The sequence below is a fragment of the Kitasatospora sp. NPDC092039 genome (genome assembly GCF_044756065.1).
Classification (GTDB): Bacteria; Actinomycetota; Actinomycetes; order Streptomycetales; family Streptomycetaceae; genus Kitasatospora.
In genome coordinates, this window is sequence record NZ_JBIVSD010000009.1 from 112,456 (window position 1) to 168,037 (window position 55,582).

Here is a 55,582-nt window from a genome sequence, read left to right on the forward strand (position 1 = left end):
GCGATCATCGACGCACTGGTCGGGGCTATGCTCGCCTGGTCCGACAAAAGACGCATCGGGGGGCGAAAGTGTCCAACTTCAGGGTCAGTACCGAATTCCTCACCAAGCTGGCCCAGGACCTCAGAGGCTGCGGCGACGAGCTCGAACAGGGGCTCAAGGCCTTCGAGGCGGCCGGCCACACCGGCACCGGCTTCGACTTCCTGGACGAGGCCTGCGGGCACTTCAAGGACAAGTGGCAGTTCGGCCTGAAGAAGGTCCGCGAGTGCGTCAAGGTCCTGGACCAGGGCCTCGAACAGGTGCAGAAGAACTACGACGGCACGGAGCAGAGCATCGTCAAGGTCCTGGCCCCGGCGGGGAAGCCGTGAGCGCCCCCACGCCGCCGGCGCCCGACTGGTCCGGCCTGGGCTTCAACCCCACCCCCGGCGACCCCGCCGCCGTCACCGCGCTCAGCAACGGCCTGCGCCGGGTGGGCCAGCACCTGAGCGGCGTGCACACCACGCTCGCCCAACTCTCCAGCAACCAGGGCGAGTGGACGGGCGAGGCGGCCAAGCAGTTCGCCACGCAGTTCGGCAAGCTGCCCGGCTACCTCCAGGACGCCTCCGACTCGATCACCGCCGCCTACACGGCACTCGACGTCTGGTACCAGGCGCTGACCGAACACCAGCCCAAGGCCGCCGCGTTGGCCGCCTCCGCGGTCGCCGCCAAGAAGCGCCAGGAGGAGGCGGAGCACGCCCACAGCGCCGCGGCCGCCGCCCCCGACCTCCGACTGGCCGGCCAGCACTTCCCCGACGACGCCGGCCTCGCCGCCGCCGAACAGCGCTACAACAAGGCGAAGAGCCACCTGGACTCGGCCGCCGACCTGCTCACCCGGTGATACTCGACCAGGCCGCCCCCGTGACGGGCGACAAGCCGCCTTCGCTGCGCCGCGGCGCCGTTCTGGTGCTCGCCCTGACCTGTCTGTCCGTCGGTGTCGTCCTCGCGTTCGTGTACGTCGGCGTGCTCCTGGCCTTCGGCCTGGGTGCGCTGTACATGGTCGCGGCGGGCGTCGGACTCGCGAAGCCCGGGGCTCCGGGGAACAGCCCCGACCACAAGGATGTCGGCGGCGGGCTCGTCATCATCTTCTTCGCCCTGCTCCTCGCCACCGGCGCGGGCGCCGACGTCTGGCACAACCACGTGCTGGGTTCGGGGCGGGACGTGGAGGGGACGGTCGTCGCCGAGCACCTCGACACCTCGGCCCGCGGTACGAAACGGTCGTACGACCTCTCCGTGAACGGCGAGGCGGTCCCGGGCGGGCGCCTGGCGCCGGACAGCCGGCGCTTCGGCCCCGGCGACCACGTCACCGTCCGGATCGACCCGGCCGGCCGGGTCGCCCCCAAACTGCCCGGGGAGGCCGGTTCCCCGGCCTCCCTGTGGAGCGCGATCGGCATCAACGCGGGTATCGCCGTGTTCGTGCTGTGGTTCGGCCACGACCGCGGCGAACCGCCCCGGACGCCGCGTCCGCCAGGTCCGTGGCGCGAGCGGATGCGCCGGCTCGACGGGCTGCCGCTCACCGCGGCGGCGACGGCGGTCTCGGTGCCCTGGCTCCTCTGCTTCCTGCTCGTCCAGACCCGCCTCGGCCTGGCCTTGATGGTCGCGATCCCTTACCCCCTCGCCGGATTGGCCGCCTTCGGCGCCCTCGTCCGCGACGAGGACCGGAAGCGGCCCCAGGGCCTCGTCCTCCTCGCGGTCGGCCTCGTCTTCACCGCACTCGCCCTGTTCCTCTGACGACGCGACCGCCCTGGCGGCCTCCCCGCGACGGGCGGGCACCGCGTGGTGCCCGCCCGTCGCCGGTGTGCCGGGTCAGCCCAGCACGGCGGGCAGGTCGGCGATCGAGGCGAGGACGTGGGTCGCGCCGTCGGCCCGCAGGCGGGCCTCGTCGTGGGCGCCGGTGAGGACGCCGGCGACGACCGTGGCGCCGGCCCGGGTCCCGGTCAGCATGTCGTAGCCGGTGTCGCCGGCGACCGCCACCTGGCGCACCGAGTCGGTGCCGGTGCGCAGCAGGGCGGTGAGCACCAGGTCGGGGTACGGGCGGCCGCGGCCGGCCTCGGCCGGGCAGAGGGTGAGGTCGGCGACGGACTGCCAGCCGAGGGCGTCCAGGATGCGGTCCTGGGTGGTCCGGGAGAAACCGGTGGTGAGCACCACCTTGCGGCCGCGCCCGCGCAGTTCGGCGATGGCCTCGGCGGCGCCGGGCAGCGGGGCGCAGTGGCCGGCGTCGACCAGCCCGTCGTAGGCGGCCTCGAAGGCGGCGTTGGCCAGCTGGGCCTTCTCCTCCTCGCCGAACAGGTGGCGGAAGACGGAGATCTTGGACTCGCCCATGGTGGCGCGGACGTGGGCCAGCATCGGGCCGAACTCCGGGCTGCCGGCCTCGACGCCGAGCTTCGCGGCGGCCGCGGTGAAGGCCTGCTCGACCAGGCCGTCGTCGGCCACGGTGGTGCCGGCCATGTCGAGCACGACCAGGCGGATGTCGGTAGTCACAACAGTGCTCCTCACAGGTTGGCGAGTTCGGCGGTGGTCTCGGCGATGGCGGGCGAGCAGGTCATGCCGCGGCCGCCCGGGCCGGTGACCAGCCAGACGCCGTCGCGCACCCGCTCGCGGTGGACGACCCGGGTGGAGTCGACGCACTGCGCGTACACCCCGGCCCAGCGGCGGCGGATCCGCGGCATCGGGCGGCCGAGCAGGTCCTCGACGACGCCGACCAGGTGGTCGTACGGGTCCTCGACGACGTCGAAGCCGAACGGCTGGTCGTACTCGTGGGTGTCGCCGATGGTCAGTCCGCCGTCGCGGCGCTGGACCATCAGCAGCTGCATCCGGTGCTCGGCGGCGACCGGCGGCTGCGGCTGGGTCGCGCGCAGCCGGTCCAGGGCGGTGCCGGCGAAGGCGGGGTAGTAGCGGAAGCTGTCGCCGTCGGCGACGGAGGTCGTCAGGGTCTCGCCGAGCGGGTCGGTCTGCATCATCTGGAGCCGGACCCGGCGGACCGGCAGGGCGGGGGCGAGCTCACGGACCAGGCCGCCGAGCCAGGCGCCGGTGCAGAGGACCACCAGGTCGCCGGTGTGGACGTCGCCGTGGTCGTCGCGGACGGCGTTCTCGCCGACCACGTCGCGCACCTCGCGCCCGGGCAGGAAGGTGTACCGGCCGGTGGACTCCAGGTACCGGCGCAGCGCGGGCTGGGCGGTGCGGGGTTCGACGGCGGCGTCGCGCTCGCACCACAGGGCGCCCAGCAGCTCGCCGCGCAGGGCCGGGTTGGCGGCGCGGGTCTCGTCGGGGTCGAGCAGCCGGTAACCGCGGGCGGCGGCGTCCGGCAGGGCCAGGGCCTGTTCGGCGACGGCGAGCTCGGCCCCGGTGCGGATCGCGGTGAGCGAGCCGTTGGCCCGGAAGCCGAGGTCCGGGACGCGGGCGCCGATGGACTCCCACAGTTCGCGGGCCCGCAGCGCGGTGTCCAGTTCCTCGCCCTGCGCCCGGCCGCTGACCCAGACCAGGCCGAAGTTGCGCACCGAGGCGCCGCGCGCCTCGGTCTCGCGCTCCAGGTGGACGACCTCGTGGCCGCGCTCGACTGCCTGCCAGGCGTGCATGGTGCCCAGCACGCCCGCTCCTACGACGATGACTCTCATGCGGCCAGGCTGGTGCGCCCAGGTGTCCACCGGGCGTCGGCGCGCCGTCCCGCAGATGAACCACCCGAAAAGTTGTACAGACAACCTGCCGGTCATCCCCTGGCGGCGCCCGAGGTCAGTACCGCTGCGCCCGGTAGGCGGAGTGGCCGTGGCCGACCAGCGGCAGCTCCCCCGCCCCGAGCAGCGGCCGCAGCGCGCCCGCCCGCATCCGGTCCACCAGCGGTCCGCAGCGTCCGGCGAGCGGCGTCAGCACCACCGCGACCAGCAACCCGACCAGCGCGCCCGCCGCCACGTCGTGCGGGTAGTGCACGCCGACCCAGACCCGGGAGGCGGCCATCAGCACCGCGAACAGGCCGGCCACCCGGCCGAGCCGCCGGTCGACGAACCAGAGCGAGGCCGCAGCGGCGAAGGCGATCACCGAGTGGTTGCTCGGGAAGGACCAGTCCCCGGTGCCCGGGCAGGTCTCCAGCGCGACGCTGCCGTGGATCTGCGCGCACGGCCGGATCTCCTCGACCGCGCCCTTGAAGACCGAGTTGACGCCGTAGGCGACGACCACGACCACCGGCGAGGCCAGCACCCTGGCCATCACGGCCGAGTCCGCGCCGCGCGCCCGCCACCAGGCGAGGACCATGAAGACCGCGAACAGCCCGAGGCCGAACGCCGACCAGACCTTGATCAGCTCGTCCAGCCAGTGCGGGGCCGACTGCGCCCAGCGGTTGACCCGGGTGTACAGGTCGCCGTCGATACCGCTGCCGTCGTACACGGCGAGCACCCGGGAGGGCATCACGCGTCACCTCCGTGACGTCGCACCCGACGGGCGCGAAACAGTTCGAGAACAATGGGGAACAGGAGACAACTACTACCAGACCGATGATCCGCAGCAGATATCCGTCGTTTCCGGGTACGGACGACCCCGGCGCGTCACCGGTGCGCACCACGGCGGGCACCCCGCGCGCGCCACGGCGACGCGGACCTCCCGCACGGCGGGGACGGGCAGCGCGCGGCCCCCTCCGACCGCCCCACGCCGACCACTCCGGCCCCGCCGGCGGCCACCGTTCGGACCGGACCGGCGCCCACCGGCCGGACCGCGCCCCCTCGCCTGCCCAGCATCCGGACACGCGCCCCCCACGCGCCTCCGTGCGCCGGCCACGCCCCGGGCACGGCCGACCGCCCAGCGCCGGACCCACGGCGCCGGCCCCCGTTTCGTACCGCCCGGTATGCGGACTTGCCGGACCCCGTCCCCAGCGGCCCACCGCACCCGTACGCTTTCGTCAGCGCGTCGGCCCCGACGCGTCCTCGAACGGCGGCGAGGAGCGGAACGAGTGCGGCAGACCGGACGGCAGTCCCGACGACCAGAGCGCCGCACCCCGCCGACCGCGGCGGAGCTGGCCAAGGTCCACGACCGCACCCTCGCCGACGCCGCCGCCCGGGAACTGGCCGCTCCCGCCCGCACCGAGGAGGCCGACGGCCCCGGCCGGCTCGACCCCCGTCCCGAGATCGGCGACTCCTGGGCCCGGCTGCGCCGCCTCGGCCTCGACCCCGACACCGGCGCCGCCGCCGTCCTGCTGGGCCCCGGCGAAATAGAACAGCGCCGCCGCACCAGCGGGCTCGACGCCGTCCTGCCGGTGCTGCGCGAGACCCTGCTGGAGGTGGGCGGCGCGGCCCCGCTGCTGCTGGCCGTCGCCGACGCCGAAGGCCACGTGCTCTGGCAGGAGGGCGAGCGCGGCCTGCGCCGCAGCGCCGACCGGATCGGCTTCATCACCGGCGCCCGCTGGGTCGAGGAGAGCGTCGGCACCAACGGCATCGCGGTCGCGCTGCGCACCCAGCGCCCGATGCACGTCCACTCCGCCGAGCACTACCTGCGCAGCCACCACTCCTGGACCTGCGTGGCCGCGCCGGTGCGCGACCCCGGCACCGGCCAGCTGGTCGGCGCCGTCAACCTGAGCGGCCCGGCGCACACCGTCCGCCCGTACCTGCTCCAGCTCACCGCCACCGCCGCCCGGCTCGCCGAGACCGAGCTGCGCGCCCACCGGCTGGAGGCGCTGCACCAGCTGCGCGCCCTGGCCGCCCCGCTGCTCGCCCGGGTCGGCGGCCCGGCCCTGGTGGTGGACGCGGCCGGGTGGACGGCCGCCGCGGCCGGGCTGCCGCCGCCCAGCCGGCTGCGGGTGCCCAGCGAGGGCTGGACCCCGGCCACCGTGCACTGGGTGCCCGGCCTCGGCGAGTGCATGCTGGAGCCGCTCGCCGACGGCTGGCTGGTGCGCCCGGTCCGGCCGGCCGAGGAGGACGGCGCCGGGACGGTGACCGCCGAACAGGCCGAGGGCGCCCACCTCCGGCTCGACCTGCGCCGCCCGGACCGCCCCGAACTGTCCGTCCGGGGCTCGTCCGACAGCTGGTCGCACCCGCTCAGCCCGCGCCACGCCGAGCTGCTGCTCCTGCTCGCCACCGGGCGGGAGGGCAGCACCGCCGCCCAGCTCGCCGAGGCGCTGTTCGGCGACGCGGGCCGGACGGTGACGGTCCGCGCCGAGCTGTCCCGGCTGCGCCGCTACCTGGGCGGACTGCTGGCCCACCGGCCGTACCGGATCGCCGAGTCGGTGCTGGTCACCGTGGACGGGCCGGACGACCCGTACGACCTGCTGCCCGCCTCCTCGGCCCCGGCCGTCCGGCGGCTGCGGGCCGCGCTGGCCGCCGGGACGGCCCGGCTGCCCGGCGCTCCGCCGCCCCTCCCGCCGCCGCGCGTCGCCGAGTCGCCGGAGCGCCGCTGACGCGCCCCCCTGCCGTCCGGTCGCCCGACGCCGTCCTCGGCGCGTCGCGGGGCGCGTCAGCCGTCGGCGAGCAGCGCGGCCAGATCGGCGTCCGTGGGGCCGCACCGGCGCTCCTGGTGCTCGGAGACCAGCGCGTAGGTGCGGTCCAGCCAGGCCTGCACCCGGGGCTTGGAGGCCTCCAGCAGCGCGCTGCCGTGCGGGGACTCCAGCGCCAGGTGCAGCGTCGCGCCGTGGCACGGGCAGTACGCCGGCCACAGCTTGACGTCTCCCTGGCCGCTCAGCGTGCGCAGGCCGTCGCGCAGCAGCTCGCGCGAGAACACCCAGTCGGCCTCGTCCGGCCGTCCCAGATGGAAGGTCAGCAGCACCTCGTACGGGCGCGCGGCGTCGAACCGGAACCGGGTGCGCACCTCGCCGACCACCTCCTCGCCCAGCGAGATCCGCAGGAACAGGACCTCCTCCTCCACCGCCGCCGGAGCGGCGGTGGAGCCGACCCCATCGCCGCCCGTGGGGGTGGCGGCGAGGGGTGCACTGGAGGCTGCGGACAGCGGGTCGGGCGGCATGACGGTCTCTCCGGGACGGCGTGGGATGTCCTCAGCCTGCGTCACGCCCGGTAGGGCGGGCAAGGGTTGCAAGGGGGTTGCAACGACCCCCCGGCCGGGGCGGGCGCCACTCCACGTCCTTGTCGGACGGAGCGTCAACTTCCGTGCGGGGAAGGGCCGTCCACGAAGTGACGCGGGTGATCGGCATGCGGTCGCCCCGCTGGTACGCTCTCCCCCTCCCCGCGCGGGCCCGCGCGGAACAACCGGCCCCGTGCGGCCGGAGCCGGGCCCGGCGGCGGCGCGTGGGAGAATACGGCGACGCGACGGCGGCTTCGGGGAGGGAGGGGTCCGTTGGCTGTGCGTGAGGACACCGCGCGGGACGTACGGCACGAGCCCGTACGGCAGGGCCGGCACGGTCGGCCGCGCCCGTTCGGCGGCCTGTTCCGGCTGCCCACCGTGCGCTTCTCCGGCGCCGCGATGGCGATGTCCACCGTGGTCGGCATCAGCATCGCCACCACGCTGCTGCTCAACGAACAGCAGGGGATCGGCCGCCGGGCCGGCGTCGCCCGGGTCGGCAGCACCCCGCCGCCCACGCCGGGCGCCGACGACCAGGCCGAGACGGTCTCGGCGCAGACCCCGACCGACGGCCCGTCGTCCGCCGCCTCCGGCCGCCCCACCACGGGCCGGCCCTCGACGCACGCCTCCGCCCACGTCCCGGCCCGCCCCTCGGGGGCCGCCGCGCCGGTCGCCGTCACCCCGCCCGCGCCCCGCACCGCGGGCCCGGGCACGCCCCAGACCGGCGGTCAGGCCTCGGCCGGGCAGGACGCGCCGGCCCCCGGCACCCAGCTCACCGGTACCGAGGCCGGCGTCCCGGCCCCGACCGGCGCCTCGCCCTCCCCCTCGCCCTCCCCCTCGCCTTCGCCTTCGGTGCCGCCCCCGGGCTCCGGGCAGCCCGGCTACGCCCCGGCCGGCTCCGGCCCGGCGCCGAACGTCCCCGGACCGCGGCCGGCCGCGCCCGCGTACCCGGCGCCGCCCGCCGCACCCCTCCCGGACTCCGTCGGCGCCGCCGGCGCCCCGGACGTGGGCGACCCGGCCGGCCCCGGCACCGCCCCGGACGCCGACCACGCGCTGTCCGGCGCCGCCCTGCTCTCCCCGCTCGGCCGTGACGGGCTGCGCCACCAGCTGGCCCTCGCGGTGGCCGAGCCGGTCACCGCTTTCCAGGCCGAGTTCCGGCTCGCCCCGGGCGAGTCGGCCCCCGGCCCCGGCGCCGCCTGGACCGACCTGCCGGGCGCCGTGGTGACCGCCCAGCAGGAGCGCGGCACCCTGGTCTACCGCTTCACCACCCCGCCCGGCACCGACGTCCGGCCCGGCCGCTACACCTTCGTGGTCCGCGGCGCCCGTCCGGCCGCCGAACCGTCCGTCACGGCGCGCAAGGCGGCCCCGGCGGAGAGCTGGAGCGTCTCCGCCTTCGCCCTCGACCACCCCCGCGCGGTCGCCGCGCTCGGCGGCTTCGGCCCGGTGCCGCCGTCGGCCGCCGAACCGTCCGCGCCCGGTGTCCCGCCCGCCGCTCCGGCCCCCGAGCCAGTCCCCGAGCCGGACGCCGTCCCCGGCACCGCCCCGACCGCCGCCCGGCCCACCGCCCCGGCCACCGCGGCGCGCTGACCTGCCGACGGCCGGGTGTAACAGTCCTCCGACGATCCGTCGGTAGGCCGTTCCCGACGGGCGCATCCCCGCACCCTCGTTCGTTACTGTGAGCAGCACCCGGCCCGGCGCCCCCGACGGCCCCGGCCGGGGCCGCCGTTCCGCACCCGAGGAGGAGTCCGTGTCCACCGTCCTGACCCAAGGCGGCAACGCACCGCTGACCGCCGCGCGAGTGACCGTCGAGGTCGCCGCGCCCAAGGCGCTGGACGTCTCCGGCCTGCTGCTGACCGATGCCGGAAAGGTCCGCTCGGACGACGACTTCGTCTTCTTCAACGCCCCGGACGGCCCCGGCGTCAGCCACCGCCCGGCCACCGCCGGCACCCCGGACGCGATCACCGTCGACACCCGGGCCGTCCCGGCCGGCATCACCAAGATCGTGGTCACCGCGAGCCCCGCCGACCAGGTCTCCACCTTCGCCGGGATGGAGCCCACCGCCACCGTCCGCGACGCCGACACCGGCGAGGTGCTGGTCACCTTCACCCCGCCGCGGCTGGGCGTGGAGACCGCGCTCATCGTGGTCGAGGTCTACCTGCGGGGCGGTGCCTGGAAGGTGCGCGCGGTCGGCCAGGGCTACGCCGACGGCCTGGCGGGCATCGCCACCGACTTCGGCGTCTCCGTCGAGGACTCCCCGGCCCCGGCCTCCACCCCGGCCCCCGCCGCGCCGGCCGCGCCGCCGGCTCCCGAGACCGCGGTCGCCCCGCCCGGCCCGCTGGACCGGACCGTCCAGCTCCCGACCCCGCCGGCCGCCCCGCCCGCACCGCCCGTGTCCCCGGCGCCTCCCGCGCCTCCCGCGCCGACGACCGCCCCGGTCGACCCGCGGATCGCCCTCGCCACCGGCCAGACCGCCGTCCCGGCCGCCCCGCCCGCGGCACCCCCGGCGTACGCCGAGCCCTCCGCCCCGGCCGCCCCCGCCAAGATCACCCTGGACAAGGGCCGGGTCAACCTCGCCAAGGGCAGCTCGGTCTCCCTGGTCAAGAACGGCCGCCCGTTCCTCTCCTCCGTCCGGATGGCCCTCGGCTGGAAGTCCGCCGCCCGCGGCCGCGACGTCGACCTGGACGCCTCCTGCCTCGCCTTCGACGCCCGGCACAAGCGGCTGGAGACGGCCTGGTTCATGAAGCTGAGCATCTTCGACGGCGCGATCTCCCACTCCGGCGACAACCTGGTCGGCGGCCGGGGCGGCGACGACGAGGTGATCACCGTCCACCTGGAAGGCCTGCCGGCCGAGGTGCACGGGCTGGTCTTCGTCGTGAACTCCTTCTCCGGTCAGAAGTTCACCGACGTGCGCGACGCCTACTGCCGCCTGCTGGACGCCCGGACGGAGGAGGAGCTGGTCCGCTTCGACCTCACCAACTCCGAGCCCCACACCGGTGTGATGATGTGCAAGCTGGTCCGGCGCCCGGGTGGCGAGTGGGAGATGACGGCGCTCGGCGAGTACGTCGACGGCAAGACCGCCCGGGCGATGATCGAGCCCGCCGCCGCCGCGCTGTAGCTCACCGGCGTCACCTCAGCACCCTCGGATTCACCCCCCAGGGGCATCAAGTCGTCCCCGCGACGACTCGATTGACTCTCCGGGGGGTGAATCGCACTCTCCCCCGCACCCCGAGGAGGAGAGCCGTGCCACGTTTCCTGTCCCGCCTCGCCGTCGCCGGCGCCGCCACCGTGCTCGCCGCCGGGCTGGTCACACCCACCACCGCCCAGGCCGCCGCCCGGCCCGGCGACCGCGCCACCGCACTGCGGTGGACGGCCCTCGGCGACTCCTACACCGCCGGGGTCATCGAGGCCACCGGCGCGGAGACCGAGCCGCGCGACGGCTGCGCACGCACCGTCAAGTCCTATCCCGAGATCCTCCGCCGCGACCTCGGCTCCCTGGTCGAGCTGCGCAACGTCAGCTGCAGCGGCGCCACCACCGACAGCGTCCGCGCGAGCGCGCAGTCCCCGCTCGGCCGTCCGCTCCCGCCGCTCGGCACCGACCCCAACGGCCCCTACCCGGCCGTCCCGCCGCAGATCGACGCCGTCGACCCGGCCACCGACCTGGTCACCGTCGGGATCGGCGGCAACGACCTCGGCTTCGCCGAGATCCTCAAGAGCTGCATCGAACTCGGCGCCGTCCAGCTCGGCCGGGGCACGCCCTGCAAGGACAAGTTCGACGCGAGCCTGCCTGACCGCCTCGACCGGCTGCGCGACGACTACGACCGGATGCTCACCGCGCTGCACGCCAAGGCCCCGTCCGCCAGGGTGCTCACCGTCGGCTACCCGCACCTCGTCCCCGAGGACGCCGCCCGCTGCCAGTACGGCAACCCCCTGCAGTTCGGCACCTTCACCACCGGCGACCTCGCCTGGGCCCGCACCGCGCTGCTGGAGCCGCTCAACGCGGTCGTCGCCCGGAGCACCGCTGCCCACGGCGACACCTTCGTGGACCTCTACCCCGCCAGCGCCGGCCACAGCGTCTGCGACGCCGACCACTGGCTGGACGGCGTGCTGACCAGTGTCCTGCCCCTCAGGTACGCCGTGGTGCACCCCAACGCGACCGGCCAGGCGCACACCGCCGCCCTGATCGAGGACGCCGTCCTCGGCGGCTGACCGCCGGCCCGCGCCCGGCGGGCGGGAGGGCCCGCGGAAAACCGCTGGCCGGCCCGCCCGCCGGGCCCCATCCTGGTCCGATGCCCATCGACATCCGCGAGGCCGTCCCCGAGGACTGGCCCGCCATCTGGCCCTTCTTCCGCACCATCGTCGCCGCCGGCGAGACCTTCCCCTACCCCCTGGACATGCCGTCCGAGCTGGGCCGGGAGTGGTGGATGCTCGCCGCCCCGAACCGCACGGTGGTCGCGGTGGACGAGGACGGACGGGTCCTCGGCACCGCCAACATGAACCGCAACCGCCCCGGCAACGGCTCGCACGTGGCCAGCGCCAGCTACATGGTCGACCCGGCCCACCACGGCCGGGGGATCGGACGGGCCCTGGTCGAGCACACCCTCGACTGGGCCCGCCGGTCCGGCTTCCGCGCCATGCAGTACAACGCGGTGGTCGCCGCCAACCGCCACGCCGTGAAGCTCTACGAGTCGCTCGGCTTCGAGATCGTCGGCACCGTCCCCGAGGCCTTCCACCACCCGGTCGAGGGCTACGTCGGCCTGCACGTCATGTACCGGCCGCTGTAACCCCCCTACTCCTCGATCGCCCCGCCGACCCGCCGCAGGTGCTGCCGGAAGCTGTACGCCGGGTCGGCGGCGCGCCGCTCCAGGTACTCGTCGAAGGCGGTCTGCCGGCGCAGGGTGTCCCCGGCCGCGATCCGCGCGGCCTGCTCGCGCTCGGTCCGGGCGATCGCACCGGCCGTCTCCAGCACCTCGGCGGCCCGGTCGGCGGGCACGAACAGCACCCCGTCCGCATCGGCGAACACCACGTCCCCGGCGCTCACCAGGTGCGGCCCGAACCCCGCCGTCAGCAGCGCCTCCGGCTCCCGGTCGTCCAGTCGCAGCGGTCCGAGCGGCAGTGCCCCGTAGCTGAACACCGGCAGCCCGATCTCCCGCAGCTCGGGGGTGTCCCGGTGCAGCCCCCACACCACGATCCCGGCCACCCCGGCGGCCCGCGCCTCCAGCACCGCGAGGTCCCCGATGCAGGCCTCGTCGGTCCGCCCGCCGTTGTCGACCACCAGCACGTCCCCGTCCCGGGCCGCCCCGTAGGCCTCCAGGAACACGTCCACGCTCCCGTAGTGCCGCACCGGCAGCACCCGCCCCGCCACCCGGGCCCCGGACACCACCGCCCCCACCCCCGCCGGCGCCACCCGCAACCCCACCCCGAGCCGCACGCAGGCATCCGCCACCAACGGCGTCGACAGCTCCGAGAATTCCTTCAGCATCCCCAACTCCTCTCGCTGACAGCCAAGTTCACCAGCCCGGATCCTATGCCCGGCTTCAAACTCACACCATCGAGTGAAACTCCGCCGCATACGGCACAACCCCGCCGAGCAGCGAATAGCGTGACGACCACCTGAAGGAGGGAACTCCGCCTCTTCGGCAAGCCGCATCGCGAGGAGTACACGGAGGTCCAGCTGGCGGCCTTCGGCGACCCGCTCGCCCTTCCCGCCCCGTTCGAGTTCGAGCTGGACACCAAGGACTTCCTCCAGGAACGCGAACGGCCCGCACCCCCCGTCAGGGGTGCGGGCCGTGGCCTGGGGCGCCGGGTCAGCCGCGGGTGGCCATGGCGCGCAGGAAGAAGGTCAGGTTGGCCGGGCGCTCGGCGAGGCGGCGCATGAAGTAGCCGTACCACTCCTGGCCGTACGGGAGGTACACGCGCATCGTGTTGCCCTCGCCGGCGAGGCGCAGCTGCTCCTCGGGGCGGATGCCGAACAGCATCTGGTACTCGAAGGAGTCCCGCTTGCGGCCGTTCCACTGGGCCAGCTGGCCGGCGATCTTGATCATGTTGGGGTCGTGCGAGGCGATCATCGGGTAGCCCTCGCCCGCCATCAGGATCTTCAGGGCGCGGACGTACGCGAGGTCGACCTCGTGCTTGCCCTGGAAGGCGACCGACTCGGGCTCCTTGTAGGCGCCCTTGCACAGGCGCACGCGGGAGCCGGCGCCGGAGAACTCCCGGCAGTCGGCCTCGGTGCGGCGCAGGTAGGCCTGCAGCACGACGCCCAGCCAGGGGAAGTCCGCCCGCAGCTCGCGCGCGATGGCCAGGGTGGAGTCGGTGGTGGTGTGGTCCTCCATGTCGAGGGTCACGGTGGTGCCCGCGTCGGCGGCGGCCGCGCAGATGCGGCGGGCGTTCTCCAGCGCGATCTTCTCGCCGTCCACCGGGAGGAACTGGCCGACGGCCGACAGCTTGACCGACACCTCGGCGCCGGCCGCGAGGCCGGTCTCCTTGAGGGCCTTGAGCAGGTGCTCGTACGCCTCGGCGGTGCCGGCGGCCTGGGCGGCGTCCTGGGTGTCCTCGCCGAGGTGGTCCAGGGTGACCTTGCGGCCGGTGGCGATCAGGTCGTCGGTGGCGGTGACGGCGTCGTCGAGGACGTCGCCGGCGACGAAGCGCTCGACTATCGCGTGGGTCGGGGGGAACTTCTCGACCACGGTGCGGACCTGCGGGGACCGGGAGGCCGCGAGAAGGGCGGAACGGAGCATCGTGACTCCTGGAGCTGGTGTTTCCAAGGGTGGCAGAAAGGCCGGGGCGGCGGGCGGCGGGGGTGTGCCCGCCGCCCCGGAGGGGCGACGCCCGGCTGCGGGACCGGGCGTCGCGGGTGACCGGTGGCTACTGGACGAGCCGTGCGGTCGGAGGGGCTGGTCAGCCCATGTGCGGGTAGCGGTAGTCCGTCGGCGGGACGAACGTCTCCTTGACCGAGCGGGTCGAGGTCCAGCGCGCCAGGTTCTGCTTGGCACCGGCCTTGTCGTTGGTGCCCGAGGCCCGGCCGCCGCCGAAGGGCTGCTGGCCGACGACGGCGCCGGTCGGCTTGTCGTTGATGTAGAAGTTGCCGGCGGCGAAGCGCAGCTTGTGCATCGCGTCCTGGGCCGCGGCGCGGTCCTGGGAGATGATCGAGCCGGTCAGGCCGTACGCGGACACCGACTCCATCTGGGCCAGCATCTCCTCGTACTTCTCGTCCTCGTAGACGTACACGGCCAGGATCGGGCCGAAGTACTCGTCCTTGAAGTACTCGCTCGCCGGGTCCTGGCAGACCAGGACGGTCGGGCGGACGAAGTAGCCCACCGAGTCGTCGTAGGTGCCGCCGGCCAGGACCTCGACCTGCGGGTCGGCCTGGGCGCGGTCGATGGCGGCCTTGTTCTTGGCGAAGGAGCGCTCGTCGATGACGGCCGACATGAAGTTGGACAGGTCGCTGACGTCGCCCATGGTGAGGCCGTCGACCTCGGCGGCGAACTCGTCCTTGAGGCCGGCCCAGATCGACGCCGGGACGTAGGCCCGCGACAGCGCCGAGCACTTCTGGCCCTGGAACTCGAAGGCGCCGCGGGTCATCGCGGTCTTCAGGACCTTCGGGTCGGCGGACGGGTGGGCGACCAGGAAGTCCTTGCCGCCGGTCTCGCCGACGATCCGCGGGTAGGTGCGGTAGCCGGCGATGTTGTTGCCGACCTCACGCCACAGGTGCTGGAAGGTGGCGGTGGAGCCGGTGAAGTGGATGCCGGCCAGCGCCGGGTGCTTCAGCGCGACCTCGGAGACGGCCAGGCCGTCGCCGGTCACCATGTTGATGACGCCCTTGGGCAGGCCGGCCTCCTCCAGCAGCTGCATCAGCAGGTGCGCGGAGAACTGCTGGGTCGGGGAGGGCTTCCACAGCACCACGTTGCCCATCAGCGCGGGCGCGGTCGGCAGGTTGCCGGCGATCGCGGTGAAGTTGAACGGGGTGATCGCGTAGACGAAGCCCTCGAGCGGGCGGTGGTCGCTGCGGTTCCAGACGCCGTCCGAGGAGATCGGCTGCTCGGCCATGATCTGGCGGGCGAAGTGCACGTTGAAGCGCAGGAAGTCGACCAGCTCGCAGGGGGTGTCGATCTCGGCCTGCTGGGCCGTCTTCGACTGGCCGAGCATGGTGGCGGCGGCCAGGGTCTCGCGCCAGGGGCCGGCCAGCAGGTCGGCGGCCTTGAGGAAGATCGCGGCGCGGGAGTCGAAGGAGAGCGCCTGCCAGGCCGGGGCAGCGGCCAGGGCAGCGTCGATGGCGTCCTGCGCGTCGGCCTGGGTGGCGTTGCGCAGGGTGCCGAGCCGAGCCGCGTGGTTGTGCGGCTGGACGACGTGGATCTCGGTGCCGCCGCCCATCCGGCGCTCACCGTTGATCGTCATGGTCAGCTGGACCGGCTCCTGGCCGCCCAGCTCCTTCAGCTTGGCCTCCAGACGAGCCCGTTCCGGGCTCCCGGGGGCGTAGCTGTGGACCGGCTCGTTCACCGGCGCGGGGACCTGGGTCACAGCGTCCATAGAGCGCACGCTCTCCTTCGTTCAGTGCGGGGGGACTGCCGGCGCGGGTCGCACGCCGGCCACAGCACGAACGCTATTCCTGGCCACCGGGCCACATGATTGGCCGAGCGGCTAAATTCCCCCGTACGGCGTTGTCCGGCCCGACGAATCGGGTCACGCGGCGGTCACGAACCGCCCTCACCAGCCGCACCGGTCACACCACCGGCTCACACGCCCCGGCTCGAAACCGGGGGTCCGGGCTCCGGCTCACACCCCCTCGAACCCCGGCTCGGATCCCGGCGCGCGCCACCGGCTCACACGCCGGCGCTCGCCTTCCGGCCGTTCACCACCGCCGCCCTGGCGGCGACCTCCTCCACCACCGGCCGCCGGGCCGCCTCGTACGCCGCGAGGGCACTCGGCAGGTCGGGCCGTCCGCTCAGGCAGCGGGCCAGTTCGACGGCGCTCTCGACGGCCAGGGAGACCCCTTGGCCGGAGCTGTTGGACGGGGCGTGCACCGAGTCGCCGACCAGTACCATCCGGTCGCGGTACCAGTGCGGTACGGACGGCATGATCTCCAGCCGCGGGAAGGCCTCGACGCTCGCGGTGTCCGCCGCCGCCAGGACCTCCCGGGCGGGCAGGTCGTCGGCGTGCAGGTCGCGGGCCAGCGCCAGCCAGTCCTCCCGCGACACCTCGCGGGCCTGCTCCGGCGTCAGCTGCTCGGGCCTCGGGATGTTGCTGAACCAGGCGGTCCCGGCACCGTCCCGCAGCGCCCAGTAGCCGAAGAACGCCCGCGCGCCCTGCGCGAAGTGGATGGACTCCCCGGCCGCGCGGGGGCCGGTGAGCCGGTGCGCGCTGTACCCGCCGACCCCGACCAGGCCGGTGTACCGCGGGCCGGGCGCGGCCGGGTCGATCAGCCCGCGGACGACGGAGCGGGTGCCGTCGGTGCCGATCAGCAGGTCGCCGGCGGCGGTGGTGCCGTCGGCGAACCGGGCGGTGACGCCGGTCGCGTGCTCCTCGACACCGACCAGCCGCTTGTCGTACCGGACGGGGACGCCCTCCTCGCGCAGCCGCCGCTGCAGCACCGCGTAGAGCTCGGCGCGCCGCATCACCCGGCCGCGGACGTCGGGCAGCTCGGCGAGGACGCCGCCCCGGGCGTCCTCGATGACCGTCCGTCCGACGGACTGGCCGACCGCGCCGACCTCCGCCTCCAGCCCGACGGCGGCCAGCGCGGCCAGTCCGTTGGGCGCGATCATGAAGGTCCCGCCGATGCCCTCGGCGGAGGTCCGGTAGGCCTCGAAGACCTCCGCCTCGACGCCGGCCCGGCGCAGCGCCAGCGCCGTCACCGGTCCGGCTATCCCGCCACCGATGACCAGGGCCCTGTCCACGGTTCGCATCTCGTTCACTGCAGCCTCCCGAAGGTCTCGTGCCAGGTCCGGACGAATTCCGGCTCCCGGAGCTGTGCGACCAGGCGCTCGACGAAGGCGATCTCGGCCCGCAGTCCGCCGACCCGGTACTCCTCCTCGATCAGGAAGAGCCAGCCGACGCCCTCGGCCGCCGCCTTGCGCAGCTCCGCCGTGATGCCCGCCACCTCGGCGGTCAGCGCGGCCCGCCGCCGCTCCAGCAGCTCCACGGCCTCGGCCGGCGGGAGCACCATGAGCAGCGACAGCGAGACCCCGAACGCGGGGTACTCGTGCTGCGGTTCGGCGACGAGTTCGCGCATCCAGTCGCGGAGCTCCGTCCTGCCGTCGAGCGTGATGGCGTAGACGGTGCGCTCCGGCCGCTGGGTGTCGCGGACGGTCTCCTGCTCGGCCACGAACCCGGCCTTCCGCAGCTGCTCCACGACCATGTACAGCGAGCTGCGGTTGTACTTGATGTTGCGGTCCTTCGCGTGCTCCTGGAGCCGGCGCCCCATCTCGTACGGGTGCAACGGCTCGGCCAGGAGTTCGGCCAGGACCGCGAGGGCCAACGGGTTCGACACCTTGCGTCGCTTCGCCATGAGACGCGCCTCATCTCTTGGTCAGTACCGACTATCCAGTCTCGAATAGTCAGAGTCAACTATTTTGAAATGACGGGTCCGGACTCTGTCCGCCCGGCTAAAATCAACCACACGCCGTTGTCCGAGCGGATGAAGGAGGCCCGGATTGACCACGCCCGGCCTGCCGCTCCGTCAACTGCTGATGTCACTGGGCGAACCGCTGGTCGAGCTGCAGGCCGCCCCGCAGGGCCTGGACGTCCCGGTGCGCGACGTCGCCATCCTCGACCCGGAGGACCCGCCGACCGCCGCCCCCGGCGAACTCGTGCTCGCGATCGGCGCCCGCGGCCGCGCCGCGCTGCCCGCCCTGCGCGCGGCCGGCCGGGCCGGCGCCGCCGCCGTCGCGGTCAAGCTGGACGGCCCCGGCCAGGCCGACGCGCTGCGCGAGGCCGCCACCGACGCCGGCGTCGCCCTGCTCTCGGTGCGCCGCGAGACCCGCTGGGAGCACCTCGACTCGCTGGCCCGGGCGATCATCGCCGGCCCGGACGCCCCGGCCGCCCCCGGCGCCCCCGAGCCCAACGCGGGCGACCTCTTCTCCCTCGCCCAGACCGTCGCCGTGCTCACCAACGGCATCGTCTCGATCGAGGACACCTCCAGCCGGGTGCTGGCCTACTCCCGCTCCTCCGACTCCGACGAGGTCGACGACCTGCGCCGGCTGTCCATCCTCGGCTGGCAGGGCCCGGAGCCGTACCTGTCCAAGCTCCGGGAGTGGGGCATCTTCCAGCACCTGCGCAGCTCGGACGCCCCGATCGCGGTCGAGCCGCACCCCGAGCTGGGTCTGCGCCGCCGCCTGGCGGTCGGCATCCGGGCCGGGGCCCAGCCGCTCGGCACCATCTGGGTGCAGGAGGGCGCCCAGCCGCTGGCCCCGCTGGCCGAACAGGCCCTGGTCGGCGCCGCCCGGGTCGCGGCCGCCCAGCTGGTGCGCCGCCGCCGGGAGCTGTCCGCCGACGTCCGGCTCACCCAGACCCTGCTCACCGGCCTGCTGGAGGGCTCCACCGGCCCCCAGTCGCTCGCCACCCACCTCGGCCTGGACCTGCGCCGCCCGGCCACCGTGCTGGCCTACAGCGCGCGCACCACCGACGCGCTGCACCGCTCCGACGTCACCGGCCTGATCTCGGTGCACACCGCCGCCCGGCACCGCGCCGCGCTGCTCGCCCCGATCGACTCCCGGGTGTACGTGCTGCTGCCGGAGCTGCCGCCCGGCCTGCCGATGACCACCGTGCGCGACTGGGCCTCCGAGGTGGTGACGGCCGCCCGCGAGCACCTGGGCGTCCCGCTGCGCGCCGCGATCGGCTCGACCGTCGACGGCCTGGCCCGGGTCCCCGAGTCCCGCGCGCAGGCGGACCGCATCCTGGACGCGATGGGCCGCGGCGGGGTGGACCTCGACGTCGCGGCGCTGATCGACGTCCAGGCGGAGGTTCTGGTCAGCGAGATGGTCGCGCTGCTCCAGGAGCGCACCGGCCTGCGCGACCCGCGGCTGACCGCGCTCACCGAGTACGACCGCCGGCACGGCACCCGGCTCGCCGAGTCGGTGCTGGCCTGGCTGGACGCGCTGGGCGAGGTCCGGGTGGCCGCGGACGCCCTGCACATCCACCCCAACACCCTGCGCTACCGGGTGCGCCGCGCCGAGCAGTTGACCGGCATCGACCTCGCCCAGCCGCAGCAGCGCCTGCTGGCGATGCTGCAACTGCGGCTGCCCGCGGACGAGTGGTCCGCGGGCAGCCGGTCACACTCCGAGGGTCACTCGCCGTAGCCCTGGCCGCGCTTGTGCTCGTTCAGCCGGCGCCACGGGCCGCTGATGGCCAGCTGGATGCCCGGGGTCTGGATGTTGGCGAACAGGGTCTTGCCGTCGTCCGAGAAGGTCACCCCGGTGAACTCGCTGAACTCGGGCTTCTCGGCGGTGCCGATGTTCAGCTCGTTGCGGGCGATCGGGAAGACCAGGCCGTCCTCGGTGGCGCCGAACAGGTGCGAGACGCCCTCGCCGTCCTCGGCGATCACGATGCCGCCGTACGGCGAGACGGTGATGTTGTCCGGGCCGTCGAAGTTGTCGTGGTCGCCCCAGACGTCGTTGTTGACGCCCAGCAGCACCTTGAGGGTGATGGTGCGGCGGCTCGGGTTGTAGAACCAGACCTGGCCGTCGTGCTGGAGCGGGCTCTCCGAACGGGCGTAGCTGGAGACGAAGTAGAAGCCGCCGTCACCCCACCACATGCCCTCCAGCTTGCGGGCGCGGGTGACCTCGCCGTCCTTGAACTGCTTGCGCACCGAGACGGTCGTGGCGTCGCGGTCCTGGACCTTGACCCAGTCCACGCCGTAGGTGGTGCCGACCTTGGTGGCGCGGGAGAGGTCGTCGACGAACTTGCCCTGCGCGTCGAAGACCTTGAAGGCCTCCAGCACGCCGGCGTCGGCGGCCAGCTGGCGCAGCTTGTAGCGGCCGTGCTTGAAGCCGGCCGGCGGGGTCCAGCGGAACAGCAGGCCGTTCGGGTTCGAGGCGTCCTCGGTCAGGTAGACGTGGCCGCGCTTCGGGTCCACCACGACGGCCTCGTGCGCGTAGCGGCCGAAGGCCTTCACCGGCTGCGGGTCGCGGTTGTAGTCGTCGTCGAAGGGGTCGACCTCGAAGATGTAGCCGTGGTCCTTGGTGAAGCCGTTCTTGCCGGCCTTGTCCTCGGTCTCCTCGCCGGACAGCCAGGTGCCCCACGGGGTCACGCCGCCGGCGCAGTTGGTGGAGGTGCCGGCGATGCCGACCCACTGCTCGACCGAGCCGTCCCGCTTGGCGTGCACGATGGTGCAGCCGCCGGCCGCGCCCGGGTCGTAGACGTGGCCCTCGGTCAGCGGCACCGGGTGCGGCCACTTGTCGCGGGAGCCGGACAGCTCGTGGTTGACGACCATCAGGTTGCCGCCGCGCTCGTCCTCGAAGGCGGAGGTGCCGTCGTGGTTGCTCGGGGTGAACTCGCCGGTGCGCAGCTTGGTGACGCCGGCCCGGTTGAGGACCTTGTACGAGAAGCCCTTCGGCAGCGACAGCAGACCGGCCGGGTCCTGGACCAGCTGGCCGTAGCCGACGGCGGTGCCGGCGGCCGAGTTGGTCCCGGCGGCCGCGGCGGCCGGGACCTCGCCACCGACCGGGGCGGCGATCGCGCCCGGGGCGCTGGCCAGCGCCTCGGCGCTGCCGGCGATCAGCACGCCGGCACCGACGAGGGTGGAACGGTTGACGAAGTCCCGGCGGGACAGCGACATGGCAGCAACTCCTGAGGATGAGCGGGGGCGTCGGTGCGGGATGCCGACGCCCAGCAGGCTCCGCCGGACGGGTGAACCCGACATGACGTCCACCTCACACCCAGGCGGCCATTCGCCGACCGATGACCGTCGCATGACCGCCGCTTTGCGCGTGCCCCTGTCAGGACCGCCGAGGTCGGAGCCCCTGCGACGGTCCGGGCGCCGTCAGCGCCGCGCCGCCCGCCACTGCTCCCAGGCCGACAGCCACAGCTGCTCGGCCAGCCGCTGCTCCTCCCAGACCCCCGCCCCGCCGCCGCCCGGCCGCTCGCGCCACAGCTGCTCCCAGGCCCGCTGGGCCGGCAGGCTCGCCACCTCGCTGGCGAACACCGTGTACCGGACGACCTCCTCGACGGCCGCCTCGCCCTCCGGTGTGCCGACCAGCCAATGCGTCTGCTGGGAGAGCCGGTTGACGTGGTTCACCATCGAGGTGACCGCCGCCACGGCCTCCTGCCGGCTCTCGGTGGCCAGCCGCATCTGCTGGCGCACCGCCGCCTCCCAGCGCACCGCGCCGGCCTCCCCGCGCAGCCCGCGCGGCAGCCGCGGGGTACGCCCGACCCGCACCTGCGCCTCGATCGCGGCGGACTCGGCGACGGTCTGCTCGATCAGCGCCCGGTGCGCCTCCATCCCGACGACGGGCGGCAGTTCGCGCTCCTCGACCGGCACGTGGCGGGCCCGCCGGGCGGCCAGGTCGCGCAGCAACTCGGTGCGCCCGCGCAGGCAGCGCTCGAAGTCGCCGATCGAGCCGAGCTCCACCGTGCCGGGGTCCACCCCGCGCCCGCACACCGTCACGGTCAGCCCGCCGACCCGCAGCCGCCCGGCCCACACCGGCGCCGGCCCGTCCGCCGCCGCCGGGGCGCCGGGCTCCGGCACCGGCCGGTCCTCGTGCACCTCCACCGCGCAGGGCTCGCCGTCCACCGTGATCCAGGCGCGCAACGCCCGTACCCGGCCCGGCCCGTCGCCCTCGTCGACGCCCAACTGCTCGTAGACGCGGTCCCGTTCGTCCTCGACCAGGTCCTCCAGCTCGGGCAGCTGCTCGACCCGGTCGGCGCCCGGCCGGTAGGTGCGCACGGTCACGTACGGGCCGGCCGCCGAGCGCCAGTCGCCGCACTGCACCTCGACCCAGCGCAGCTCGCCGCCGGAGGTCTCGAAGGCGGCCAACGCCTCACCGGCCCGGGCCTCGGCGGCGGGCGTCGCGTCGGCGGGCGCACCCTCGGCGGGGGCGGGGGCGGAGGCGGAGGCGGGGGCCGTCCCGGCGGTCACGCCGTACACCGGGAAGTCGGCCGCCGCCAGGGTCCGGCGGGAGAACTCCTCCTGGTCGGCGAACCGGTCGGCGGGCCGCTCCGCGGACCGGCCGGCGGATCCGACGGGCTGGTCGGCCGCCCGGTCCAGCGGCCGGTCGGCGGGCTGATCGACGGGCTGGTCGGCGGGCGGACCGGCGAAACGGTCCTCCCGGACCGGCCCGCCCGGAGCCGGGGCGGACCCCGGAAACCCGGTGTCCCGCTTCTGGTGCCTGCCGCCGCTCTCCCGCATCATCCTGTGCCGCACCCCCGGTTCCTCGCACCCGCACCGCTGACGCCACCTTACGTGCCCGCAGCTGCCGGGTCATCAGCTCCGCCCCCCGGACGGGGGCGCCGGCCGTGTCAGGAGGCCCGGTTGTCAGCCGCCCTCCCTACCCTGGGCGGCATGACAGCACAGAACGACGCAGCACAGGACCGGGCCGCCGAGGGCGCCTTCCCCGCCCGGATCAGCATCGTCACCCTCGGGGTGACCGACCTCGACCGCAGTGCCCGCTTCTACGAGGCGCTCGGCTGGAAGCGCTCCGCCGCCTCCAGCCCGGAGATCGTCTGGTTCCGCACCGCCGACTCGGCGCTCGGCCTCTTCCCCACCGAGGAGCTGGCCGCCGACGCGGGCGTGCCCGCCACCGGCGAGCCCTCCTTCCGCGGCGTCACCCTCGCGGTGAACCTGGAGTCCCCCGCACTGGTGGACGCCGCGCTGCGGACGGCGGTCGAGGCCGGCGCCGTGGTGGTCAAGCCGCCGGTGCCGACCGACTGGGGCGGCTACTCCGGCTACTTCGAGGACCCGGACGGCCACCTCTGGGAGCTGGCCCACAACCCGTTCTTCCCCTTCACCGAGGACGGCTCGCTGGACCTGCCCTGACCACCCGCACCCGCCCGGGGCCCCGCCCGCTCAGTTCCTGGAGCGCGCCTTGAAGGCCGCCTTGCGCGCCTCCTTGGCCAGCGTCCGGTCCGGGTGCAGCTCCCCGATCGCCTCCAGGACGTCCGCCGTGTACGGGTGGTCGACCCGCCACAGCTCGCCGAACCACCCGGCCGGATCGCCGTTCACCGGCAGGTCGGTGATCAGTTCGCGCAGCAGCTCGGCGTCCCCGCCGTTGTCCAGCAGCTGGGCGGCGAAGGTGTCGACCACCGTCCACAGCGCCATCGCCCGGTCCGGCACCGGCACGTCCGTCGCCCCCTGCGCGGTCAGCCAGGCCCGCGCCGCGCCACCCAGCTCCGGGTCGTCCGTGACCTCCCGGACGGCCGGCGCCGCGTCCGGCCCGAGCAGGTTGAGCGCCGAGACGCAGAGCATCCGGCGCAGCGGGCCGTAGCCGTCCGCACCGCGCGCCGCCGCGAGCAGCTCGCGCGCCGCCGCCACCGGCTCCCGGCCCGCGGTCCACACCCGCAGCTCCTCCTCCGGCAGCACGTTGGCCGACTCGCAGACCCCGCGCAGCAGCTCGGCCGCGTCCCCCCGGGCCAGGTCGCCGACCAGCGGCGCGTCGTAGCCGTCCTCCAACAGCCACTGCCGGATGCCGTACTGGCCGAGCGGGGTGAGCCGGACCAGCCCGAAGCGGGCCGACTCCTCCTCGTCCAGCGGCTCCTCGCCGACCACCGCGGGCTCCTCGCCGTCCTCCTCGTCGAACAGCTCGGGGTCGATCGGGCGGTAGTCCAGCAGGCCGAGCTCGGCGAGGTCGCCCAGCATCGGGTCCAGCGCGACCATCACGTCCGTGATGTCGCCGAGCAGCTCCTCGCTCGGCTCCTCGCCCTCCGGGACCACCAGCAGCGCGGCCAGCACGCCCAGCGGCACGGTCTCGTTGCCCGGCTCGGCGAAGGCGGTGGTCTCGTAGAGCACCTGCAGGGCCTCGTCCAACAGCTCGGCGGCCTCGTCGCGGGCCTCCTCGACCTCGTTCAGGCCGTCCTCGTCCTCCTCGGCCTCCCCGGCCGGCGCCTCCGCGGCCTCGCCGTCCTCCTCCGGCAGCGAGTCGGCCTCCACCGCCAGCTCGCGGACGATCCCGGCGGCGGTCAGCCACAGCTCCAGGACGGTCTCCGGGTCGCCCTGCTCGGCGGGCTCCAGGTCCGGGCCCGGGACGGCGACGTGCTCGCCCTCCGTGGTCGTGCCCAGTTCCACCAGGTCCAGGTCGCAGGCCAGCGACCAGGCCCGCAGCGCCTCGACCTCGGCCTCCTCGGGCACCTCGCCCCCGGCCGGGGCCAGGCCCAGCAGCCGGGCCGCGGGGGCCCGGTCCTCCTCGACCAGGTCGCCGAACTCGTCCACCGTCCGGTGCGGGGCGGCCCAGCGGGCCAGCGCCAGCGCGTACCCGAACATCGGCACGGCCTTCGCCTGCTCGGCCAGCTCGCGGTCGCCGGGCAGCTTCACCGGCGGGACCAGGACGGCCGCGTCGTCCAGGTCCTCGTCGTCCAGCCCGTGCGCGGCGAACGCCCCGTAGAGGTCCTGGAGCTCCAGGTCGGCGGGCAGCACCGCCTCGGCCGCGCCCTCCCCCGCAGGGGCCCCCGTGTTCTTGCGACGTCGTCCGGCCATCGTCGTGCGCTCTCCCTCAGCCAGCGGTCAGCCCAACAGCGCCGCGTACCGATCCACCACCTCAGCGTATAGGCCGGGCACCCCCGACGCCCGGCCGTACGGGGCGCACCCAGGGGCGCGCGCCGCGGGCGTGCGCCCACCCTTTATCCTTCGGTCTGGTACCGCGCACACCCCGCGCGCACCACCAGGGCAACGAAGCCCACCGCCCTCCGCCCGACCCCGGGCCGGAGGGGCCCTCTTCAGCTCACCTCGCCCCACCAGGGAGCCCGTACCCGCGGCCACCACCACAGCGCCTCCGGACGGGCGCGCCGGCACACCCCGCCGACCCCGGTGGTGCCCGGCCACAGGAGACCCCTGCCATGGCGGACCTCTCCCCCGCCGGCTCCGGCCTGCGCACCGCGCAGCTCGACGGACGCCGACTGTCGGAGGCCCTGCTTCCCCTGGAGCTCGCGCCGCGCGCCCAGCTCCAGCTCGCCGCGATCAGCCGCTGGAACGCGCTGCGCGGCATCCGCGTCGGCCTGGTGGCCGCCGCCCTGCTGCTGATGCTGATCGGTGCCAATCTGGCGACGCCGATCTACTCGCTCCTCCAGCAGCAGCTCCACCTCACCGCGCTGGACACCACCGTGCTGTTCGCGGTCTACGTCTTCGCGCTCGTCCCGGTACTGGCCGTGGTCGGCCACTGGTCCGACCACCTCGGCCGGCGCGCCCTGATCCTGCCCGCCGTCGCACTGGCGGCCGCCGGCGACCTCGTCTTCGCCACCTCCGGCAGCTTCTGGCAGCTCGCGCTCGGCCGCGCCGTCCAGGGCATCGCCGTCGGCCTGTCCACCGGCGCCGCCGGGGCCGCCCTCGGCGACCTGCTGCCCGACCAGCCGACCCTCGCCGCCAAGATCACCCTGGCCTGCTCGGCCGGCGGCGTCGCCCTCGGCCCGGTGGTCGGCGCCCTGCTGGCCGGCGGCTCCGACCCGCTGCTGACCCCGTTCCTGCTGCACGCCGTCGCCTTGGTGGCGCTCTGCGTGCCGCTGGCCCTGGTCCACCCGCGGATGCCCGGCCGCAACCGCCCGCCCGCATCGCCGCCGCGCATCACCACCCCGGCCCACCTGCGCCCCCAGCGCCTGCGGCTGCCGCGCACCGGCCGCCGCGAGTTCAAGCTCGCCGCCTCGGCGGGCTTCGTCTCCTACGCGGTGTTCGGCGTCTACCTCAGCCTGGCCCCGGCCTTCGCCGCCAAGCTGCTGCACACCGACTCCAAGCTGGTCGGCGCGATCGTGGCCGCCCTCCTGCTCGGCTCCTCGGCCGCCACCCAGCTGATCGTGCCGCCGACCTCCGACCGCGTGGTGACCGCCCTCGGCATGACCGGCCTGGCCACCGGCCTCGGCCTGGTCGTCGCGGCCGGCTACACCGGCACCCCCGCGCTGCTCTTCATCGGCAGCGTCCTCGGCGGCATCTCCCAGGGCGTGGCCTTCCGCTCCCTGTTCACCAGCGCCGTCGGCGCGATGGACCCGGAACGCCGCGGCTCCGAGCTCAGCTCCCTGTGGGTCATCGTCTACCTCGGCAGCTCCGCCCCCATCATCGCCGTCGGCGCCCTCGTCCAGCGCTACGGCCTCCTCCCCTCCGTCAGCGGCTTCGCCGCCCTCGCCGCCCTCGCCTGCGCCGCCCTCGCACTCACCGTCGCCCGCAAGCCCAAGGCAGCCTGACCCACCCGCTGAACGCCGCTGCCCGGGACTTCCTCCGAAGCCCGGGCAGCGGCGTTTCCGCCCACCGCCGGCTGGACACCCGCGCGTCGTCTGCTTCGGTGAGCAGTTCCACCGCCGTTCCCCACCATCCACCCCCCACCCGCCTCCCGGCGGGTGCCCGCCCCCGCCTCGGTCTCTGCTGAGACGAGGTAGCCACATCCACTGGCGGCCGAGGAAGAAGCGCCGTGCAACTACGGTGCGGCATGCCCGTATCGGCGGGTCGCTCCATGCTCCAGGTAGACGGTCGCGGACCCGGTCCTGGCCGCGCAGGCCGCGTGGACGCGGCGGGCGAGGCGTGGGATGAGGAGCGCGTCGAGCTGGTCGGTGGTGTGAAAGGCGTATCTGCCGATCTCCACCTGGTCGACGGTGATGTTGTCGAGCTCGTCGGCGGGGAGGACGCCGCCGTCGAAGACGAAGAGGAGCTTGTCGCCCTCGGTGGGGTGGGGCGCCCAGTCGGCGACGAGCAGTCGGCCGATCGGCGGGGTGATGCCGAGCTCCTCCTCGACCTCCCGGGCCGCGCCCTCGCTCGGGGTCTCCCCGGCGTGCAGGTAACCGCCGGGGATCTTCCAGCCGGGCTTGTACGTCGGCTTCACGAGGAGGACGCGGTCGTCCACGTCGAAGAAGAGCACGCCGGCGGCGGTGCGGGGCTGGGCCACGACCTCGTGGAACTGGGAGTCGCTCACGGCGACGACCGTAGCCGCCCGGCCAGGCGGCACGGTGCCGGCAGGGGAATGGTCTCGTACCAGCCGGAGATGAGAGACCCGTCCTGCCAAAGCCCCTTCTGATCGGTGGGACAGCGCGTTCCAAGTGGAACTTCGGCATCACCAGTAGTGCCCAGCGCGTCCACGCCGCGATGCCCTCCGGCAGTCGACGGGCCACCGGCGTGGCGGCAGACCTGCGCGAGGAGATCGAGGCGTTCACCGCCAGCCCGACGTCCGTCCTCATCCGGTGACCGCGCAGGTAGGCTCCGCGGCCATGACCCCAGTTCACCTGGCCGGCCCTCGCCTGTCGATGCGCGAAGTCGAACCCGCAGACACCGACGACCTCCTGGCCATTTACGGCGACCCCGAGGCCACCCGGCACCTGAGCTTCGAACCCCGCACACGCGAGCAGGTCCAGGCGATCACGGACCGCTCCATCGCCGCCGCGCACGCTAGCCCGCGCACCGAGTACTGCCTCGCCATCACCCGCCGTGGCGAGCACCGGCTGATCGGGTACGCCCGTCTGGCCGCCGAGCCGCAGGAGGCCGCCACCATCGGCTTCGCCCTCCACACCGCCGAGTGGGGCAGGGGGCTAGGCATCGAGACCGTCCACCTACTGTGCGCGCTCGGCTTTAACACCCTCGGCCTGCACCGCATCTGGGCCGCCCGCTCCCCGCTCAACGAAGCCTCCGCCCGTACCCTGCTGCGGGCCGGGATGACCGAGGACGGCCGGATCCGCGACCACGTCTTCGTCCACGATGCCTGGCGCGACTCCATCACTTACTCGATCCTGGAACACGAGTGGACACCGATCGACGGGCTCGACACGACGAGCGCGCTCGACCGGTCGGGCGCCCCGCCCGGCGGCGGGTCCGCATCGGGGAGGTGAACCCATGATGACCGAGCCGGCCGTGCCGAACACGGCGATCACCGGTATCGCCGAGTTCGCGCGGGGCGGCGCACCCGCCCCGCCCACCACCGCGCTGCCCAGCGTGGGGAATGGCGTCGCGGATACGGTCCCGCAGCCACTGGCGGCTGGTCTGTTGCCAGCCCAGACGGTCGGCCATGTACATCTCGGCCCGGGCCGGGCGGCGACCTTCACGCCGTGACCGGCAGCGGAGCGCGCGGCAAGTACCAGCACGGGTGATCCGACGTGGATGTCTTCGTCGTCGCCGAGCAGGCCAGCCATCCCAGGTCCTGACACGCTCTCGCCCCACACCACCGATACCGTCGAAACAGGAAGAGACCCATGCAGCACCGCGTCCGCGCCGTCCTCCTCACCCCGAACGACACCACGCTGCTGATCAAGCGCATCCGTCCCGGCATCGCCCCGTACTGGGTGATCGTCGGCGGCAAGGTCGAGCCGACCGACGCCGGCCCCGAGGAGGCCCTGCTGCGGGAGGTCCGCGAGGAGATCGCGGGCGAGGCTGCGATCGTCAGCCTCCTCCACACCATCGAGACGGACGACGAGCGTCAGGACTTCTATCTCGCCACCATCGAGAAGTGGAGCTTCGAGGAACGCACCGGCCCCGAGTTCAGCCAGGAAGGCCGGGGCGAGTACATCCTCGAAGAGATCCCGCTGACCGCCGACGCCCTCGACGCGGTCAACCTGCTGCCCCAAGAGATCGCCGTGGTCCTCCGCGAGGCGGTCGAGCGTGGGGAATTCCTCGCCCCCAGGTAGCCGCAAACAGGCGGTCACGCCTTTGCAAAAGTCTCACGCAGCGTCAAGTGCCGTGATACGTTCCGTAATCCAAGTGAAAACAAGGCGACCCCGGCGGTGCTGGAACACCCCGGGGTCCGGCAACAGGAGCCAGAACTCCCGATGCGCGTCCATCGTAGCGCCCACGTGCGCGACTTCACCGTGCTGCCCAACGCCGTTCTCCAGTACCGGCGGCTGAGCTACACCGCCCGCGGCCTGCTCGCGGACCTCCTCTCCCGCCCGGACGGCTGGCGCGAGGACGGCCGGCACATGGCCGACACCAGTCCCCAGGGCCGAGGCGCGATCCGCAAGGCTCTCAAGGAGTTGACCGAGGCCGGGTACTACCGGATCGAGAAGATCCGGATGGCCGACGGCACGATCATCACCGAGACCCACGTCCACGACACCCCGCAGCTCGCGCGACCGAGTGCCACCCCTCCGGCGTCCGGTGAAGCGACCACCGGTCGCGCTGTCGGCTCTGTAGTAAAGAACCGGCAGCAAGAACCCACCCTCCCGCCACCTCCGGGTCCCGACACCGAAGAGGTCCGCACAGCGGTGGCCACCCTGTTCCGGGTGATCCGGCCCGAGCCGCGTCTGCGCCTCGGCGAGGCCGAGGCCCGGGAGTTGGCGCCCCTGGTCGCCGAGTGGCTGGCACGCGGCAGCACCTCCGCCGACCTCGCCCACGCCCTGCTGCCGGGCCTGCCCGTCCCGATGCACTCGGCGGCAGCGGTGCTCCGCTACCGCCTGGAGCACAAGATGCCGCCCGCCCGGCCCACAACACGGCCACCGGCCCGGTACGCCGAGTGCGCCGAGTGCCACGACCCCGTGCCCCGGCCGGGCGTCTGCCGCCCGTGCGCCGGCCTGGTAGCCCGGACCCTCGCGGTCGGCCAGGGGGCGGACGTGGCAGCCGCAGGTGCCGCCCGAGTCCGAACCGCCCTGCGCTCCGCACTGCGTGCAGGCCGACCACCGGTCATCGCTGCCTAGGTGGCCGCCTCCGGACGTCCTTCGGGGGGGGTGGCTCCGGAGCCGACCACTACGCGTCGCTTCGGCCCAGGAATTCGCCGACGGTCCGGCCGAAGAGTTCCGGGTCGTCCAGCCACGGGAAGTGCACGGCGCCGGGCTGGACGACGAACTCCCCGCGCGGGAAGAGCGCCGCGACCTCCGCAGCCTTGTCCGGGCGAGGGGACGGGTCCAACTCGCCCGCGAGCACCAGCACCGGCGCGTCGAGTCCGGTCAGCACCTCGCGCACCGCAGCCGCGTCATCGAACGCGCCGGAACCGGGGTAGGCGTGAGCAGCCTCCTCGTTGTAACCGTCCTTGCCGGATGCGGCGTGGGCCTCCGCCGCCGCATCCCAGCGGCCGTAGATGAGGCGGTCCAGGAACCGCCAGTCGCCCTCGGTCGCCTCCCCGGCCATCGCCCGCTCGAAGGCGGGCACCGCCTCCTCGTACCAGGGCTCGCCGCTGCGCAGCGCGAGTGCCTCGCGCCGTCCCTCGAGCGGGAACTCGATCTCGGCCGCCCGGGCCCGGGCGGTCACCAGCACCAGCGACCGGATCCGCTGCGGATAGCGGCCGGCGTAGAGCAGCGCGAGGTCACCGGAGGCGGAGTGGGCCAGCACGTCGATCCTCTCCAGCCCGAGGTGAGCCCGGAGCGCCTCGACGTCGTCCACCTGCCGGTCGACGCGGTAGCTCGACGGGTCGGCCGGAGTCCCGGACTCCCCCGTGCCACGCAGGTCGAGCAGCACCAGCGATCGCCCTGCGGCGACCGGCAGGCCGCCCAGGTCACCGAGGTAGGCGGATGCCTGCATCGGTCCTCCGGGGAGACATATCAGCGGATCACCCTCCCCCACGATGCGGTAGGCGAGGCGGGTTCCGTCCGGAGCGGCAAATGTCGGCATCCGGCCATCTTGGCACCGGCCGTCCACCACCCGCCACGCATGGCGGGCTGGGCACCCGCCGGCAGGCGAAGCGGAGACAGGCACCCCGGAAACGCCGCTGCCGCGCGACCCCGTGGGTTCGCGCGGCAGCGGCGTTGACGGTCGAAGACCTCAGACGTTGAAGCCCAGCGCCCGCAACTGGTCGCGGCCGTCGTCGGTGATCTTGTCCGGGCCCCACGGCGGCATCCAGACCCAGTTGATGCGCAGGTCCTGCACCAGGCCGTCAGTGGCGGTCTTGGCCTGGTCCTCGATGACGTCGGTCAGCGGGCAGGCCGCCGAGGTGAGCGTCATGTCGATGGTGGCCACGTCGGACTCGTCGATGTGGATGCCGTAGATCAGGCCCAGGTTGACGACGTCGATGCCCAGTTCGGGGTCGACGACGTCCATCAGGGCCTCGGTCAGGTCCTCGACCGAGACCGTGCCGGCGGTGGTGCCGACGATCATGCCGGGCTGCTGCTCCTCCGCAGCGGAGGCCTCGGCGCCGGTGGCACCGGTGGTGGCGGCGCCGGTGGTGGTGCTCTCGTCACTCATGGTCTTGTCCTCCTCTGCGTGGTCAGTCGTTCACGGCGGGGTTCTGGGCGAGCGCCTGGGCGGTGGCGTCCTTCCAGGCCATCCAGCTGAGCAGGGCGCACTTGACCCGGGCCGGGTACTTGGAGACGCCGGCGAACGCGACCGCGTCCTCCAGCACCTCCTCGTCGCCCTCGCCCTGGCCCTTGCTCTGCATCAGCTCCAGGAACGCCTCCTGGACCGCCTGCGCCTCGCCCACGGTCTTGCCGACCACCAGGTCGTTGAGCACCGAGGCGCTCGCCTGGCTGATCGAACAGCCCTGCGACTCGTACGAGACGTCGGTGACGGTGGCGCCGTCGAGCTTCACCCGCAGGGTGATCTCGTCGCCGCACGTCGGGTTGACGTGGTGCACCTCGGCGTCGCCGTCCCGCAGCCCCTTGCCGTGCGGGTTGCGGTAGTGGTCCAGGATGATGTCCTGGTACATCGAGTCGAGCTTCATGGTCGTCCTGCCCCGTCCCGTCAGCCGAAGAAGTTCCGGACGTGGTGCAGGCCGTCGATCAGCGCGTCGACCTCGCCCGGCGTCGAGTACAGATAGAACGACGCCCGCGTGGTCGCCGGAATTCCGTACCGCAGGCAGACCGGCCGCGCGCAGTGGTGGCCGACGCGCACGGCGATGCCCTGCTCGTCCAGCACCTGGCCCACGTCGTGCGGGTGGATGTCGCCGAGGGTGAAGGAGATCGCGGCACCGCGGTCCACGGCCGTGCGCGGGCCGATGATCCGCAGGTCCGGGACCTCCAGCAGCCGCTCGACGGCGTACTCGGTGATCGCGTGCTCGTGCGCCGCGATCTTCTCCATGCCGATGCCCTGGAGGTAGTCGACGGCCGCGCCGAGCCCGACCGCCTGGGCGATCGGCGGGGTGCCGGCCTCGAACTTGTGCGGCGCCGGGGCGTAGGTGGACGAGCCCATGGTGACGGTCTCGATCATCTCGCCGCCGCCGAGGAACGGCGGGAGGTCCTCCAGCAGCTCGTGGCGGCCCCAGAGCACGCCGATGCCGGTCGGGGCCAGCATCTTGTGGCCGGTGAAGGCGACGAAGTCTGCCTCCAGCGCCTGCACGTCCAGCACCATGTGCGGGGCGGCCTGCGAGGCGTCGACGACGACCAGCGCGCCGACCGACTGGGCCTTGCGGACGATGGTCTCGACCGGGTTGACCGTGCCCAGCAGGTTGGAGACCAGGGTGACGGAGACCACCTTGGTCCGCTCGGTGATCAGCTCGTCGATGTTCGACAGGTCGAGCCGGCCCTCGTCGGTCAGCCCGAACCACTTGAGCTTCGCACCGGTGCGCTGCGAGAGCAGCTGCCACGGGACGATGTTGGAGTGGTGCTCCATCTCCGTGATGACGATCTCGGAGTCGGCGTCCACCCGGTACGGCTCGTCGGCCCAGCCGAGCATGTTGGCGACGAGGTTGAGCGACTCCGAGGCGTTCTTGGTGAAGATCACCTCGTTGCGGCTCGGCGCGTTGATGAACGCCGCGACCTTGTCGCGGGCGCCCTCGTACAGCGCCGTGGCCTCCTCGGCGAGCACGTGCACGCCGCGGTGGACGTTGGCGTTGTGCCGCTCGTAGTAGGCGTTCAGGGCCTCCAGCACCTGGCGCGGCTTCTGCGAGGTGGCCGCGTTGTCCAGGTAGACCAGCGGCTTCTCGTCGTGCAGCAGCCGCTGGAGGACCGGGAAGTCCTTGCGGATCGCGTCGGTGTCGAGGAGGCCGCTATGACCCGTAAACGGATGCGTCACTCGGACGCGCCCCCCTTCACGTACGCCTCGTAGCCCTCGTTCTCCAGCTTGTCGGCCAGCTCGGCGCCGCCGGACTCGACGATGCGGCCGCCCGCGAAGACGTGGACGTGGTCGGGCTTGATGTACCGCAGGATGCGGGTGTAGTGGGTCACCAGCAGGGTGCCGACCTCGCCGGTCGAGCGGACCCGGTTGATGCCCTCGGAGACGATCCGCAGCGCGTCGACGTCCAGACCGGAGTCGGTCTCGTCGAGGATCGCGATCTTCGGCTTGAGGAGCTCCAGCTGGAGGATCTCGTGGCGCTTCTTCTCACCGCCGGAGAAGCCCTCGTTGACGTTGCGCTCGGCGAAGGCCGGGTCCATCTGCAGTGCGGCCATCGCCTCCTTGACCTCCTTGACCCACAGCCGCAGCTTGGGGGCCTCGCCGCGGACGGCGGTGGCGGCGGTGCGCAGGAAGTTGCTGACCGAGACGCCCGGGACCTCGACCGGGTACTGCATGGCCAGGAAGACGCCGGCCTTGGCGCGCTCGTCGACGGACATCTCCAGGACGTCCTCGCCGTCCAGCAGCACCGAGCCGCCGGTGACGGTGTACTTCGGGTGGCCGGCCAGCGAGTAGGCCAGGGTGGACTTGCCGGAGCCGTTCGGACCCATGATGGCGTGGGTCTCGCCCTGCTTCACGGTCAGGTCGACGCCCTTCAGGATCTCGCGCGGGCCGTTCTCGGCCTCCACGGAGACGTGCAGGTCGCGGATTTCAAGGGTTGCCATGTGTACTCAGGACTCCTGGTTGACGGAGACGAGCACATCGTCCCCTTCGATCTTTACGGGGTAGACAGCGACCGGCTTGGTGGCGGGCAGGCCGGAGGGCTTGCCGGTGCGCAGGTCGAAGCTGGAGCCGTGCAGCCAGCACTCGATCATGCAGTCCTCGACCTCGCCCTCGGAGAGCGAGACGTTCGCGTGCGAGCAGATGTCGTTGATCGCGAACACCCCCTCGTCGGTGCGGACGACGGAGACCGGCACGCCGTTGAGGTCCACGCGCTTGGGAACGTCCTCCTGGAGGTCGCTCAGCGCGCAGGCACGGAGGAAGGTCATCTCGCTCAGACCGCCGATTCCAGCTCGGCGTCGATCTTCTCCATGAGCTGGTCCTGGACCTCGGCCACGCCGATCTGCTGGAGCAGCTCGGCGAAGAAGCCGCGCACCACCAGGCGGCGGGCCTCGTCGGCCGGGATGCCGCGGGCCATCAGGTAGAACAGCTGCTCGTCGTCGAAGCGGCCGGTCGCCGAGGCGTGGCCGGCGCCGACGATCTCGCCGGTCTCGATCTCCAGGTTCGGGATCGAGTCGACCCGGGCGCCGTCGGTGAGCACCAGGTTGCGGTTGAGCTCGTAGGTGTCGGTGCCGAGCGCGGCGGCGCGGATCAGCACGTCGCCGACCCAGACCGCGTGCGCGTCCTGGCCCTGAAGGGCGCCCTTGTACGCGACGTTGGAGCGGCAGTGCGGGGTGTCGTGGTCGACGACCAGGCGGTGCTCCAGGTGCTGGCCCGCGTCGGCGAAGTACAGGCCGAACAGCTCGGCCTCGCCACCGGGGCCCGTGTAGTTGACCCGCGGGTGCAGGCGGACCAGGTCGCCGCCGAAGGTCACGACCACGGACTTGAACGTGGCGTCCCGGCCGACCAGCGCGTTGTGCTGGGCGACGTGGACGGCGTCCCGCTCCCAGTCCTGCACCGAGACGAAGGTCAGCTTGGCGCCGTCGCCGACCAGCAGCTCGACGTTGGCGGCCCGGGTGCCGGTGCCCTCGTGGTTGAGCACCACGACGGCCTCGGCGAACGGCTTGACGTCGATCACCACGTGGGCGAAGCGGACCCCGCCCTCGGCGCGCACGTCGATCCGGACCGGCTCGGTCAACACCGCGTCCTTGGGGACGGTCACCACGAGCGCCTGCTCGAAGCCGCTGAACGCCTGCGCGGCGACCCGGTCGACCGGCTTGCCGGCCTTGCCGAGCCGGGCGTCGTCCCGGCCGACGGTCTCGGCGGTGACGCCGTCCGGCAGCGCGAACTCGACCTTGTCCTCGCCCCGCTCGCCGTCGGCGGCCGTGCCGTCGTGCAGCCCGGCGAGGCGGTGCAGCGGGGTGAACCGCCAGTCCTCCTCGCGGCCGGTGGGCACCGGGAAGTCGTTCACGTCGAAGGACGGCTTGACCGCGACGCGGGCGTCGATCGGCTGCTGGACGGTGGTCCGGCCGGTGCCGGGGCCGGCGAGCTGCGCGCCCGCGCCGGCGGTGCCGACCTCGATCGAACCGGCGGTGGTCGCCCCGGTGGTGTTCTGAACGTCAGCCATGGCTGTCGTGGTGCTCTCTTCCTCGAAAACTCGAAAGTCGGTGGGCGGGGTCCGGCCGGTCGTCAGCCGACCGCGCCCTCCATCTGCAGCTCGATCAGCCGGTTGAGCTCCAGCGCGTACTCCATCGGCAGCTCGCGCGCGATCGGCTCGACGAAACCGCGGACGATCATCGCCATCGCCTCGAACTCGGTCATGCCGCGGCTCATCAGGTAGAACAGCTGGTCCTCGCTGACCTTGGAGACGGTCGCCTCGTGGCCCATGGACACGTCGTCCTCGCGGACGTCCACGTACGGGTAGGTGTCCGAGCGGGAGATCGTGTCGACCAGCAGCGCGTCGCAGAGCACGTTGGACTTGGCGCCCTTGGAGCCCTCGCCGATCTCGATCAGACCGCGGTAGGAGGTCCGGCCGCCGCCGCGCGCCACCGACTTGGAGACGATGTTGGACGAGGTGTTCGGCGCCATGTGGACCATCTTGGCGCCGGCGTCCTGGTGCTGGCCCTCGCCCGCGAAGGCGATCGACAGGGTCTCGCCCTTGGCGTGCTCGCCCATCAGGTAGACGGCCGGGTACTTCATGGTGACCTTGGAGCCGATGTTGCCGTCGACCCACTCCATGGTCGCGCCCTCGTACGCCACGGCGCGCTTGGTGACCAGGTTGTAGACGTTGTTCGACCAGTTCTGGATCGTCGTGTAGCGGCAGCGGCCGCCCTTCTTGACGATGATCTCCACGACCGCCGAGTGCAGCGAGTCGGAGGAGTAGATCGGGGCGGTGCAGCCCTCGACGTAGTGGACGTAGGCGTCCTCGTCGACGATGATCAGCGTCCGCTCGAACTGGCCCATGTTCTCGGTGTTGATCCGGAAGTAGGCCTGGAGCGGGATGTCCACGTGCACGCCCTTCGGCACGTAGATGAACGAGCCGCCCGACCACACCGCGGTGTTCAGCGCGGCGAACTTGTTGTCGCCGGCCGGGATCACGGTGCCGAAGTACTCCTTGAACAGCTCCGGGTGCTCGCGCAGCGCGGTGTCGGTGTCCAGGAAGATGACGCCCTGCTCCTCCAGGTCCTCGCGGATCTGGTGGTAGACGACCTCGGACTCGTACTGGGCGGCGACGCCGGCGACCAGGCGCTGCTTCTCCGCCTCCGGGATGCCGAGCTTGTCGTACGTCGCCTTGATGTCCGCCGGCAGGTCCTCCCAGGACTCGGCCTGCTTCTCGGTGGAGCGGACGAAGTACTTGATGTTGTCGAAGTCGATGCCGGTGAGGTCCGAGCCCCAGGTCGGCATGGGCTTCTTGCCGAACAGCTTCAGGCCCTTGAGACGCAGGTTGAGCATCCACTCGGACTCGTTCTTCTTCGCGGAGATGTCGCGGACGACCTCCTCGCTGAGCCCGCGCTTGGCCGCCGCACCGGCGGTGTCCGGGTCGGCCCAGCCGTACTCGTAATTGCCCAGGCCCTCGAGCTCGGGGTGCGAAACGGTGTCAGTCATGCGAGCTTCCTAACGCGCGGACGCAGAATCTTCGGTGGACGCGGAATTTTCCGACGTGCTGGCAGTCGGCACCGCATCGGAGCCGCGGCCCGAAGGCAGCCGGGCGGACGACGATGCGGCACCGGGTGCCGGCACATAGGTGGTGCAGACCCCGTCGCCGTGGGCGATCGTGGCCAGCCGTTGCACATGGGTGCCCAGGAGCTGGGAGAAGACCTCGGTCTCCGCCTCGCAGAGCTGGGGGAACTGCTCGGCGATGTGCGCGACCGGGCAGTGGTGCTGGCAGAGCTGGGCGCCCGCCGGGGCCTTGGCCGCGGCCGACGGGACACGCCGCACCGTGGCAGCGTACCCGTCCGCGCTCAGCGCCTGCGCGAGCGCCTCGGTGCGCTCGCCGGCGGCGGCCAGGCGCAGGGCCTCCAGGTACTTCTCGGCCTGCTTGCCGAACCGGGCGCGGGCGAAGGCGGCGACCGCCTCCTCCCCCGCCTTGCCGCCGCCCACCGAGTCCGCGATCCAGCGCAGCGCGTCGGCGGCGAGCTGGTCGTACGCCTGGTAGAAGGCGTCCCGGCCGGCGTCGGTGAGCGCGAAGACCTTGGCCGGACGGCCCCGGCCGCGGCTGCCGTAGACCCGCTGGTCGCGGGACTCGACCAGGCCGGTGGCGGCGAGCCCGTCGAGGTGGCGGCGGACGGCCGCGGCGGTGAGGCCGAGCCGGCTCGCCAGGTCGGCCGCGGAGGACGGGCCGTGGTCCAGGATCGACCGGGCGACCCGGTCCCGGGTGGCCCGGTGGCCGTCCAGCAGCACCTCGGCCGCCGTCACGGGCACGTCGCAGGAGGAGGCCGACTCGACCTCCTGCTGCTGGGCATGCTCGCGCATGTTTTTCACAACACCAGTGTTGCGTAATTCCTTCCGCGGGGACAAGCCGTGACCCATGCCTCATCGGTGGCATCGATCACGCAGGTAAGCCTTACCTGAACTGGGGAAACGATCATCCAGGCCGCCGTCCGGCGGTCCTGTCGGGCCCTCTTACACTCGCCGGTATGCACTCCGAACCCGCGGTCCAGATCGCCGGGCTGGTCAAACGCTACGGCGACAAGGTCGCGGTGGACGGCCTCGACCTCACCATCCCGGCCGGCGCGATCACCGCCGTCCTCGGCCCCAACGGCGCCGGCAAGACCACCACCATCGAGACCTGCGAGGGCTACCGCCGCCCCGACGCCGGCACCGTCCGCGTCCTCGGTCTCGACCCGGTCGCCCAGAACGCCGCGCTGCGGCCCCGGATCGGCGTCATGCTGCAGTCCGGCGGCGTGTACGCGGGCGCGCGCGCCGTCGAGATGCTGCGGCACACCGCCCGGCTGCACGCCCAGCCGCTGGACGTGGACGCCCTGGTCGAACGCCTCGGCCTCGGCTCCTGCGGCCGCACCACGTACCGGCGGCTGTCCGGCGGCCAGCAGCAGCGGCTCGCCCTGGCGATGGCCGTGGTCGGCCGCCCCGAGCTGGTCTTCCTGGACGAGCCCACCGCGGGCCTCGACCCGCAGGCCCGCCGGGCCACCTGGGACCTGGTGCGCGACCTGCGCCGGGACGGCGTCACCGTGGTCGTCACCACCCACCACATGGATGAGGCCGAGCAGCTCGCCGACCGGGTCGCCGTCGTCGACCGCGGCCGGGTGATCGCCGACGGCACCGTCGAGGAGCTGTGCCGCGACGGCGCCGAGGGCGCGCTGCGCTTCGACGGCCCGCCCGGCCTCGACCTCGGCCCGCTGCTCAAGGAACTGCCCGAGGGCGCCACCGCCGTCGAGACCGCGCCCGGCAGCTACCGCGTCGAGGCGCCCGTCGACCCCAGGCTGGTGGCCACCGTCACCGGCTGGTGCGCGGCCTCCGGCGTCCTGCCCGAACGGCTGTCCGTCCAGCGCCGCAGCCTGGAGGACGTCTTCCTCGACCTCACCGGACGGGAGCTGCGCTCGTGACACGTACGGACTACTCCCCCCGGCCGGGCGCCGCGCCCGTCGGCCGGATGCTGCTCGCCCAGACCGCGTTCGAGACCCGGATGCTGCTGCGCAACGGTGAGCAGCTGCTGCTCACCGTGGTCATCCCGACCGTGCTGCTGGTGCTGTTCTCCGCCGTGGACATCGTCGCGGTCGAGGGCCCCGGCAAGCGGGTCGACTTCCTGGCCCCCGGACTGCTCGCGCTGGCCGTGATGTCCACCGCCTTCACCGGCCAGGCGATCGCCACCGGCTTCGAGCGCCGCTACGGCGTGCTGAAGCGGCTCGGCGCCAGCCCGCTGCCGCGCTGGGCGCTGCTGACCGCCAAGACCGGCTGCGTCCTGGTGACGGAGGCGCTGCAGGTGGCGCTGCTGTCGGTGATCGCACTGGCCCTCGGCTGGTCCCCGCACGGCGACCCGCTGACGGTCGCCGCGCTGCTGGTCCTCGGCACCGCCGCCTTCTCCGGGCTCGGCCTGCTGATGGCCGGCACCCTGAAGGCCGAGGCCACCCTGGCCGGGGCCAACCTGGTGTTCATCCTGCTGCTGCTCGCCGGCGGGGTGATCGTGCCGCTGAGCAGGTTCCCCTCGGCCGTCCGGTCGGTGCTGGAGCTGCTGCCGATCTCGGCGCTCTCGGACGGCCTGCGGTCGGTGCTCCAGGACGGCGCCGGGGTGCCGTGGGCGGACCTCGGCATCCTGGCCGGCTGGTCGGTGCTCGGCCTGGCCGCGGCCGCCCGCTTCTTCCGCTGGGAGTGACCGGCGGCTCGACGCACGACGCCCCCCGGCCACAGGTGGCCGGGGGGCGTCGCGGTTGTCGGCTCGCGGAGCGTCAGCTCGCGCTGCCGCCGCGGCGCTTGCGGGCGAGCAGCACGAGCGCGCCGCCGACCAGCAGCACGCCGCCGCCGGCCGCCGCGATCATCGGGGTCGCGTCGCTGCTACCGGTCTGGGCGAGCGCCGGGGCGCTGCTGGTGGGCGACGGGGTCGGGGACTTGCTCGGGGTGGGCGTGGCCGACGGGGTCGGGGTGGCCGGTGGCGTGACCGGCGGGGTGGACGGGGTCACGGTCGGCGTCGGGGTCGGCGTCGGCGTCTTGGTGGGGGTGGGCGTGGGGGTGGGCGTCGGGGTCTTGGTCGGGGTCGGGGTCGGAGTCGGCGTGTGGCACGGCTCGATGGTCTTGGTCTCGTTGATGTTCCAGCCCTTCTCGTTCGGGTTCTCCGTGGTGGTGACCACCAGGTTCGCCTTGATCGGGCCGTTGTGGTCCTTCACCGGGAAGGAGCCGTGGAACTCCGCGGGGAAGGCCTTGGCGTCCAGGACCTTCTCGCCGTCGATGGTGAGGCTGACGGTGTTCTTCACGTCGGCCTTGGGGCTGTAGTTGATCAGATCGATCACGATCTTGTCGCAGGTCACCGTCCAACTCGGCACGTGCGCCGAGGCGTTGGTGGCCAGTGCCAGGGGCAGTAGAAAACCGGCCGCAGCCGTGCCGGCGAGTGCCGTCGCACCGATCGCGAAGTGCCGCTGCTGTCGTGCCATTACCTTTTTCCCCTCCGAACGGTCCTGTGCAGCAGGCGTGTTGAGTGGTTCGCGGTGGCCCGCTACGACTGTCCGGGGGACTCTACCGGCACTCCCGCACCCCGCCACACCCCGCCGCACGACCGGATATCGACGGTCCGTCCGTCTTTCCGATGTGCATGACCAGCCCATCACAGCCGTCACCTCGCAGAACGCGGATTCGGCAAACGTGAATGAACTTCGTCACCTTCAAGACAGAACGGCGCCCCTGGTGATCGGGTTCAATCACCAGGGGCGCCGATTCGGTCAGCCGACGAACATCCGGGCATTCCCGGCCTTTCCGGCCTTTCCGGCGGCCCGCCCCTTCCGGGTCGTCACCGCCGGTTCAGCGGGTTCAGGCCCTCTTCGCCGCCCGGCGCCGGGCGGCCACCACGATCGCGCCGCCGGCCGCGAGCACCACGGCACCGCCGATCGCCAGCGGCAGCACCGGACCGGAGCCGGTGTGCGCCAGGTTGCCGCCCGCGTCCGGCGAGGCGGACGGGCCGCCCGGGGCCGCCGGAGCGGCCGTCGAGGCACCGGCGGACGGGCTGGCCGAGCCGCTGGCGCCGGGCTTGCCGGTCGCCGGAACGGACGGGCTGCCCGAGGGGCTCACCGAACCGCTCGGCGAGGCCGACGCGCTCGGCGTGCCCGACGGCGAGCCGGTCGGCCCGGTGGGCGGTACGGTCGGCGGCACCGTCGGCGTGCCGGACGGCGTCGGGACGGTGGTGCCCGGCAGGCAGCCGGTGAAGGGGTAGTGGTGCGTCTCCGCACCGCCCTTGCCGGTCAGCGAGGCGGCGATCACCGAGCCGTTGACCGGCCCGCCGCTGCCGAGGTCGAAGGCGGCGTTCGGCGCGAGCACGGTGCCCGCCCAGGCGGCCTGGCTGTTCTTGACCACCTTGGTGGCGGTCGGGAAGTTCCAGAGCAGCTTGGCCCGGACCGCCCCGCCCGCGGCGCTCTGCAGCTTGTCGTCCAGCACGAAGGCCTTCCTGCCCTCGTCCCACAGGTGGAAGCCGGTGGTCCCGGCCGCCGCCATGTCGTACGAGCCGCCGGTCACGTTGACCACCGTCACCGAGCCGGCCGGCACCTTGAGGAAGACGTCCTTGGCGCCCTGCAGCTTCGCCGCCTCGACGGTGAAGCTGTTGTACTTCGTGTCCCCGCCGGTGAGGGTCAGCTTGGCGCCCTCGGCCTGGACGGTGGCGCCGGCGGTCTGCGGCACGGCGGCCAGCGAGGCCGCGGCGGCGCGCAGCTTGGCGAACTCGGCCTTGAAGTCGATCGGCGAGGGGCCCTGGCCGACCTTGCCCTGGTGGGCCTGGACCACCGCGCCGTCGGCCTTGGAGCCGAAGACGCCGTTGCCCTTCATCACCTGGGTGTTGTGGCCGGTGATCTTGCCGGCCACGACCAGGGCGTTCTTCCCGGGCAGCGCGTCGACCTGGGCCGCGGTGAGCTCCTGGCCGACCGAGAAGCCGCCGGTGAAGTCGGCGTTGCCGCCGACCGCGACCGCACCCTCGGCGTCGGGGGTGTGGGTGTCGTCGCCCTCGATGAACTCGCCGTAGAGGTTGGCGACCCCGAGGCTGCGGCACTCCTGGTCGGCGCCGACGGCCTGGGCGGCCGGCGCGATGAGGCCGGCCAGTGCGAGGGAGCCACCGACGGCGAGCGCGGCGGCGGAAGTGGATATGCGCATGTGCAGGATCTCCGCTTACGTGCGGGAGGAGTGGGAGAGGCCCGAAAAAAGGTATGGACCAATCCGCACTCTTTCGGCCAAACGGGTGATTGGTCAAGACCAATGACCGCCTTGCCCGAACAGTCCGCTTTGCGGTCCGCCCGCCCGACGCCCCTCGGCGCCGCGCCCCGCCCCAAGATCGCCTGTAAGGCCGCCTACGATTGACCCCGTGCCTAACCCCTTCTCCTGGCTCGCCGAGCGCTGGCAGCCCTCCGCCGCGATGGTCCGCCGCGCCACGTTCGCCGCGCTGGTGATGAGCGTGGTGATCGTCGTCACCGGCGGCGCCGTCCGGCTCACCGCCTCCGGCCTCGGCTGTTCGACGTGGCCGCGCTGCACGCCGGAAAGCCTGATCCCGACGCCCGAGATGGGCTACTACGGCGTGGTCGAGTTCACCAACCGGATGCTCACCTACGTGCTGAGCGCCGCGGTCGGCTGGGCGATCCTCGCCGCCCGCTGCCACCGGCCCTGGCGGCACAGCATGACCAAGCTCGGCTGGGCACAGTTCTGGCTGGTGATGAGCAACGCCGTGCTCGGCGGCATCACCGTGCTGACCGGCCTCAACCCGTACACCGTGGCCCTGCACATGATCGCCGCGATGGCCCTGGTCTGGGTCGCGCTGCTGATGTGGGAGCGGGCGAAGGAAGGGGACGGCCCGCCGAAGCTCTCGGTGGCCCGCCCGATCCACCAGCTCTCGTACGTCCTGGTCACCGTCATCGGCCTGCTGGTCGCCGCCGGCACCCTGGTGACCGGCGCCGGCCACCACCCGGGCACCCCCCGGGACAACAAGATCGTCCCGCGCATCCCGATCGACTACGACCGCCTGGCGCAGGCCCACGCCGACCTGGCCTTCGTCTCGGTCGGCCTGGCCATCGCGGTGATCTTCGTCTTCGCGGCCGTCAAGGCCCCGCAGCCGGCCCGCGCTCGCGCCAAGGAACTGCTCGCGATCCTCCTACTCCAGGGCGTACTCGGCTTCGTCCAGTACTTCACCGACGCCCCCGAGCTCATGGTCGGCCTGCACATGTTCCTCGCCACCCTGACCTGGATCGCCGCCCTCCGCATCCCCCTCGCCCTGCGCACCCGCCCGGCCGAGGAAACCGCCGACCAGCTGCCCGCCCAGGTCCCGCAGACCGCCTCGGTCTGACCCCGGCGACACGACGGCCCGGCTCCCCCACCTGGAGGAGCCGGGCCGTCGTCGTGGTCGCGAGGCCTCAGCCGCCGATCTGGATGCCGGCCATCCGCTTCCACTCGTACTCGCCGGTCTTCACCTTGAGGCCCAGCTCGCCCTCGAAGTCGTCGTGCAGGGTCAGCCCGGCCAGCTCCGCGGCCCGGCGGCCGACGGCGTAGCTGGGGGCCACCTGGTCGCCCCAGGCGCCGTCCGCGCCCACCACGACGATCCGGGTGGCCACGGCGCCGACGTACTCGACGACCGCGTCGGCGCCGCCCCCGTGCTGCCGGGCGAAGCTGGTCAGGTTCTTGGCGATGCGCTTGGCGCGGCGCTCGGTACGGGCGTCCGACGCGGCGGTGGAGGTCTCTGCGCTGCTCATGCCCCGCATGCTACCCACCGGTAGGCGCCCTGGCGACGAGAGCACCCTGTGCACCGGGCCACATACTGGAGAGGTGACGTTCACAGGCTGGCCCGCCGAGGCGCTCGACTTCTACGAGCAGCTCGAAGCCGACAACTCCAGGACCTTCTGGCAGGCCCACAAGGACCGGTACGAGGCCTCCGTACGGGCCCCGATGGAGCGGCTGCTCGCCGAGCTGGAGCCCGAGTTCGGACCGGGGAAGGTCTTCCGCCCGAACCGCGACGTCCGCTTCAGCGCCGACAAGTCCCCGTACAAGACGCACATCGGCGCGCACCTGGAGAGCGGCGGCTACATCCAGCTCTCCGCCGACGGCCTGGCCTGCGGCAACGGCCTGTACCAGCTCGCCCCCGACCAGCTGGAGCGCTACCGGGCCGCCGTCGCCGAGGACGTCACCGGCGCCGAACTGGAGCGGGTGATCGCCCGGGTGGAGCGGGAGGGCCCGCGGGTGGTCGGCCGGGACTCCCTCAAGTCGGCCCCGCGCGGCTACCCCAAGGACCACCCCCGGATCGCGCTGCTGCGCCACAAGGGCCTGGTGGCCTGGCAGGAGTGGGAGCCGGCGAAGTGGCTGGGCACCCGCGCCGCCTACACCCGGATCACCGGCTTCCTGCACGCCTCCCGGCCGCTGCGGGACTGGCTGGACGACCACGTCGGCCCCTCCGGACTGCCCGCCCGCTGAAACGGGAAGAGCCCCGGTCCGCACGGACCGGGGCTCTTCTCCTGCGGAGACCTACTTCACGAACGGGTCGATCGCGCAGACCACCATCAGCAGCGACAGGTAGGTGATCGACCAGTGGAACAGCCGCATCTCCTTGAGCTTCGCGCCCACGATCCCGGCCTTGGCCCGCCCGTACAGCGCGTGCGCCTCGCGCAGCCAGGCCCCGCCCAGCAGCACCGCGGCGACCGGGTACAGCCAGCTCATGTGACCCAGCGGCCAGAGCGCCAGCGAGACCGCCACCATCACCCAGGAGTAGGCGACGACCTGCTTGCCGACGGCCACGTTGCCCTTGACGACCGGCAGCATCGGCACACCGGCCCGCTCGTAGTCGTCACGGACCTTCATCGACAGCACCCAGGTGTGCGGCGGCGTCCAGAAGAACACCACCAGGAACAGCACCACCGCGGCCCAGGACACCGAGTCGGTCACCGAGGACCAGCCGACCAGCACCGGCATGCAGCCGGCGATGCCGCCCCAGACGATGTTCTGCGAGGTGCGCCGCTTGAGCCCCAGCGTGTAGACGAACACGTAGAACAGCAGCGCGCCCAGCGCCAGCCAGGCGGACAGCCAGTTGACCCCGTAGCCCAGCAGCAGGGTCGAGACGACCGCCAGCACGACGCCGAACACCAGCGCCTCGCGCGGCGACACCATCCCGGTGACGATCGGCCGCCGCTCGGTGCGCGACATCACCGCGTCGATGTCCCGGTCGATGTACATGTTGAGGGCGTTGGCGCCGCCCGCCGAGAGGTAGCCGCCGACGACGACCTTCAGCACCAGCAGCATGTTCGGCACGCCCTGCTGAGCCAGGAACATCACCGGCACGGTGCTCATCAGCAGCAGCTCGATGATGCGCGGCTTGGTCAGTGCGACGAACGCGCCGACACGGGCCCCGAAGGGCCGGTGCGCAGGAGTCGCCCCGGTGACCCCGGCGGGACGGGTTTCGACGGCGGTCACTAACACCCCAACTGAAGATGAATCCTCGCAGGCGTCCACAGGAACGAAGGGTCCCGAATCGTCCGCTCTGCGCGTACCACGACACCATAGACGCTCCATATATCGCATCCGGCTCCGGGGTCCCCCGGCGAGGCGGAACGCACACCCCCGGGTGAACCGCCCGGCCGGGGCCTGCGGAGCCTCCGGCGGGACGCTCTACCCCGTCCTGACCACCGGAGCGGCGCGGGGTGGAGAATCGGGAGAGCCTGGGACAAATCAACGCGGACCGTCCCAGTGGGAATCTGCATGCGGAATTGCCGGTTGTCCCAGCACGGAGGGTGAGCCACGGCCCGGACGGTAGGCTCGCACGCAGAAGCGGGATCTACCCTCCGTGACCGGCACCACCCAGCGTCGGGACCACAGCGCCGTGGCCGACCCGGTCCCCATTCACGGGGTCACTCTTCAATACGGAAGGAGCCCTGAGACAGGGTGAGCACTGCGCCGACGAACGCATTCGAGTGGACCGATCTGGACGAGCGCACGGTTGACACCGCGCGCGTCCTGGCCATGGACGCCGTCCAGAAGGTCGGAAACGGCCACCCCGGGACGGCCATGTCGCTGGCCCCGGCCGCGTACCTGATCTTCCAGCGGTTCCTGCGCCACGACCCGACCGACCCGTCCTGGGTCGGGCGCGACCGCTTCGTCCTCTCCCCCGGGCACACCAGCCTGACCCTCTACACCCAGCTCTACCTCTCCGGCTACGGCCTGGAGCTGGACGACCTCAAGGCCTTCCGCGTCGCCGGCAGCCGCACCCCCGGTCACCCCGAGCACGGCCACACCGCCGGCGTGGAGACCACCACCGGTCCGCTCGGCCAGGGCATCGCCAACGCGGTCGGCATGGCGATGGCCGCCCGCTACGAGCGCGGCCTGTTCGACCCGGACGCCCCGGCCGGCGAGTCGCCCTTCGACCACACCGTCTGGGCCATCGTCTCCGACGGCGACCTGGAGGAGGGCATCTCCGCCGAGGCCTCGTCGCTGGCCGGCCACCAGAAGCTGGGCAACCTGGTCGCCCTCTACGACGACAACCACATCTCGATCGAGGGCGACACCGAGACCGCCTTCTCCGAGGACGTCCTCAAGCGCTACGAGGCGTACGGCTGGCACGTCCAGCGGGTCGTCCCGAAGTCCAACGGCGACATCGACGTGGCCGCCCTCGCCGAGGCGCTGGCCGCGGCCAAGGCCGAGACCTCCCGCCCGTCCATGATCGCGATGCGCACCATCATCGCCTGGCCGGCCCCGGACGCCCAGAACACCGCCAAGGCGCACGGCTCCGCGCTCGGCGCCGCCGAGATCGCCGCCACCAAGAAGGTCCTGGGCTTCGACCCGGAGAAGACCTTCGAGGTCAGCGACCAGGTCATCGAGCACGCCCGCCTGGTCATCAAGCGCGGCAAGGCCGCCCGCGACCAGTGGCAGCAGGGCTTCGACGCCTGGCGCGCCGCCAACCCGCACCGCGCCGCCGAGTTCGACCGCATCGAGGCCGGCGAGCTGCCCGAGGGCTGGAAGAAGGCCGTCCCCTCCTTCCCGGCCGGCAAGGACGTCGCCACCCGCAAGGCCTCCGGCGACACCCTCAAGGCGATCGGCGCGGTGATCCCGGAGCTGTGGGGCGGCTCGGCCGACCTCGCCGAGTCCAACCTCACCACCATCGACGAGGACAGCTCCTTCCTCCCCGACGGCAACCCGCTGAAGTCGGCCGGCCCGTACGGCCGGACGATCCACTTCGGCATCCGCGAGCACGCCATGGGCTCGACCATGAACGGCATCGCCCTGCACGGCAGGACCCGCGTCTACGGCGGCACCTTCCTGGTCTTCGCCGACTACATGCGCCCCGCCGTCCGCCTGGCCGCGCTGATGAAGCTGCCGGTCACCTACGTCTGGACGCACGACTCGATCGGCCTCGGCGAGGACGGCCCGACCCACCAGCCGGTCGAGCACCTGGCATCGCTGCGCGCCATCCCGGGCCTGGCCATGGTCCGCCCGGCCGACGCCAACGAGACCGCCGTCGCCTGGCGCACCATCGTCGAGCGTCACACCAGCCACCCCGGCCCGGTCGGCCTGGCCCTGACCCGCCAGGGCGTCCCGACCTTCGACCGCGAGGTCTTCGGCTCCGCCGAGGGCACCGCGAAGGGCGGCTACGTCCTGGCCGAGGCCTCCACCGGCGACCCGCAGGTGATCCTGCTCGGCACCGGCTCCGAGGTCCAGCTGGCCGTCAAGGCCCGCGAGGTGCTGGAGGCCGAGGGCATCGCCACCCGCGTGGTGTCGCTGCCGTCCTTCGAGTGGTTCCAGGAGCAGGACCAGGCCTACCGCGACAGCGTGCTGCCGCCGTCGGTCAAGGCCCGGGTGTCGGTCGAGGCCGGCATCGCCCAGGGCTGGCGCGAGCTGGTCGGCGACCACGGCCGGATCGTCTCGCTGGAGCACTTCGGTGCCTCCGCCGACTACAAGGTGCTCTTCGAGGAGTTCGGCATCACCGCCGAGCGCGTGGTGGCCGAGGCCCACAACGCCCTGCGCTCCCTCGAGGCCGTCAGCCGCTAGCGGCACCGGGCCGCGTGTCCGCCCGCACGCGGGCACGCGGCCCCCTCCGACCACCCCACGAAGCACGAAGAACAAGGGACTGAAGCACCATGACTGACGCACTGAAGCGCCTCAGCGACGAAGGCGTTGCGATCTGGCTGGACGACCTCAGCCGCAAGCGGCTGAACTCCGGCAACCTGGCCGAACTGGTGCAGAACAAGCACGTGGTGGGCGTGACCACCAACCCGACCATCTTCCAGAAGGCGATCGCCGGCGCCGGCGACGACTCCTACGACGGCCAGCTGCGCGACCTCGCCGTCCGCAAGGTCACCACCGAGGAGGCGATCCGCATGATCACCACCTCCGACGTGCGCGACGCGGCCGACGTGCTGCGCCCGGTCTACGACGCCTCCAACGGCCGCGACGGCCGCGTCTCCATCGAGGTCGACCCGCGCCTGGCGCACGAGACCGCCACCACCGTGGCCGAGGCCAAGCAGCTGTGGTGGCTGGTCGACCGCCCGAACGTCTTCATCAAGATCCCCGCCACCATGGGCGGACTGCCCGCGATCAGCGAGGTCATCGGCCGGGGCATCAGCGTCAACGTCACGCTGATCTTCTCGCTGGAGCGCTACAAGGCCGTCATCGACGCCTACCTGACCGGCCTGGAGGCCGCCAAGGCCAAGGGCCTGGACCTCTCCCAGATCGAGTCGGTCGCCTCCTTCTTCGTCTCCCGCGTGGACACCGAGATCGACAAGCGCCTGGACAAGATCGGCGGCGACGCCAGGAACCTGCGCTCCAAGGCCGCGCTGGCCAACGCCCGCCTCGCCTACCAGGCGTACGAGGAGGTCTTCGGCAGCGTCGACGGCAAGACCGCCGGCAGCGCCCGCTGGCTCGCCCTGGAGGCCGCCGGCGCCAAGCCGCAGCGCCCGCTGTGGGCCTCGACCGGCGTCAAGGACCCGGCCCTGCCGGACACCCTGTACGTCACCGAGCTGGTCGCCCCCGGCACCGTCAACACCATGCCCGAGGCCACCCTCGACGCCACCGGCGACCACGGCGTGGTCACCGGCAACACCATCGTCCCCAACTACGCCGACGCCAAGGCCGTGCTGGACGCGATCGCCGCCGCCGGCGTGGACTACGACGACGTCGTCCAGGTCCTGGAGGACGAGGGCGTCGAGAAGTTCGAGCAGTCCTGGAACGAGCTGCTCGACACCGTCACCGCCTCGCTGGCCTCCTTCGCCGCCGAGAAGTGACCCCTGCTCACAGCCAGCGCACGAAAGCGGAGCCCATCAAGTGAGCACTGATTTCCCCGAGTTGACTTCGGAATCGGACGCGGACGACCTCCCGCCCTCCCCCGTCAACCCGCTTCGTGACCCCTCGGACCGACGGCTCCCGCGCATCGCGGGGCCGTCCGGTCTGGTCATCTTCGGGGTCACCGGCGACCTGTCCCGCAAGAAGCTGATGCCGGCCATCTACGACCTGGCCAACCGCGGTCTGCTTCCGCCGGGCTTCTCCCTCGTCGGCTTCGCCCGCCGCGAGTGGGACGACGAGGACTTCGCCAAGGAGGTCCACGACGCCGTCCGGGACCACGCCCGCACCCCGTTCCGGGAGGAGGTCTGGCAGCAGCTCGCCAAGGGCATGCGCTTCGTCCACGGGACCTTCGACGACGACGAGGCCTTCGACAAGCTGCGCGAGACCATCGAGGACCTGGACAAGGCCCAGGGCACCGGCGGCAACTTCGCCTTCTACCTGTCCGTCCCGCCGAAGTTCTTCCCGACCGTCGTCCAGCAGCTCAAGAAGCACGGCCTGGCCGACCCTCCGCAAGGCTCCTGGCGCCGCGCGGTCATCGAGAAGCCCTTCGGGCACGACCTGGAGAGCGCGCAGGAGCTCAACAAGGTCGTCCACGAGGTCTTCCCCCGGGACGAGGTCTTCCGGATCGACCACTACCTGGGCAAGGAGACGGTCCAGAACATCCTGGCGCTGCGCTTCGCCAACCAGATGTTCGAGCCGATCTGGAACCGGTCGTACGTCGACCACGTGCAGATCACCATGGCCGAGGACATCGGCATCGGCGGCCGGGCCGGCTACTACGACGGCATCGGCTCCGCCCGTGACGTGATCCAGAACCACCTGCTCCAGCTGATGGCGCTCACCGCCATCGAGGAGCCGGCGTCCTTCCACCCCAAGGCGCTGGTGGCCGAGAAGCTCAAGGTGCTCAGCGCCGTCAAGCTCCCGGCCGACCTCGGCCGGCACACCGTGCGCGGCCAGTACGCCTCCGGTTGGCAGGGCGGCGAGGAGGTCGTCGGCTACCTGGACGAGGACGGGATCAACCCGGAGTCCAAGACCGACACCTACGCGGCCATCAAGCTGGAGATCAACAACCGCCGCTGGGCGGGCGTCCCGTTCTACCTGCGCACCGGCAAGCGCCTGGGCCGCCGGGTCACCGAGATCGCGGTCGTCTTCCAGCGCGCCCCGTACCTGCCGTTCGACTCCTACGCGACCGAGGAGCTGGGGCAGAACGCCCTGGTCATCCGGGTGCAGCCGGACGAGGGCGTGACGGTGCGGTTCGGCTCCAAGGTGCCGGGCACCTCCTTCGAGGTCCGGGACGTCACGATGGACTTCGCCTACGGCGAGTCCTTCACCGAGTCCAGCCCGGAGGCGTACGAGCGGCTCATCCTCGACGTGCTGCTCGGCGACGCCAACCTGTTCCCGCGTCACCAGGAGGTCGAGCTCTCCTGGCAGATCCTCGACCCGATCGAGAAGTACTGGGACGCCCACGGCAAGCCCGCCCAGTACGCGGCGGGGACCTGGGGCCCCGTCGAGGCGGACGAGATGCTCGCACGAGACGGCAGGAGCTGGCGCCGGCCATGAAGATCGACCTCACCAACACGACGTCCAGCAAGATCAACGCCGCGCTGATGGAGGCGCGCCGGGCCCGCGGTTCCGGCGCCGCCGGCATGGTGCTCACCCTGGTGATCGTGACCGACGAGGGCAGCGCCTACGACGCCCTCAAGGCCGCCAACGACGCCTCCCGCGAGCACCCGATGCGCACCCTCGCGGTGATCAAGCGCGCCGGGCGCTCGCCCCGGGCCCGCGCCGAGACCCGGCTGGACGCCGAGATCCTGGTCGGCTCGGACGCCGGCTCCGGCGAGACGGTCGTCCTGCGGATGCACGGCGAACTCGCCGCGCACGCCCAGTCGGTGGTCCTGCCGCTGCTGCTGCCGGACGCCCCGACCGTCGTCTGGTGGCCGGACAACGCGCCGCTGCACCCGGCACAGGACCCGCTGGGCTCGATCGCCCAGCGCCGGATCACCGACGCCGTCACCGCCGAGTCCCCGGTCGGCCAGCTCGCCCAGCGCGCCCAGAGCTACACCCCGGGCGACACCGACCTGGCCTGGACGCGGATCACCGGCTGGCGCTCGATGCTGGCCGCCGCGCTGGACCAGCGGCCGTCCACCATCGTCTCCGCGGTGGTCGAGGGCGAGTCCTACAACCCCAGCGTCGAGCTGCTCGGCCTGTGGCTGAACAACCGGCTGCGCGTGCCGGTCGAGCGCGTCGTCTCCAACGGCCCGGGCATCACCGCGGTGCACCTGCGCACCAAGGACGGGGACATCACCCTGGACCGCCCGGACGGCCTGCTGGGCACGCTCTCCATGCCCGGCTCGCCGGACCGCCAGGTGGCGCTCAAGCGGCGCGAGACCTCGGAGCTGATCGCCGAGGAGCTGCGCCGGCTGGACCCGGACGACATCTACGCGACGGCCGTGCGCACGCCCGTCGACCGGCTGGACGAGCCGGCCAACGCGGAGACCGAGGCGGCCGAGAAGGTCGCCCGGGAGGTCTCCGAGGAGGCCGAGGACGCCGTCGAGCGGGCCGCCGAGGCAGCCGTGGCCAACCCGGACCGGGTCACCGTCGAGGCGACGGACAAGAAGCCCGCCCGGAAGGCCGCCGGCAAGCGCGGCAGCAAGGAAGGCGCATGACCAACGCGACCCCGCAGCTGGTCGTCCACCGGGACAAGGAGCTGATGGCCCAGGCGGCCGCGGCCCGGCTGATCACCCGGATCGTGGACGCCCAGGCCGCCCGCGGCAGCGCCTCGGTGGTGCTCACCGGCGGTCGCAACGGCAACGCCCTGCTGGCCGCGATCGCCGCCTCCCCGGCGCGCGACGCGGTCGACTGGGCCCGGCTGGACCTCTGGTGGGGCGACGAGCGCTTCCTGCCCGCCGCCGACCCGGACCGCAACGCCGTCCAGGCCCGCGCCGAGCTGCTGGACGCCGTCCCGCTCGACCCGGCGCGGGTACACGAGATGCCCGCCTCGGACGGGGCGGACGGCTCGGACGTGGAGGCCGCCGCCGCCCGCTACGCCGAGGAGCTGGCGAAGGCGGCCGGCCCGGCCGACCGGCTCGGCGTCCCGGCCTTCGACGTGCTGCTGCTCGGCGTCGGCCCGGACACCCACGTCGCCTCGCTCTTCCCCGAGCACCCGGGCGTGCGGGAGACCGAGCTGACCGTGATCGGCGTGCGCGGGGCCCCCAAGCCCCCGCCGACCCGGATCTCGCTCACCCTCCCGGCGATCCGCACCGCCCGCGAGGTCTGGCTGCTGGCCGCCGGCGAGGACAAGGCGGGCGCGGTCGCGCTGGCCCTGTCCGGCCCCGGCGAGCTCCAGGCGCCCGCCTCCGGCGCGTACGGCCGCAGCCGCACCCTGTGGCTGCTGGACCGCGCCGCCGCGGAGCGGATCCCGCCGCAGCTCTACCCGCCGGCCTCGGCCTGACCGGTACCGGCAACGCCGAAGGGCGCCACCGTCGTTGGACGGTGGCGCCCTTGGTGCTGTCGTGCCCGGACCGTTCGGCAGGTGCTCAGATCTCGCCGCGGAGCTTCGCCAGCGCCTCGGCCAGGATCGCCTCGCCGTCGGCGTCGGTGCGCCGCTCGCGGACGTAGGCGAGGTGGGTCTTGTACGGCTCGTTGCGCGAGGGCGCCGGCGGGTTGTGCTGGTCCTGACCGGCCGGGAAGCCGCAGCGCGGGCAGTCCCACGTCTCCGGGATCGCCGCTTCGGCCGCGAAGCTGGGACGGGTCTCGTGCTTGTTCGCGCACCAGAAGGAGATCCGGTTGCGCGGGGCGGACTCGCCGCGTTCCGCCTCGCCCATCGGGCCGGCCCCGACCCTGCTGCCACGGATGGCATTGCCACTTGCCACGGTCTGACTCCCTGCGTACTGGTGCGCCGACCCGCCGCGGTGCGCGTCGGTGGCGAAAGTCGTCCTAGTGTAAGCAGGAGTTAAGCCTCCGCCACCATCGCCTCCGCACCCGACCGTTCCAGGATAGGCGCTCGGGCGACGGGGCGTCAGGAATACGTCAGACCGAGGTCTTCATCAGCAGGCCCAGCACGATGATGGACGCGAACCATCCCACGCCCACGACGATGGTGATGCGGTCCAGGTTGCGCTCGGCCACCGCCGAACCGCCGCCGGTGGACATCGCGCCACCGCCGAACATGTCGGACAGGCCGCCGCCCTTCCCCTTGTGCAGCAGCACCAGCAGGATCATCAGCAGACTGAAGATGATCAGGGCAATCGAGAACCCGAGAACCACGACGGGACCAACTCTCTCGTATCTTCGGCGAAGGGGCCGGGCCGCGTACGGCGGTCCGGCCCCAAAGCCTACGTTGCTGCGGCGGCGTTAGCCTACTGCCTGCTCACGGTAGCGCACGATCTTGACGAACTCGTCGGCGTCCAGCGAGGCACCGCCGACCAGGCCGCCGTCGATGTCGGGCTTGGCCATCAGGCCGGCCGCGCTCGACGACTTCACCGAGCCGCCGTACAGCACCCGGACCTTGCCGGCCAGCTCGGCGTCGTACAGCTCGGCGATCCGCCCGCGGATGGCGGCGCAGACCTCCTGCGCGTCCTCCGGGGTGGCCACCTCGCCGGTGCCGATCGCCCAGACCGGCTCGTAGGCGACCACGATCGACTCGGCCTGGTCGGCCGGGACGTCGGCCAGGGCGCCGTCCAGCTGGGCCAGGGTGTACTCGACGTGGGTGCCGGCCTTACGGATCTCCAGCGGCTCGCCGACGCACAGGATCGGGGTGACCCCGGCGCGGTACGCGGCCTTCACCTTGGCGTTGACGATCTCCTCGTTCTCGCCGTGGTACTGGCGGCGCTCGGAGTGCCCGATCACCGCGTAGGTGCACTGGAGCTTGGCCAGCATCGGCCCGGAGACCTCACCGGTGTAGGCCCCGCCGTCGTGCTGCGAGATGTCCTGCGCGCCGTACTTGATCTTCAGCTTGTCGCCGAAGACCAGGGTCTGCACCGAGCGCAGGTCGGTGAACGGCACGAGGACGGCGACCTCGACGGCCTCGTAGTCCTTGTCGGCCAGCGCGAAGGCCAGCTTCTGGGTGTGCTGGATGGCCTCGAGGTGGTTGAGGTTCATCTTCCAGTTGCCCGCCATCAGCGGGAGACGGTCGGTCATGTGTTTTCAGTCCTCCAGAGCGGCGAGGCCGGGGAGGGTCTTGCCCTCCAGGTACTCCAGGCTGGCACCGCCGCCGGTCGAGATGTGCCCGAACTTCGTCTCGTCGAAGCCCAGGATGCGGACGGCCGCGGCGGAGTCGCCGCCGCCGACCACGGTGAACGCGTCGCTGTCGATCAGGGCCTGCGCGACGGCCTTGGTGCCGTTCGCGTAGTCCGGGTGCTCGAAGACGCCCATCGGGCCGTTCCAGAACACCGTGCCCGCGTCGGCCAGCTTGGCCGCGTACAGCTCGCGGGTCTCGGGGCCGATGTCCAGGCCCTCCTGGTCGGCCGGGATGGCGTCCGAGGCGACGGTCGAGGGGTTCGCCGGGGCCTTGGTCTTGAGGTCCGGGAAGTCGGCGGAGACCAGGACGTCCTTCGGCAGCACGAACTCGACGCCGCGCTGCTCGGCCTCGGCCAGGTAGCCGAGGACGGTCGGGATCTGGTCCTCCTGCAGCAGCGAGATGCCGACCTCGTGGCCCTTGGCCTTGAGGAAGGTGTACGCCATGCCGCCGCCGATCAGGATCCGGTCGGCCTTCTTCAGCAGGTTGTCGATCACACCGAGCTTGTCGGAGACCTTGGCACCGCCGAGCACCACCACGTACGGACGGGCGACGTCCTCGGTGAGCTTCTTCAGCACGCCGACCTCGGTGGCGATCAGGTCGCCGGCGGCGTGCGGCAGCAGGGCCGGCAGGTCGTAGACCGACGCGTGCCTGCGGTGCACGGCGCCGAAGCCGTCGCCCACGTACAGGTCCGCGAGCGCGGCCAGCTGCTCGGCGAAGGCCTTGCGCTCGGCGTCGTCCTTGCTGGTCTCGCCGGCGTTGAAGCGCAGGTTCTCCAGCAGCGCGACCTCGCCGTCGCCCAGCGCGGCCACGACGGCCTCGGCGCTGTCACCGACGGTGTCGGTGGCGAAGGCGACGTCCTTGCCGAGGATCTCGCCGAGGCGCTTGGCGGCCGGGGCGAGCGAGAACTGCGGGTCCGGCGCGCCCTTGGGGCGGCCGAGGTGCGAGGCGACGACGACCTTCGCACCGGCCGCGGCCAGCTTGGCGATGGTCGGCGCGACGGCGCGGATCCGGCCGTCGTCGGTGATCGTGTCGCCGTCCAGCGGCACGTTCAGGTCGGCGCGCACGAAGACGCGCTTGCCTTCGACACCGGCTTCGATGAGCTCTTCGATGGTCTTCACGGGAATTCGGTTTCTCCTGGGGAGATGGTTGATGCGCAGTGAGGCGGCACGGCGCAGGGGCCGCCTGAGAAGTCCTTGAGCGCG

General features: G+C 72.9%; 54 protein-coding genes. 24 read left to right on the plus strand and 30 right to left on the minus strand.

Annotated elements, in window-relative coordinates; genetic code table 11:
• The first annotated feature begins 68 nt into the window (after positions 1-68).
• The 3 genes from ACIQI7_RS19290 to ACIQI7_RS19300 are packed head-to-tail and all read left to right on the plus strand — an operon-like array spanning position 69 to position 1,764.
• The gene (locus ACIQI7_RS19290; protein ID WP_401111306.1) at positions 69-365 is read left to right on the plus strand and encodes a hypothetical protein; all 297 of its coding nucleotides are present in this window, start codon (positions 69-71) and stop codon (positions 363-365) included.
• Positions 362-874: a WXG100 family type VII secretion target gene (locus tag ACIQI7_RS19295; RefSeq protein WP_401111308.1), complete on the plus strand. Its 513-nt coding sequence runs from the start codon at positions 362-364 to the stop codon at positions 872-874. The genes ACIQI7_RS19290 and ACIQI7_RS19295 overlap by 4 nt, the downstream gene beginning before the upstream one ends.
• On the plus strand, positions 871-1,764 hold the full coding sequence (locus ACIQI7_RS19300; protein ID WP_401111310.1) for a hypothetical protein: 894 nt from the start codon (positions 871-873) through the stop codon (positions 1,762-1,764). The genes ACIQI7_RS19295 and ACIQI7_RS19300 overlap by 4 nt, the downstream gene beginning before the upstream one ends.
• A gap of 75 nt (positions 1,765-1,839) precedes the next feature.
• Here the strand turns inward: ACIQI7_RS19300 and ACIQI7_RS19305 are convergent, their stop codons facing one another.
• The 3 genes from ACIQI7_RS19305 to ACIQI7_RS19315 form a co-directional block, all read right to left on the minus strand.
• Positions 1,840-2,514, minus strand: a complete 675-nt coding sequence (locus ACIQI7_RS19305) for a phosphonatase-like hydrolase (protein WP_401111312.1) — start codon at positions 2,512-2,514, stop codon at positions 1,840-1,842.
• Positions 2,515-2,525: 11 nt separating this feature from the next.
• A complete protein-coding gene (locus tag ACIQI7_RS19310; protein WP_401111315.1) occupies positions 2,526-3,647 on the minus strand; it encodes a TIGR03364 family FAD-dependent oxidoreductase in 1,122 nt (373 codons plus the stop codon).
• Positions 3,648-3,762: 115 nt separating this feature from the next.
• Positions 3,763-4,431, minus strand: coding sequence for a phosphatase PAP2 family protein (locus ACIQI7_RS19315; protein WP_401111318.1), 669 nt, complete (start codon positions 4,429-4,431; stop codon positions 3,763-3,765).
• Positions 4,432-4,969: 538 nt separating this feature from the next.
• On the opposite strand from ACIQI7_RS19315, the gene ACIQI7_RS19320 reads away from it, so the two are divergent.
• Positions 4,970-6,409: a GAF domain-containing protein gene (locus ACIQI7_RS19320; RefSeq protein ID WP_401111321.1), complete on the plus strand. Its 1,440-nt coding sequence runs from the start codon at positions 4,970-4,972 to the stop codon at positions 6,407-6,409.
• A 56-nt stretch (positions 6,410-6,465) separates the two neighbouring features.
• On the opposite strand, the gene ACIQI7_RS19325 is transcribed toward ACIQI7_RS19320, so the two are convergent.
• The gene (locus ACIQI7_RS19325) at positions 6,466-6,969 is read right to left on the minus strand and encodes an SsgA family sporulation/cell division regulator (RefSeq protein ID WP_401111324.1); all 504 of its coding nucleotides are present in this window, start codon (positions 6,967-6,969) and stop codon (positions 6,466-6,468) included.
• Between the two features lie 330 nt (positions 6,970-7,299).
• Here ACIQI7_RS19325 and ACIQI7_RS19330 point away from each other — a divergent pair, with 330 nt between their 5' ends.
• From ACIQI7_RS19330 to ACIQI7_RS19345, 4 genes are all read left to right on the plus strand, one after another.
• A complete protein-coding gene (locus ACIQI7_RS19330; RefSeq protein ID WP_401111326.1) occupies positions 7,300-8,610 on the plus strand; it encodes a hypothetical protein in 1,311 nt (436 codons plus the stop codon).
• Positions 8,611-8,782: 172 nt separating this feature from the next.
• Positions 8,783-10,138, plus strand: coding sequence for a TerD family protein (locus ACIQI7_RS19335; protein ID WP_401111716.1), 1,356 nt, complete (start codon positions 8,783-8,785; stop codon positions 10,136-10,138).
• 125 nt (positions 10,139-10,263) lie between these two features.
• On the plus strand, positions 10,264-11,229 hold the full coding sequence (locus ACIQI7_RS19340; RefSeq protein ID WP_401111329.1) for an SGNH/GDSL hydrolase family protein: 966 nt from the start codon (positions 10,264-10,266) through the stop codon (positions 11,227-11,229).
• An 86-nt stretch (positions 11,230-11,315) separates the two neighbouring features.
• Complete coding sequence (locus ACIQI7_RS19345) at positions 11,316-11,804, plus strand: GNAT family N-acetyltransferase (RefSeq protein WP_401111718.1); 489 nt, start codon at positions 11,316-11,318, stop codon at positions 11,802-11,804.
• A gap of 5 nt (positions 11,805-11,809) precedes the next feature.
• On the opposite strand, the gene ACIQI7_RS19350 is transcribed toward ACIQI7_RS19345, so the two are convergent.
• The 5 genes from ACIQI7_RS19350 to ACIQI7_RS19370 form a co-directional block, all read right to left on the minus strand.
• Positions 11,810-12,502: an RraA family protein gene (locus ACIQI7_RS19350; RefSeq protein ID WP_401111331.1), complete on the minus strand. Its 693-nt coding sequence runs from the start codon at positions 12,500-12,502 to the stop codon at positions 11,810-11,812.
• 325 nt (positions 12,503-12,827) lie between these two features.
• Entirely contained in the window at positions 12,828-13,757 is a 930-nt protein-coding gene (locus ACIQI7_RS19355; protein ID WP_387758356.1) for a proline dehydrogenase family protein, read from the minus strand.
• 160 nt (positions 13,758-13,917) lie between these two features.
• The gene (pruA, locus tag ACIQI7_RS19360) at positions 13,918-15,546 is read right to left on the minus strand and encodes an L-glutamate gamma-semialdehyde dehydrogenase (protein ID WP_387758354.1); all 1,629 of its coding nucleotides are present in this window, start codon (positions 15,544-15,546) and stop codon (positions 13,918-13,920) included.
• 293 nt (positions 15,547-15,839) lie between these two features.
• A complete protein-coding gene (locus tag ACIQI7_RS19365; RefSeq protein ID WP_401111722.1) occupies positions 15,840-16,919 on the minus strand; it encodes an FAD-dependent monooxygenase in 1,080 nt (359 codons plus the stop codon).
• Positions 16,920-16,924: 5 nt separating this feature from the next.
• On the minus strand, positions 16,925-17,521 hold the full coding sequence (locus tag ACIQI7_RS19370; protein ID WP_401111336.1) for a PadR family transcriptional regulator: 597 nt from the start codon (positions 17,519-17,521) through the stop codon (positions 16,925-16,927).
• Positions 17,522-17,666: 145 nt separating this feature from the next.
• On the opposite strand from ACIQI7_RS19370, the gene ACIQI7_RS19375 reads away from it, so the two are divergent.
• The gene (locus ACIQI7_RS19375; protein ID WP_401111338.1) at positions 17,667-19,310 is read left to right on the plus strand and encodes a PucR family transcriptional regulator; all 1,644 of its coding nucleotides are present in this window, start codon (positions 17,667-17,669) and stop codon (positions 19,308-19,310) included.
• On the opposite strand, the gene ACIQI7_RS19380 is transcribed toward ACIQI7_RS19375, so the two are convergent.
• Both ACIQI7_RS19380 and ACIQI7_RS19385 read right to left on the minus strand, forming a co-directional pair.
• Positions 19,298-20,788 carry an alkaline phosphatase PhoX gene (locus ACIQI7_RS19380; RefSeq protein ID WP_401111340.1) on the minus strand — a complete coding sequence of 497 codons (1,491 nt, stop codon included), beginning with the start codon at positions 20,786-20,788 and terminating at the stop codon, positions 19,298-19,300. The two genes, ACIQI7_RS19375 and ACIQI7_RS19380, sit on opposite strands and share 13 nt — an antisense overlap.
• Positions 20,789-20,992: 204 nt before the next feature.
• On the minus strand, positions 20,993-22,372 hold the full coding sequence (locus tag ACIQI7_RS19385) for a hypothetical protein (RefSeq protein ID WP_401111343.1): 1,380 nt from the start codon (positions 22,370-22,372) through the stop codon (positions 20,993-20,995).
• A 138-nt stretch (positions 22,373-22,510) separates the two neighbouring features.
• On the opposite strand from ACIQI7_RS19385, the gene ACIQI7_RS19390 reads away from it, so the two are divergent.
• Positions 22,511-22,984: a VOC family protein gene (locus ACIQI7_RS19390; protein ID WP_387758344.1), complete on the plus strand. Its 474-nt coding sequence runs from the start codon at positions 22,511-22,513 to the stop codon at positions 22,982-22,984.
• 30 nt (positions 22,985-23,014) lie between these two features.
• Here the strand turns inward: ACIQI7_RS19390 and ACIQI7_RS19395 are convergent, their stop codons facing one another.
• Positions 23,015-24,637: a hypothetical protein gene (locus ACIQI7_RS19395; RefSeq protein ID WP_401111346.1), complete on the minus strand. Its 1,623-nt coding sequence runs from the start codon at positions 24,635-24,637 to the stop codon at positions 23,015-23,017.
• 359 nt (positions 24,638-24,996) lie between these two features.
• Between ACIQI7_RS19395 and ACIQI7_RS19400 the strand changes: the two genes are divergently transcribed.
• Positions 24,997-26,328 carry an MFS transporter gene (locus ACIQI7_RS19400; protein ID WP_387758340.1) on the plus strand — a complete coding sequence of 444 codons (1,332 nt, stop codon included), beginning with the start codon at positions 24,997-24,999 and terminating at the stop codon, positions 26,326-26,328.
• A gap of 230 nt (positions 26,329-26,558) precedes the next feature.
• Here ACIQI7_RS19400 and ACIQI7_RS19405 read toward each other — a convergent pair whose 3' ends face one another.
• Positions 26,559-27,050: an NUDIX domain-containing protein gene (locus tag ACIQI7_RS19405; protein ID WP_401111349.1), complete on the minus strand. Its 492-nt coding sequence runs from the start codon at positions 27,048-27,050 to the stop codon at positions 26,559-26,561.
• A 292-nt stretch (positions 27,051-27,342) separates the two neighbouring features.
• On the opposite strand from ACIQI7_RS19405, the gene ACIQI7_RS19410 reads away from it, so the two are divergent.
• From ACIQI7_RS19410 to ACIQI7_RS19425, 4 genes are all read left to right on the plus strand, one after another.
• Positions 27,343-27,957, plus strand: coding sequence for a GNAT family N-acetyltransferase (locus ACIQI7_RS19410; protein WP_401111352.1), 615 nt, complete (start codon positions 27,343-27,345; stop codon positions 27,955-27,957).
• A gap of 4 nt (positions 27,958-27,961) precedes the next feature.
• Entirely contained in the window at positions 27,962-28,177 is a 216-nt protein-coding gene (locus ACIQI7_RS19415; RefSeq protein ID WP_401111355.1) for a hypothetical protein, read from the plus strand.
• A gap of 140 nt (positions 28,178-28,317) precedes the next feature.
• Positions 28,318-28,749, plus strand: a complete 432-nt coding sequence (locus tag ACIQI7_RS19420; protein WP_401111358.1) for an NUDIX domain-containing protein — start codon at positions 28,318-28,320, stop codon at positions 28,747-28,749.
• A gap of 141 nt (positions 28,750-28,890) precedes the next feature.
• Positions 28,891-29,751: a hypothetical protein gene (locus ACIQI7_RS19425; protein WP_401111360.1), complete on the plus strand. Its 861-nt coding sequence runs from the start codon at positions 28,891-28,893 to the stop codon at positions 29,749-29,751.
• A gap of 49 nt (positions 29,752-29,800) precedes the next feature.
• On the opposite strand, the gene ACIQI7_RS19430 is transcribed toward ACIQI7_RS19425, so the two are convergent.
• The 9 genes from ACIQI7_RS19430 to ACIQI7_RS19470 all read right to left on the minus strand — a co-directional run bounded on the left by ACIQI7_RS19430 (position 29,801) and on the right by ACIQI7_RS19470 (position 37,663).
• Positions 29,801-30,661, minus strand: a complete 861-nt coding sequence (locus tag ACIQI7_RS19430) for an alpha/beta fold hydrolase (protein ID WP_401111364.1) — start codon at positions 30,659-30,661, stop codon at positions 29,801-29,803.
• 150 nt (positions 30,662-30,811) lie between these two features.
• A complete protein-coding gene (locus ACIQI7_RS19435; protein ID WP_078860786.1) occupies positions 30,812-31,144 on the minus strand; it encodes a metal-sulfur cluster assembly factor in 333 nt (110 codons plus the stop codon).
• Positions 31,145-31,253: 109 nt separating this feature from the next.
• Positions 31,254-31,706: a Fe-S cluster assembly sulfur transfer protein SufU gene (sufU, locus tag ACIQI7_RS19440; RefSeq protein WP_380548922.1), complete on the minus strand. Its 453-nt coding sequence runs from the start codon at positions 31,704-31,706 to the stop codon at positions 31,254-31,256.
• Between the two features lie 20 nt (positions 31,707-31,726).
• A complete protein-coding gene (locus tag ACIQI7_RS19445; protein WP_387758027.1) occupies positions 31,727-32,995 on the minus strand; it encodes a cysteine desulfurase in 1,269 nt (422 codons plus the stop codon).
• A complete protein-coding gene (sufC, locus tag ACIQI7_RS19450) occupies positions 32,992-33,756 on the minus strand; it encodes a Fe-S cluster assembly ATPase SufC (protein WP_380455919.1) in 765 nt (254 codons plus the stop codon). Before sufC ends, ACIQI7_RS19445 begins: the two co-directional genes overlap by 4 nt.
• 6 nt (positions 33,757-33,762) lie before the next feature.
• Positions 33,763-34,080 (minus strand): bifunctional 3-phenylpropionate/cinnamic acid dioxygenase ferredoxin subunit, encoded by a 318-nt coding sequence (locus tag ACIQI7_RS19455; protein WP_153463212.1) that lies wholly within the window; start codon positions 34,078-34,080, stop codon positions 33,763-33,765.
• Positions 34,081-34,085: 5 nt separating this feature from the next.
• Positions 34,086-35,318: a Fe-S cluster assembly protein SufD gene (sufD, locus tag ACIQI7_RS19460; protein WP_401111369.1), complete on the minus strand. Its 1,233-nt coding sequence runs from the start codon at positions 35,316-35,318 to the stop codon at positions 34,086-34,088.
• A 62-nt stretch (positions 35,319-35,380) separates the two neighbouring features.
• Positions 35,381-36,796: a Fe-S cluster assembly protein SufB gene (gene sufB / locus ACIQI7_RS19465; RefSeq protein ID WP_387758023.1), complete on the minus strand. Its 1,416-nt coding sequence runs from the start codon at positions 36,794-36,796 to the stop codon at positions 35,381-35,383.
• A gap of 9 nt (positions 36,797-36,805) precedes the next feature.
• Positions 36,806-37,663: a helix-turn-helix transcriptional regulator gene (locus ACIQI7_RS19470; RefSeq protein ID WP_401111373.1), complete on the minus strand. Its 858-nt coding sequence runs from the start codon at positions 37,661-37,663 to the stop codon at positions 36,806-36,808.
• A 164-nt stretch (positions 37,664-37,827) separates the two neighbouring features.
• Between ACIQI7_RS19470 and ACIQI7_RS19475 the strand changes: the two genes are divergently transcribed.
• Both ACIQI7_RS19475 and ACIQI7_RS19480 read left to right on the plus strand, forming a co-directional pair.
• Positions 37,828-38,754 carry an ABC transporter ATP-binding protein gene (locus ACIQI7_RS19475; protein ID WP_401111376.1) on the plus strand — a complete coding sequence of 309 codons (927 nt, stop codon included), beginning with the start codon at positions 37,828-37,830 and terminating at the stop codon, positions 38,752-38,754.
• A gap of 47 nt (positions 38,755-38,801) precedes the next feature.
• Positions 38,802-39,521, plus strand: coding sequence for an ABC transporter permease (locus tag ACIQI7_RS19480; RefSeq protein WP_401111725.1), 720 nt, complete (start codon positions 38,802-38,804; stop codon positions 39,519-39,521).
• A gap of 73 nt (positions 39,522-39,594) precedes the next feature.
• On the opposite strand, the gene ACIQI7_RS19485 is transcribed toward ACIQI7_RS19480, so the two are convergent.
• A complete protein-coding gene (locus ACIQI7_RS19485) occupies positions 39,595-40,293 on the minus strand; it encodes an LAETG motif-containing sortase-dependent surface protein (RefSeq protein WP_401111379.1) in 699 nt (232 codons plus the stop codon).
• A 373-nt stretch (positions 40,294-40,666) separates the two neighbouring features.
• Positions 40,667-41,992 (minus strand): choice-of-anchor A family protein, encoded by a 1,326-nt coding sequence (locus tag ACIQI7_RS19490; protein ID WP_401111382.1) that lies wholly within the window; start codon positions 41,990-41,992, stop codon positions 40,667-40,669.
• A gap of 259 nt (positions 41,993-42,251) precedes the next feature.
• Here ACIQI7_RS19490 and ACIQI7_RS19495 point away from each other — a divergent pair, with 259 nt between their 5' ends.
• A complete protein-coding gene (locus ACIQI7_RS19495; protein WP_401111728.1) occupies positions 42,252-43,172 on the plus strand; it encodes a heme A synthase in 921 nt (306 codons plus the stop codon).
• 67 nt (positions 43,173-43,239) lie between these two features.
• On the opposite strand, the gene ACIQI7_RS19500 is transcribed toward ACIQI7_RS19495, so the two are convergent.
• Positions 43,240-43,575: a hypothetical protein gene (locus ACIQI7_RS19500; protein WP_401111385.1), complete on the minus strand. Its 336-nt coding sequence runs from the start codon at positions 43,573-43,575 to the stop codon at positions 43,240-43,242.
• Between the two features lie 73 nt (positions 43,576-43,648).
• Between ACIQI7_RS19500 and ACIQI7_RS19505 the strand changes: the two genes are divergently transcribed.
• Positions 43,649-44,290 (plus strand): DUF2461 domain-containing protein, encoded by a 642-nt coding sequence (locus ACIQI7_RS19505; RefSeq protein WP_401111387.1) that lies wholly within the window; start codon positions 43,649-43,651, stop codon positions 44,288-44,290.
• A 51-nt stretch (positions 44,291-44,341) separates the two neighbouring features.
• On the opposite strand, the gene ACIQI7_RS19510 is transcribed toward ACIQI7_RS19505, so the two are convergent.
• On the minus strand, positions 44,342-45,289 hold the full coding sequence (locus tag ACIQI7_RS19510; RefSeq protein ID WP_387758009.1) for a heme o synthase: 948 nt from the start codon (positions 45,287-45,289) through the stop codon (positions 44,342-44,344).
• A gap of 462 nt (positions 45,290-45,751) precedes the next feature.
• On the opposite strand from ACIQI7_RS19510, the gene tkt reads away from it, so the two are divergent.
• The 5 genes from tkt (at position 45,752) to pgl (ending at position 52,592) form a co-directional block, all read left to right on the plus strand.
• Positions 45,752-47,851, plus strand: coding sequence for a transketolase (gene tkt / locus ACIQI7_RS19515; RefSeq protein ID WP_401111389.1), 2,100 nt, complete (start codon positions 45,752-45,754; stop codon positions 47,849-47,851).
• Between the two features lie 89 nt (positions 47,852-47,940).
• Positions 47,941-49,083: a transaldolase gene (gene tal, locus ACIQI7_RS19520; protein WP_401111391.1), complete on the plus strand. Its 1,143-nt coding sequence runs from the start codon at positions 47,941-47,943 to the stop codon at positions 49,081-49,083.
• A 61-nt stretch (positions 49,084-49,144) separates the two neighbouring features.
• Entirely contained in the window at positions 49,145-50,701 is a 1,557-nt protein-coding gene (gene zwf / locus ACIQI7_RS19525) for a glucose-6-phosphate dehydrogenase (RefSeq protein ID WP_401111731.1), read from the plus strand.
• Positions 50,698-51,807, plus strand: a complete 1,110-nt coding sequence (opcA, locus tag ACIQI7_RS19530; RefSeq protein ID WP_401111393.1) for a glucose-6-phosphate dehydrogenase assembly protein OpcA — start codon at positions 50,698-50,700, stop codon at positions 51,805-51,807. The genes zwf and opcA overlap by 4 nt, the downstream gene beginning before the upstream one ends.
• Positions 51,804-52,592 carry a 6-phosphogluconolactonase gene (pgl, locus tag ACIQI7_RS19535; RefSeq protein ID WP_401111396.1) on the plus strand — a complete coding sequence of 263 codons (789 nt, stop codon included), beginning with the start codon at positions 51,804-51,806 and terminating at the stop codon, positions 52,590-52,592. Before opcA ends, pgl begins: the two co-directional genes overlap by 4 nt.
• Before the next feature lie 85 nt (positions 52,593-52,677).
• On the opposite strand, the gene ACIQI7_RS19540 is transcribed toward pgl, so the two are convergent.
• The 4 genes from ACIQI7_RS19540 to ACIQI7_RS19555 all read right to left on the minus strand — a co-directional run bounded on the left by ACIQI7_RS19540 (position 52,678) and on the right by ACIQI7_RS19555 (position 55,498).
• Entirely contained in the window at positions 52,678-52,965 is a 288-nt protein-coding gene (locus ACIQI7_RS19540) for an RNA polymerase-binding protein RbpA (RefSeq protein WP_223245297.1), read from the minus strand.
• 205 nt (positions 52,966-53,170) lie between these two features.
• A complete protein-coding gene (secG, locus tag ACIQI7_RS19545) occupies positions 53,171-53,407 on the minus strand; it encodes a preprotein translocase subunit SecG (RefSeq protein ID WP_359817184.1) in 237 nt (78 codons plus the stop codon).
• An 87-nt stretch (positions 53,408-53,494) separates the two neighbouring features.
• Complete coding sequence (gene tpiA, locus ACIQI7_RS19550) at positions 53,495-54,280, minus strand: triose-phosphate isomerase (RefSeq protein WP_387757999.1); 786 nt, start codon at positions 54,278-54,280, stop codon at positions 53,495-53,497.
• Between the two features lie 6 nt (positions 54,281-54,286).
• Complete coding sequence (locus tag ACIQI7_RS19555) at positions 54,287-55,498, minus strand: phosphoglycerate kinase (protein ID WP_401111400.1); 1,212 nt, start codon at positions 55,496-55,498, stop codon at positions 54,287-54,289.
• Positions 55,499-55,582: the final 84 nt, after the last annotated feature.

What these genes read in the sequence shown, in the direction of transcription:
- ACIQI7_RS19310 (WP_401111315.1), bottom strand. Translation starts at nt 3,647, where the DNA reads ATGAGAGTCATCGTCGTAGGAGCGGGCGTGCTGGGCACCATGCACGCC.
- ACIQI7_RS19315 (WP_401111318.1), bottom strand. Translation starts at nt 4,431, where the DNA reads ATGCCCTCCCGGGTGCTCGCCGTGTACGACGGCAGCGGTATCGACGGC.
- ACIQI7_RS19325 (WP_401111324.1), bottom strand. Translation starts at nt 6,969, where the DNA reads ATGCCGCCCGACCCGCTGTCCGCAGCCTCCAGTGCACCCCTCGCCGCC.
- ACIQI7_RS19350 (WP_401111331.1), bottom strand. Translation starts at nt 12,502, where the DNA reads ATGCTGAAGGAATTCTCGGAGCTGTCGACGCCGTTGGTGGCGGATGCC.
- ACIQI7_RS19355 (WP_387758356.1), bottom strand. Translation starts at nt 13,757, where the DNA reads ATGCTCCGTTCCGCCCTTCTCGCGGCCTCCCGGTCCCCGCAGGTCCGC.
- pruA (WP_387758354.1), bottom strand. Translation starts at nt 15,546, where the DNA reads ATGGACGCTGTGACCCAGGTCCCCGCGCCGGTGAACGAGCCGGTCCAC.
- ACIQI7_RS19365 (WP_401111722.1), bottom strand. Translation starts at nt 16,919, where the DNA reads ATGCGAACCGTGGACAGGGCCCTGGTCATCGGTGGCGGGATAGCCGGA.
- ACIQI7_RS19370 (WP_401111336.1), bottom strand. Translation starts at nt 17,521, where the DNA reads ATGGCGAAGCGACGCAAGGTGTCGAACCCGTTGGCCCTCGCGGTCCTG.
- ACIQI7_RS19380 (WP_401111340.1), bottom strand. Translation starts at nt 20,788, where the DNA reads ATGTCGCTGTCCCGCCGGGACTTCGTCAACCGTTCCACCCTCGTCGGT.
- ACIQI7_RS19390 (WP_387758344.1), top strand. Translation starts at nt 22,511, where the DNA reads ATGACAGCACAGAACGACGCAGCACAGGACCGGGCCGCCGAGGGCGCC.
- ACIQI7_RS19395 (WP_401111346.1), bottom strand. Translation starts at nt 24,637, where the DNA reads ATGGCCGGACGACGTCGCAAGAACACGGGGGCCCCTGCGGGGGAGGGC.
- ACIQI7_RS19400 (WP_387758340.1), top strand. Translation starts at nt 24,997, where the DNA reads ATGGCGGACCTCTCCCCCGCCGGCTCCGGCCTGCGCACCGCGCAGCTC.
- ACIQI7_RS19410 (WP_401111352.1), top strand. Translation starts at nt 27,343, where the DNA reads ATGACCCCAGTTCACCTGGCCGGCCCTCGCCTGTCGATGCGCGAAGTC.
- ACIQI7_RS19415 (WP_401111355.1), top strand. Translation starts at nt 27,962, where the DNA reads ATGATGACCGAGCCGGCCGTGCCGAACACGGCGATCACCGGTATCGCC.
- ACIQI7_RS19420 (WP_401111358.1), top strand. Translation starts at nt 28,318, where the DNA reads ATGCAGCACCGCGTCCGCGCCGTCCTCCTCACCCCGAACGACACCACG.
- ACIQI7_RS19425 (WP_401111360.1), top strand. Translation starts at nt 28,891, where the DNA reads ATGCGCGTCCATCGTAGCGCCCACGTGCGCGACTTCACCGTGCTGCCC.
- ACIQI7_RS19430 (WP_401111364.1), bottom strand. Translation starts at nt 30,661, where the DNA reads ATGCCGACATTTGCCGCTCCGGACGGAACCCGCCTCGCCTACCGCATC.
- ACIQI7_RS19435 (WP_078860786.1), bottom strand. Translation starts at nt 31,144, where the DNA reads ATGATCGTCGGCACCACCGCCGGCACGGTCTCGGTCGAGGACCTGACC.
- sufU (WP_380548922.1), bottom strand. Translation starts at nt 31,706, where the DNA reads ATGAAGCTCGACTCGATGTACCAGGACATCATCCTGGACCACTACCGC.
- sufC (WP_380455919.1), bottom strand. Translation starts at nt 33,756, where the DNA reads ATGGCAACCCTTGAAATCCGCGACCTGCACGTCTCCGTGGAGGCCGAG.
- ACIQI7_RS19455 (WP_153463212.1), bottom strand. Translation starts at nt 34,080, where the DNA reads ATGACCTTCCTCCGTGCCTGCGCGCTGAGCGACCTCCAGGAGGACGTT.
- sufD (WP_401111369.1), bottom strand. Translation starts at nt 35,318, where the DNA reads ATGGCTGACGTTCAGAACACCACCGGGGCGACCACCGCCGGTTCGATC.
- sufB (WP_387758023.1), bottom strand. Translation starts at nt 36,796, where the DNA reads ATGACTGACACCGTTTCGCACCCCGAGCTCGAGGGCCTGGGCAATTAC.
- ACIQI7_RS19470 (WP_401111373.1), bottom strand. Translation starts at nt 37,663, where the DNA reads ATGCGCGAGCATGCCCAGCAGCAGGAGGTCGAGTCGGCCTCCTCCTGC.
- ACIQI7_RS19475 (WP_401111376.1), top strand. Translation starts at nt 37,828, where the DNA reads ATGCACTCCGAACCCGCGGTCCAGATCGCCGGGCTGGTCAAACGCTAC.
- ACIQI7_RS19480 (WP_401111725.1), top strand. Translation starts at nt 38,802, where the DNA reads ATGCTGCTCGCCCAGACCGCGTTCGAGACCCGGATGCTGCTGCGCAAC.
- ACIQI7_RS19485 (WP_401111379.1), bottom strand. Translation starts at nt 40,293, where the DNA reads ATGGCACGACAGCAGCGGCACTTCGCGATCGGTGCGACGGCACTCGCC.
- ACIQI7_RS19490 (WP_401111382.1), bottom strand. Translation starts at nt 41,992, where the DNA reads ATGCGCATATCCACTTCCGCCGCCGCGCTCGCCGTCGGTGGCTCCCTC.
- ACIQI7_RS19495 (WP_401111728.1), top strand. Translation starts at nt 42,252, where the DNA reads ATGGTCCGCCGCGCCACGTTCGCCGCGCTGGTGATGAGCGTGGTGATC.
- ACIQI7_RS19500 (WP_401111385.1), bottom strand. Translation starts at nt 43,575, where the DNA reads ATGAGCAGCGCAGAGACCTCCACCGCCGCGTCGGACGCCCGTACCGAG.
- tal (WP_401111391.1), top strand. Translation starts at nt 47,941, where the DNA reads ATGACTGACGCACTGAAGCGCCTCAGCGACGAAGGCGTTGCGATCTGG.
- opcA (WP_401111393.1), top strand. Translation starts at nt 50,698, where the DNA reads ATGAAGATCGACCTCACCAACACGACGTCCAGCAAGATCAACGCCGCG.
- pgl (WP_401111396.1), top strand. Translation starts at nt 51,804, where the DNA reads ATGACCAACGCGACCCCGCAGCTGGTCGTCCACCGGGACAAGGAGCTG.
- ACIQI7_RS19540 (WP_223245297.1), bottom strand. Translation starts at nt 52,965, where the DNA reads ATGGGCGAGGCGGAACGCGGCGAGTCCGCCCCGCGCAACCGGATCTCC.
- tpiA (WP_387757999.1), bottom strand. Translation starts at nt 54,280, where the DNA reads ATGACCGACCGTCTCCCGCTGATGGCGGGCAACTGGAAGATGAACCTC.